The organism is Ochrobactrum sp. Marseille-Q0166, assembly GCF_014397025.1.
In the GTDB taxonomy this organism is placed as follows: Bacteria; Pseudomonadota; Alphaproteobacteria; order Rhizobiales; family Rhizobiaceae; genus Brucella.
The window spans coordinates 230,685-288,355 of the sequence record NZ_JACJUO010000003.1; the positions used below are offsets into that span (position 1 = coordinate 230,685).

Below are 57,671 nucleotides of genomic sequence, written 5' to 3' on the forward strand. Positions count from 1 at the left end.
AAGTGTTTTTTGATGTAAAGCGTGTTGCTGACAGGTTCCATTCATGGTCGATACTGCCGGTCGCAAGCTCACCACGCAAGCCGATTTCACCGGAATATTGCGTACCATCAGACACCTGACGATTGCCTGAAATAGCCATAGTTCCATTATCATCCATAAGAACATTACGGGTGATCAGGGAATCGTAACCACCGCTGCGCCGCCCCCATGAAGCATAGGCAGTAATGGCATCCGTAATATCATATTCGCCCTTCAGCACCACGGTATCCGTGTCATTTTTATTGAATGACCACGGGGCTGCCAACGAGTGCTTGCCATTGAGCGGCCGAGGCAATCTCGTAACACCTGGGGCAATGGACAAACCGAAATAATTCACGCCATCCATATCTTCCCGCTGCTTGTAATAATCAACCGAGAAGCGCGCCCGCTCACCGCGCCAGTCCAGCGCCACAGAGCCGATTTTCATGCTGTGTTTTTCATTTTCAATGGCAGTATTGCCGTCACGCAGCACACCATTAAAACGGATACCCCATTCATTATTCGCGCCAAAGCGTCTGCCAAAATCAGCATGCACGCCCCACTGGCTGTCGGAAGCATAGGTGGTTGTAAGACGCGTAATAGGATCGTCCTGCGCACGTTTCGGCACAATATTCACACTGCCGCCGACACTGCCGCCCGGAGGCATGCCATTCAGAAATGCTGAAGGGCCTTTGAGCACTTCAATACGCTCGGCAAATTCTGTTGAGCCGCGCATATTCGGCGCCATGCCAATCAGCCCGTTATAGCTCACATCATCGGCAGCGCCCGCAAATCCGCGAATATAAAATGTTTCATATATATTGGATGTATTGGAAACATAAATTGACGGATCAGTTGCGCCAATCACTGAGCCAATATCCTTGGCCTGCCGGTTTTCCATATAGTCTCTGGTATAGGAAACTGTGCTGAACGGCGTGGAGAGCACATCCTTATTGCCCAGTAAACCAACGCGGCTGCCAGTGGCAACCTGCCCGCCAGCATAAGCCGGCGGAACATTCCCTTTACTACCGCCTGTATTAATCAGAATTGGGGCAAGTACTAACGAGCCATCAGCAGCAATACCGCCACCCGCATTAACATCACCGATTACAGCCTGACCGTTTTGAGTAACGCGTACCGGAATACCGGTGCCCGCCAGCATTATCTGTAAAGCCTGCGCGGAAGAGAGATTTCCCTTGACAGGCCTTGACCGGAGAGAGCGCGCAACATCCGGCGCAATCGTAACAGACAAACCTGACTGACCGGCAAAAACATCCAGCGCTGAGGACAAAGATTGCGCCGGAATATCAAAACTCTTTGTGCCCTGAGTCGTTTGGGCAAATGCGGTCATCGTATGGGGGCTGAGCACCACCAAACCGGCAAGCGCGCTGGACAACATAAGTTGGGAAAATGTGGCAACGCTCACAGATGAGACTGACCGGATATTCACAGGAAAAACCATAAACTTGACCTCGGCAGTAAATTATTATCATACCCCTAAAATAATTTACATGTTTAGTCAACAATACGGGATCAAGGCAAATCCACATTAAAAATATAATAATTACAGTTACTTAAATGGTAGACCCAAAATCATGAACTAAAAAATCAAGATTTAGGCAATCCAGCGGAAAACGCGCAAGCAATTATTGAAATAGCACCACTGAATTTTCTATAATATAGTTGATTTTTTAATTCATATTTTCTTAAAATTGCCTGCTTTTTGCCATATTGTATTACTTTTTTTAAACAAGCTTTCTTCATATATCAGACTAAAGTTTTATAGGAAGACAAAGAAAACCGGGCATCGAATAAGCCGGAAAATATAAAATATACGCCCATTGGCAGCTATTTTCTGCCGAACAATGACGACTACTCAGCAATTTTTGCCGACTTGATTCGCGGCTGGTGCGCAGCATCACAAGACAATAATCGATGCAGGTGTTTCTCATAATTAACCACCTCTCTACCACGCGAACTAAGTGAAATCTCTTTTCACTAAAATTCAACTGTTGACGATTCTATTTAACTTGATAAATTGACTCATGATTTAAATCTTCGTTTTCAGTAGAGCTTTCACCGCTCTGCTGATGCGATTCTGCTGGGTGAGAACCCGCAATTTCTATTCGCGTTTACATTAGGAAACGATGCCTTGTGCCTCTGGCGCAAGGCCTGCGGATTAAAGCGAAAACACTTCTTTGTCGCCTGAAAATCATGCTTTTCCAAGAGCATGTTATTGACCGGAGTATGTCCAATGGATGCAATTTCTATTCGAGATAACAGCTACTACCTGCAAAGGCAGGCGCTGCGGGAATCGAATGCCCGCAGCTATCCGCACCGTTTCCCGATCGCCGTTCAGTCCGCCAGCGGCTGTACCCTGACCGATAGTGACGGCAAAACCTATATCGATTGTCTGGCCGGTGCAGGCACGCTCGCTATCGGGCATAATCATCCTGAAGTACTGGACACATTACGCAATGTGCTGAATTCTGGACTGCCGCTGCACACACTTGATCTGGCAACATCAGTCAAAGACAATTTCATCACCGATCTTATGGATACGCTGCCTGTCGGTTTAAACGGTGAGGCAAAAATCCAGTTCTGCTCGCCCAGCGGTTCCGATGCCATTGAGGCCGCGATCAAACTGGCAAAAACCGTTACCGGCCGCAGTGATATTATCAGCTTCCGTGGAGCCTATCACGGAATGTCGCAAGGCTCGCTGTCGCTAATGGGCTCACTCACGCCCAAAGCTGCAATCGGCGCCTTGCTCCCCGGTTCGCATTTCTTTCCCTATCCCTATTCCTACCGCTGTCCGTTCGGTCGTGGCGGTGCGGAAACCACTCGGCTTGCGATTGAATATCTGGAACGCGCACTGCGTGATCCCGAAGGCGGCATCAACCGCCCCGCTGCTATTATTCTGGAGGTCATACAAGGCGAAGGCGGTGTAATTGAAGCGCCCGCAGAATGGTTGCAGGCCGTGCGCCGCCTCACTACGGAACTTGGCATCTTGCTGATCATTGACGAGGTACAGACCGGCGCGGGCAGAACCGGAACTTTCTATGCTTTTGAAAAATCAGGAATTATTCCCGATATCATCGCTCTGTCGAAAGCTATTGGCGGAGGCTTACCTCTTGCGGTGATCATCTATCATGAAAAATTTGATCTGTGGCAGCCTGGAGCCCATGCGGGCACCTTCCGCGGCAATCAGTTGGCTATGGCAGCCGGTTCCAAAACTCTGGAAATCATCGAGCGCGACCGCCTCGCCAGCCATGCAGCTATTATCGGCGCTGAACTCAAAGCCGCATTGCAGCATATTGCAACCCAAACGCCCTATATCGGTGATGTGCGCGGGCGTGGCCTTATGCTGGGGCTGGAAATTATTGATCCGCATGGTGCTGCTGACCAGCTCGGCCATCATCCGCACGGCCCCGAATTTGCATCGCTCGTGCAGCGTGAAGCTTTTTATCGCGGATTGATTGTTGAAACCGGCGGACGCCACGGAAGCGTGCTGCGCCTCTTGCCACCGCTTACAATGACACGGGAAGAAGCGACACGCGTAGCCACAATCTTCTCCGATATTTTCGCTTCACTGGAACGACAGGTCGCATGATGTTTGATACAAAACCCACCGATAGCCGTCGCTGCAGCGCCCACCGCTGCGACGGCAATTACCTCGATTACGTGTTTTCCTCCGACATTAAATCGAGCGTCTTTTACAAGAGCATCATGCATTATGCGATTGATCTGCTTCAAACCTGCAATAATGACGACAAAATCTATTCCGGCGCGACTATTGCCGATATTCGCAAGCTTTTGCAGGATATTGAAATGCTGCCGAAAAACGGCACCGGTGTGATCAAGGCACTCAGAGAGCTTGGCAGACCGTCAGTGGAACATGCGCTGAAAGTGAGTTCAGCCGCAGCGGTGGCGCATCTGCATTGCCCCGTGGCAATCCCTGCGCTTGCTGCTGAAACTCTGATCAGCGCCACCAATCAGTCGCTGGATTCATGGGATCAGGCACCTTTTGCAACTTTGCTTGAGGAACGTGTTATCCAATGGCTGCTTGAGCTGACCGGCGCATCACATCAGGCCAGCGGTTGCTTCAACAGCGGTGGCAGTCAATCCAATATGACGGCGCTTTATCTCGCCATCGAACAGATGCCGGAAATTGAACGCAAAAATTTCGTCATCTTTACCTCCGAAAATGCTCATTTCAGCATCCTCAAAGGTGCACGTATTCTCGGCCTTGCCGCCGATGCGGTTATTCCGGTGCCAATAGACGAAAACGGCCGTATGTCTGCCGCGCAACTGCATCCAGCCATTATCAAAAGCAGGCAGGATCATAAAGTGCCGCTTGCAATTGTTGCCACCGCAGGCACCACCGATCTGGGTGCGATTGATCCTCTGTCCGAAATTGCCGATATAGCGGAATTGCATAATCTCTGGCTTCATGTCGATGCAGCCTATGGCGGCGGACTGCTTTTCACCCCACACCGCGACCAGCTTAAAGGCATCGAACGCGCGCATTCTGTGACGATTGATTTCCATAAAATGCTATTTCAGCCAATCAGTTGCGGTGTTTTGTTAGTAAAGAATAAGACATTCTTTTCGCCACTCGCTTCAAAAGCTAATTATCTTAACCCTGAAGAGGAAGTCTTTGCCGATGCGCCCAATCTTGTGGAACGCTCCCTGCAAACCACAAGGCGCGGCGATGCGCTGAAAGTGGCCATAACCATGCGCTCCGTGGGGCGTGACGGGATCAGCGAAATGGTGTGCAAGACGCTGGAAAATGCCAAGGCTGCGGCAATAGCCATCAGAGCACGCGACCAGCTAGAACTGATACAAAATCCGCAGCTTTCCACTGTTATGTTCCGCTATGTGCCGCGTGACAGCAGCCAATGTGGCAACCGCATTGCGCTCAAAATACGCGAACAGCTTTTCAATGAAGGCACAGCCGCCATTGCTACCACGGTGTATCAGGGACGTGTCTGCTTCAAGCTCACAATGCTGAACCCGTATTCCGATGCGGATATAGTCAACCGCATCCTCAACCGCATAGTGGCAATGGCTGAAGAGCTGGAACAAGCCCCAGACCTTGTGCAGTCGCAGCAGGCTTCCGCCTGAATGCTCTGCCTCACAACAATCTCTGCACGGAGAAGATATCCATGGATATTTTTCAACCCGAAACCTCGGAATTTGCCTATTCCCGCTTTGATCCTCTGATCAGCAGAACTGTCAGTTTTCGTTTATTGGATAAGAACAAAGACACAGAACTGCTCTGGCGCTGGATGAATATGCCTCACGTCATCACCCAGTGGAAAATGAATGTACCGGTTGAGGAGATTGCGGCCTATATCGACAAGAACCTCGCCGATCCGCATCAGGACCCGTATATTGGTTTCATCGACGGCATAGCGATGAGCTATTGGGAAGCCTATTGGGCGAAAGATGATATTCTCGGACGTTATTATGATGCGCTGGAGAATGATCGTGGCTGGCATATGCTGGTGGGCGAAAAGGCCTATTTTGGCCGCGACACCGCCCGTGCTGTGATTACCGGTTTCACTCGTTTTCTGTTTCTGGAAAATCCTGCAACGGAAAAAATCGTTGGCGAGCCCAGCGTGCGTGCGCGCAGTCTGCTTCGCTATGCAGCAGATTGCGCCTTTGAAGAACAAGGCGAAATCGACCTGCCCGACAAACGCGCCAAGCTGATGTTCTGCCACCGCAAAAACTTTACCGCGAAATGTGGGCTATAAAAGATGACAGCCTCTAATCTCCTCGGCATCGGCCTCGGGCCGTTTAATCTCGGTCTGGCGGCACTGCTATCCTCCCATGACAGTCTCAGCAGCGTCTTTCTTGAGCGTAAACCGGAATTTCGCTGGCATGACGGCCTGCTCATGGAAGGCACCACATTGCAGGTACCTTTTCTGGCAGACCTCGTCACAATGACTGACCCGACCCATCCGCTCAGTTATCTTAATTATCTGCGCCGGCATCACCGGCTCTATAATTTCTATTTCTATGAGCGTTTTTTAATTCCGCGTCTGGAATATGATGACTATTGCCGCTGGGCATCGCAGCAGCTTGCCTTCTGCCGTTTTGGCGAGACGGTGGAGAATGTGTCTTATGACGACAGACAGAACCTGTTCAGAACCGAAACTGTGCGGACGGATGGCAGCAGCCGTTCCTATCTTGCGCATAATCTTGCGCTCGGCATCGGCACAGTGCCTTATTATCCGGCATGGGCGCAATCAAATTCCGGCCTGATACTGCACAGCTCGCAATTCAACCATTACCGCGAACAATTGCAAAAATGCAAAACCGTCACTGTCATCGGCTCAGGCCAGAGTGCGGCTGAATGTGTTCTGGCGCTTTATAGCGCTTTGACACCGAATATGATCAGCAATGGCGCTTCCATTCAGTGGATATCGCGCTCTGCCGGTTTTTTCCCGATGGAATATTCCAAACTCGGGCTGGAATATTTTTCGCCGGATTATATGCAGTATTTCCACACAGTGCCGCGCGAAAAACGCCGCGACATTACCCGAAAACAGGGTCTGCTTTATAAAGGCATCAGTATCTCCACCATCGCGGAAATCTTTGATCTACTTTATGAACGCTCTGTCGGCGGTGCCACAACCGGCCTGACACTGATCGCCAATTGCAATGTCAACAATGCTGAATACACCCCGCAAAACGGCGTGTTCCGTCTGTCTGTCAATAATCCGGAAAGCGGTGCCACAGGCATTTATGAAACCGATGCTGTCATTCTTGGCACCGGCTATCATCATGTCTGGCCCGAATGGTTCACCCGTTTGAAAGACACAGTGCTGGCAACGGATGAAGACGACAACATTCTTGTGGATGAAAATTTCTGCGCCAAACGCTGCGATGGCGGCACAGGAAAAATCTTCATCCAGAATGCCGAAACATTCCACCACGGTGTAGGTGCGCCGGATCTCGGCCTTGGTGCCTATCGTAATGCCACCATTATCAACCAGCTTTTAGGGCATATTCATTATCCGGTGCCGGTAAATTCATCATTTCAGCAATTCGGCCTTTGATAATGCAGTAATTTCAGAGCTCAAAAACAGCGCCGCATTTTTATGCGGCGCTGTTTTAATAATTATCAGGCGTTCAGCAAGGCTAACACATCCTGCGCATTGCGGCAGCGCATCAATTGTGCAGGCGACAGAGACACAGAGAAACTCTCACTCAACCGTGCCGCAATCAGTTTCAGATGCTGCGGGCGCAATCCCAGCCCGATAAAATCTGCAGTCGCACAAACCGGTTGAGCCACTGCCGGTTTCAGCACATCCAGATAAGTCTCGAGCACCTTGCGCTGTGCTGGCGATATTTCAGGCACAGCCGGTTTTGTCTTCTCTGCGGTTTTCACCGCTTCCAGAATTTTACGAGCAGTGCCACGGTCCGGCTTGCCATTACGCGAAAAAGGCAATTCATCAAGTTGCATAAAATGGGATGGCACATGAGATTGCGGCAGGCGTTCACGGGCAAAATCCCGCAAGTCGACTGACGATAATTGCGCCCCGCTCTCCACCACATAAACTGCGCCCAGCACTGCCTCGCCCTGTTTTTGATCACCTATATCAACCACCATAATCTGCCGAAGCTGCGGATGTGTGATCAGCTCATTCTCCACATCTGGCAGCGACACGCGCACACCGCGTATCTTCACATAGCCATTGACGCGGCTGTCAAAAACAATCACGCCGTCATGGCGGTAGCGCCCGCGATCTCCGGTTTTAAAGGCCCGCAACTCTGTGCCCTTTTCATCGAGAATCGTCACAAAATCCGTCTGGATAATTTCGCCGCTTTCCAGATAGCCCAACGCCACATTCACACCGGCCGTATGGATCCGCCCGGCAACACCGGCAGGGCAATGTTCGCCCTGTTCATCCAATACGAAATAGCTGTTTTCTGGCAGCGGAATACCATAAGGAATAATGCGTACATCCTCCGCTCTAATCTCATGCCAGATGCTCCAGATCGTCGTTTCCGTCGGCCCGCCAAGCGATACCAGCCGCGCTTGCGGCAGCAATTCACGTAACTCGGCAATAATTACCGGCTTGATATAATCCCCGCCCTGTGAAATCAGCCTCAGGCTTGTTAATTCATCCCCGCGCCTGCAAGCCAGCAGCATTTCCAAAATTGCCGGCACGGAACACCATAACGTTACCCGATGTTCGGCAATCAGCTGGTTCCAACGGATGGCATTCTTCTCCTCACCGGCTTCCGGTAACACCAGTGTGGCACCGACCGTCAATGCGCCCAGAACATCAAAGACCGACATATCATGATGCAGCGGCGTAACAGAAATAAACACATCGCGCTCTGTCGCCTGCCAGTTTTCCAGCGTACAGGTGATTACATTATTGGTGGAGCGGTTGGTCAGCACCACGCATTTCGGCTTGCCAGTGGTACCCGATGTATAAAGATAATAGGCAGGACTTTCACTGAGCGAAAGCGTGGCAGGGCTAAGAGGAGAACTTGCCACAGGCTCTGCCGTCATCAAAACCTCAAACGTGACCACGGGGTGCGCCGTGGTCACATCTTCTGTACCAACCACTAGATCAGGGCAACAATTTTGCAGAAGATAATCCAACCGCTCCTGTGGTGATGCGGCATCAATCGGTACCCAGATTATACCCGATAATGCACAGGCAAGGACGATGGCCGTGTGTTCGGGACTGCGCGGCAGGCAAACAGCAACCACACTGCCCTGCGCCAGTCCCCGCGCCTGCAGACTGCCCGTGATGCGGCGCACTATGCCGCCAAGCTCTGCATAGCTGATACGCTGTTGTCCATAAATCAGCGCAACCTTACTGTTATCGGCAGCAAAAATATGATCAGCAATACGCCGCAGAAAAGGTGCATCCTGCGCTGTCATTGGCATATTGTTGAAACAATAATGACTGAGATCAGTTATCGCCCGAATGCTCACTGCAAATTCACCGCTGGCGGCAATCTTATGCGCAGCTTTGCTCAGCGCCTGCAAAATATCCTGCACCATTGCCTGATCCAGCGCTTCACGCGCATAATCAATATCAAATACCAGATCACCGGCAGCATTGACTGAGAAGCGGATATCCATCGCCACCTGCGGCGTTTGCGTCTGTCCGCTATGCAAGTATGCCGAACTATCTTGCCCCAAAACGGGCCAAGATAAACCATTGGTAATCACGACCGGCAAAACCGGCAGACTTCCGGTATTTTCAAACAATAAACGTGCGATATCTACACCCGAAAATGCGGGATGGCTGAGCCCTTCTAGCACATCCTGCTGTAAAACTGCCGCACGGGTGGCAAAATCGCCCTCTTGTTTCTGCCAGTTTACAGCAATAAAACTCGAATTATTGGCAAGTGTGGCGGATATTTGCGGCGCCACAGGAATGCCGACACACAGACTGTTTTCCTCTGTGCGGCAGGACAAAACTTCAAGCACAAGCGCCGTCAGTACCGAGTTTTTAAACAGGCCTTTACGTGCACCGACACGACTCAAGGCGCTGAAAACTGCAGCCGGAATGACGATGCTTTCCCGCCCGTAGCGCGACTGCATGATCTGGTCAAGCGGCTTACTCCAAGGCAGGCGCAGCGGCGCTTCAACAGCTTGCAATTTGTCCTTCCAGTAATCGGCATCAGCCTTGAGCTGCACATCATCATAATGCGCGACCGCCGTTTCTTCATCCTGATCAACTCCGCTTCCGCCTTCAAATAATTCACGCATCAGTTGCGCAATTGACCGGCCATCAGCGATCATGGCATCAAACCGCGCGAAGAGAATGTAATCTTCAGCCTCGCTCTCAAGTTTCGGCAGACGGAACAGCTTAATCTTCCATGGAGCACGCTCCGCCCCCATAATCTCGTGGGCATAAGCTTCCCTTTGCTGCTCAATCAGACAGATCGCTTCCGCACGGCCCAGACCACGATAATCAATCTCCTCCCAGTTGACCTGCACATCAGCCCGTATAGATTGCATGAATACTTCTGGCTCAATCCACGTGCGCAGACAGGCATGGCGCTGTACCATCTCTTGCAGGCGGCATTTCAGAACTGCTGGATCGAAGATGCCGCGATATTCACGAAACTCCTGCATTGCCACGCCGCCAAGCGGTACACTTTCACCCCGCCCCGCCAGATAAGCACGCTGCAATACAGTCAAAGGCTGGTTCTTCTTTGTCGGAGCCACAATCTGCACCTCGTCCAGATAATCAGGCACATCGGCCGCCTTCTTCAGACAGACGATAAAATCATCAAACAAATCGCTTACCCATTGCGCAGGCAAAGCGTCCAGCCGAATATCCCAATTAACCAGAAGACCGCCTTGATAAGCGGCCATCTGCGCATCCAGCGCCACTTGTGAGCCTTGCGAAACTGCCCAATCCATCACTCCGAAGACCTTCCGCACCATATCGGAAAACAGTGCTCCACCGTCCAGATCAAGGGCTGCGGTAAACACCACCGGCGCCAGTTGCGGCCTGCCGTTATGGCGGGAAAGATCGCGCATCACATTGACACCGGAATAGGCGGAATGTTCCATCTGGCTGATCAGTTTGGCATGCAGCTGTCGGCATAAATCCGCAAGTGTGGGCGCGGCATCCAGATCGATCTCTGCAATGAGAATATTGGCAAATTCTCCGGCAATATTGCCGACATCCTCCACCAGCGGTAAGCGCCAGAACGTTGGCACATTCAGACGGAATTGCCGGTCACCGGTTTTGCGCCCCAAGGTCGTGGCGAACAGGCCAAGCATCATTGCTGCAGCGGTTATCCGATATCTGCGCGCCAGTTTTTGCAATGCCTTCCATTGTACAGCATCGATTTGCCGTGCAAGCCTGTGACTCTGCGGCTGCGCCATATCAGTGCGTAAGGGCAAAGTCGGTGCAGGTGGAATGTCCGTAAGCCTGGCACGCCACCATTTTTTATCACGCTCACGCGTCTTTTTCAGCGCACTATCCGAACGATACCGGTCGAGCCAGTCAAAATATGTTGCGGCCGGCTGACAGACAGTTTCCGGTGCCTGATAAAGTGCCGCCAGGTCATGCATCAGTAGACGGAAAGAAGACGGATCAATAGCAATCATATCCGTATCAGCATGAAAGCGAAACTGCCCGTCGTCCAACAAGGTCAGAGAGAATCGCACTGCCCGCCCCGAGCACAAATCAAGCTTCTGATGTGTCCAGACCTGCCGCTTTTGTTCCAAAAAATCTTGCTTTTCGGATAAGGGCTTGCCGCGCAGATCATCAATTTCAAGCACCGGAAGTTGCGGCGTGTCCGCGATTGTTTGCTGCCCGTCATCTGTTACGCGAAGTGCCATCATCGGATGCAGTTTTGCAAGCCGCTCAAGCGCCTGTTGCAGTCTGTCAGCATCAATGCCGCATCCGTTAAACTCGGTATAAAGATGGGAGGCGACACCACCGAGCGGCGTCTGCTTATCACGGCCGACAAAACAAGCGGCCTGCATGGAATTTAACTCTCTGAACATCGTACCGTCTGCTGGATGGGTCATGATAATCACACTCGCCTAAAAAACTTGATTGCTTTATTCAAGTTATGAATATATGATAAAAACATTCAAGTTTTAATTTGGCCTGTGTGCAGAACAAAACTGAATGGTATCGCCGGTACATAGCCTCTTCCAGCTGGAGATTTCCCAATACCGGACATGGGCAGGAGGTGCATATCAGCGAAACGAAAATCGCTTATCCGCAAATTCTCAAACCAAAGAACCCGATTGTTTAGCGAATAAATTGTGAGGGCGTTTCATTCCGATCTGAAATTTCTGCCCGATGCCGCAGCCGATCCCCTCTGCGCTGCAGGTATTTTCCCTTACATCCGTCACAGGAGTGTAATGAGCATGAAAGCAAGTCACCTCAGAACCGATGTGTCTGAAGAACAATCTGATGTTAATGGCGAAAGGTTTTTCTCGTTTACGTCCGGAAATAAAGAACTGCGCACCCGCGGTCTGCACCGCGAAATTAACACTCCTGCAGAAAACGGCAGCGATACCAATAGTGTTTTTCAACGCACTATAAAAGCTGCATTGAGAGAAGCGCAAAAAAACGGACAGGATAATCCGGTCATTGTCGGCGCTATTCCCTTCAACCCTGCAGAACCATCCTGTCTTTTCGTCCCGCAATCTTATGAATGGCACGATCTTGCACCTGCCGTTTCTTTCGCCGCCCCTGCTGTTTTAAAACCCGCCGCACAGAAAAGCCTCCCCGATGAAGCCGGTTTCAAACGTGCGGTGGAACAGGCAATTGCCAATTTCCGCCTCAGCGATGTACGCAAGGCCGTGCTTTCAGTGATGCGTGAGATCACGTTCGAACAGGATGTCGATACGCAGCAAATGCTCGCCAATCTGCGCGCGCAAAACCGCGAGGGCTATCAGTTCAGCTTGTTATTGGATGATGGCGCGGTGCTTGTCGGTGTCAGCCCTGAACTTATAATCCGTAAAAGCGGCAGCAATATCATTTCCAATCCGCTGGCAGGTTCGGCAAAACGCATGAGCGATCCGCTTGCCGATCAGCACAATGCACAGCAACTCAACCACTCTGAAAAAGACCTTTATGAACACCGGTTGGTGATTGAGGACATTGCCGCCCATTTGCAACCTGTTTGCGATAGGCTGGATGTGCCGCACCGGCCTTCGCTGATCAGCACAGCCGCGCTCTGGCATCTTTCAACGCGCATTCACGGCACCATTGCCGATCAGTCGCTGACGGCCTTGCAGCTTGCCTGTCTGCTGCATCCGACACCGGCGGTTTGCGGCTATCCGACCGAACGCGCCAGACGGCTGATCCATTTTATCGAACCTTTCGAGCGGCGCTTTTTCACCGGCATGGTTGGCTGGTCAGATGCGCAGGGCAACGGGGAATGGGTGGTGACCATCCGCTGCGGCAGCGTGCGGCGCAATATTGTGCAGCTTTTTGCCGGTGCAGGCATTGTTGAGGCCTCCGACCCCGCCTCGGAATGGAACGAGGTGCAAACCAAACTCGGCACGATGCTGCGCGCTTGTGGCCTGAATAATTAGAGCACAATGCACCCTATCGAGCGCGCAAACTCTCTCTGACGCTTTAAAAGCATAGCATAATTTCACCTTAGACTGGTAGAATAATGACAATTGAATTCACACGCTGGCCGCAGGAAAGAGCCGATCTCTATCGCCGCAAAGGTTACTGGATTGATCAGCCACTCACTCGAATTCTCCTGAACCAGAGCCTTACACGACCGGATGCCCCGGCCATTCTCTGCGGTGAGCGCTGCATCAGCTATGCCATGCTCGATCAGCTCTCCGGCAACCTGGCGACCCGCCTTCGACTTGCCGGTATCAGTCAAAGCGATACTGCCCTGGTACAACTGCCCAATATTGCGGAATTTTACATCGTATTTTTCGCATTGCTTAAAGCGGGCATTGTGCCGGTTAATGCGATTTACTCCCATCGCAGACTTGAGCTCACCGCCTATGCCCGCCAGATCAAGCCAAAACTGATCATAGCTACCAAACAGCATGAGCTGTTTAAGGATAACCGCTTTCTGGAGGAACTGGATGCGGAAGGTCTGCGCCCACAACTCACACTGCTTGCCGGTGATGACAGCGATGCGCATGAAGCCAACGAACTCGGTAACTGGCTGCAAGAACCGGATGGCAGCATCATTGCCCCGACGCTGGCACCGACACCGGCGGATGAAGTTGCCTTTTTCCAGCTTTCCGGCGGCAGTACCGGCACACCCAAACTCATCCCCCGCACCCATAATGATTATGATTACAGCGTACGTGCCAGTGCGGATATCTGCGAATTAACACCGCAGACGCGGTTTCTCTGCGCGCTGCCCGCAGCCCATAATTATGCCCTCAGCTCTCCCGGCGCACTTGGCGTCTTTCATGCCGGCGGCTGCGTTATTCTTGCGCCAAATCCTGAACCGCTTGGCTGTTTCACCCTGATTGAGCGTCACCGCATTGATATGGCTGCCCTTGTACCGCCAGCCGTAGCGCTTTGGTTGCAGGCTGCCCCCGAACATCAGGAAAAGCTGCATTCGCTCAGGCTGATTCAGGTGGGCGGCGCCAGTTTTGCCGAGGTTCTGGCACGCAAAGTTCCAGAAATTCTGCACTGCCGTTTGCAGCAGGTTTTCGGCATGGCGGAAGGTCTGGTGAATTATACCAGAGCGGGAGATGATGAAGAATTTGTCTTCACCACACAAGGCAGACCGATCAGTCCCGATGATGAAATCCGCATTACTGATGAAAACGGCAATGAGCTGCCTGATGGTGAGGCCGGTATGCTTGCCACACGCGGGCCCTATACATTTTGCGGCTATTATAACAGCCCTGAGCATAATGCCCGTATCTTCGACAAGGAAGGTTTCTATTATTCGGGTGATATTGTTGAACGCAATGCGCAGGGCTATCTGCGTGTTGTCGGCCGAGTGAAAGATCAGATCAATCGCGGCGGTGAGAAAGTCGCCTCGGAAGAAATCGAAAATCTGATCGTTCTGCATGATGATGTGACCCATGCTGCCCTTGTGGCGATGGATGATGAGCTGCTGGGCGAGAAGAGCTGCGCCTTTGTCGTCTCCCGCAACCCGCAACTGAAAGCACCTACCCTGCGCCGTCATCTCGCAGCACTGGGTATCGCCGAATATAAATTGCCGGATCGCATTCAGTTCATCGAACATATGCCACTCACACCTGTCGGCAAAATCGACAAGAAACATCTGCGTTCGCTTCTCGCACAAAATGCCAGCGCGCTCTGAGCGCTAAGCGGGAAAGCAGCTTAGCACTAAACTTAAATCTTCCCATTTCATTATCAGAAAGCCAGCTATGACAATTCCTAAAATTGCTGATTATGCAATTCCGCAGCCTGCGACCTATCCTGCCAATAAAACTGCATGGACCATCAATTCATCCCGCGCTGTTTTGCTGATCCATGATATGCAGCGCTATTTCCTGCGTTTCTATAATGCGGAAGGCACATTGATGCAGACTTTGGTGCACAATCTGGTGCGCCTGCGCCAATGGGCAAAAAGCCATAACATCCCCGTCATTTATACCGCCCAGCCCCATAATCAGTCCGCTGAAGACCGCGCTTTGCTGAACGATATGTGGGGGCCCGGTCTAACCGTGGCAGACCCGGAAGCGCAGCAGATTATTGATGAGTTGGCACCGGACAGCAGTGATCTGGTGCTGACCAAATGGCGTTACAGCGCTTTTCAGCGCTCCCCCCTGAAACAGCAAATGAAAGAATGGAACCGCGACCAGCTGATTATCGGCGGGGTCTATGCCCATATCGGCTGCATGATCACGGCGGTTGAAGCTTTTATGAGCGATATACAGCCATTTTTGGTGGGCGATGCGATAGCAGATTTTTCCGAGGATGAGCACCGGCTCGCGCTAAAATATGTTGCTACACGCTGCGGTTGCGTGTTCGGGACCGATAATCTGGTGCAGGAGCCTGCCACAGGCACCACCCGCAGCTGGCTGCAGCAGCGTGTACTGCAACTAGTTGAGGACGCCAGTGAGTTTGATGCCGATGAAAACCTGATTTTTTACGGGCTGGACTCGCTTAAAGTCATGAAATTTTCTGCAGAGCTGAAAGAGCGCGGGCTGGACATCAGCTTTGAGGAACTGGCACTTGACCCCACCCTGACAGCATGGTGGGCACTAATTGAAAAGCAGCAACAGGCAGCCTGAAAATGAGCCTTCTGGATATCAATAAATACGCCTCTTTTGCTGGTAAGCGTGTCATCATCACCGGTGCTGCACAAGGCATCGGGCGCTGTATTGCCGAGCAATTCATACGTCAGGGTGCCCGTGTCACCGGCATTGACTGCAAAGCTGCGGATCAGAGCAGCGGCTGCAGTTTCCAGTTGCTGCAAGCCGATATTGCCGATGCAGCAGCAGTGAGAAAACTCTGCGATCATTTGAAAGCGGAAGATAATACGCTGGATATATTGGTCAATGTTGCAGGCGTTTTGAAACCCGGCACCACGGAGAGCCTTTCCGCCGATGACTGGCAAACCTGCATTGACGTGAATGCCAGCGGCGCATTTTACATGCTGCATAACTGGGCGCCGGTCTTTCGCAAACAAAGACACGGGGCGATTGTCAATGTTGCCTCCAATGCCGCCCATGTGCCGCGCATCAATATGGCGGCCTATTGCGCCTCTAAAGCGGCAATGACCAGCCTCAGCCATTGCGTAGCACTGGAGCTTGCACCTTATGGTGTTCGCTGCAATGTGGTTTCCCCCGGATCAACCCGCACGCCCATGCTGGCAGACATGTTGCAGAACAACTCCGGTGAACAGCAGCTGATTGACGGCCTGCCGGCGCAGTTCAAACTTGGCATACCGCTCGGCAAAATTGCGGTACCGGATGACATTGCCAACGTTGTGCTGTTTCTGGCCTCTGATCTGGCAGGGCACGTGACCATGCAGGATATTGTTGTAGACGGAGGAGCAACTCTTGGCTGCTGAAGGACATTCCCCTGCTCGACCGGACATGCAACCGTTTAGACTTGCACCATGGCCGGAGCTGGCCGGAGATACCAGCCTGTTTATGTGCCGCTATCCCTGCAGTGATCTGCCCCTGAACCCGGATTTTCGTGATATGGAAGCGGTGACTTTGCCGGATACATTTAAGTCTTTTGCCCCGCGCCGCAAAGCAGAATTTATTGCAGGACAGCGCTGCGCTCGTGAAGCACTGCGTACAATAACCGGTATGGTTGCCGCCCCTCACCGCACGGCCAATCATGTGCCGGTGTGGCCGCTGGGCACGACAGGCTCCATATCCCATTGTAACGGCTATGCCCTCGCCATTGCTGCAGAAAATGTCCGCTATTGCGCTGTAGGCATTGATATTGAAACGCTCCAAACTAAAGACGAGGCAGAAAAAATTGCTGCTCTGGTTTTAACCCGGGATGAAATGCAACGCCTGCCACAGCAGTGCAAAGGCCTTGCCGTCACCACAGCCTTTTCAGCCAAAGAGAGTCTTTATAAAGCGCTCTACCCGCAGATAGGCCGTTTCTACGGATTTTATGCAGCAGAAATGACAGTGGACTTCAGCAAACGCGCAGGCCGGTTAAGGCTCACAAAAGATTGGTCGCAACACTGGCGACGTGGTCAGGAAATCGCTGTACACTTACATTTCATGCAAAATTTTGTGCTGACATGCGTAGCTCTGCCTGCTGGTTCTATATAACTTATTAAAATATTTAAAACATGTATAATCCGGTAGCGTGTTTTTATGACAGTCATTTTTGTGGGCTGTAATTCATTTCGCACAAAACTGGTATATAAGTTTATTCGAATATCAGGATGACGCAGCCCGTGTTACCGTCATTTGCCCGTTCTGAGAAACTAGAGAATATATGATGAGTGCCATAAAATCAGCCCGTGGCCGGCCACGGCGGGAAATCACGCGGACGCAAATTGCAGATGCCGGAATTGCTATGGGACTGCCAAAGATTTCTATCGTCGGTGTTGCAGCAGCACTTAGCCTCAGTCATATGACGCTTTACACGTATGTATCCTCTTTAGATGAGCTCAAGCAGTTAGTTGCGAGCGAAATTTTCCTACGCTGGCAGCTTCCTGCCCCACATGACGAGCCATTGGAAGAATACATGGAAACTTTCGGTGCTAGTATGTGGCACTTTGTGGAAAAACATCCGGGCATCGCACCGTATTTGCTACGTGAAGATTTGATTACACCGGATATGATTACAAAAATTCATAACCACCAAAAATTATTAGTGCAATCCTATAATCTTACAAATGAGCAAGCTCATTGGCTTTTTCAAACTGTCGCGCATGTGTGTGTTGCTGTTGCTGATACCCTTATTCCCAAAGAAGAAACAAGCCAAAACAGTGGCCATAGAGGAAACTGCGAAATTAAAAATAAATATATGCTTGGTGTCAAAGCTTTAATTATTGGTTCTTTATCTATGATATCTGAAAATTAATGCACTCTTATTCGGCATCAGCAGCTTTGAAACAAACGTAGCTTATTTCGGCTTATTATAGCTTGCTCAACAGAAGCGGGAATGGGACAAAAAGCGAGATGCAGACACCGACGACCAAAAGCTTCGATCATAGGGTGTCACTAGCACTGCCAAGCCGAGATTTTACCGCTTAAATGATCATTTCCTAAGCTACGGCGTCAAAAGGCAGGCAAATCCAATCTTCCAAAGCCCAAATGTCTCAGATAATTGGACGACACATCCTGCATTCTATAAATTCGGCATTTTACAGATTGTCATCCAATAAAGGTGTCAGTCGCCATCGGTTTGTCGCTATAAGCACTAAAACTAAAATATATGAATAGACCGCTTCACAGCAAGCGGACTATTTGCAAATACTTCATGCAACGAACCGCTGCTGAAACAACGGTTCATTACAAGATTCTTTTTGAGATCAGCCCAATTCGGCTTTGATCAGCGCAACCCAATAGCCAATACCAAAAAGCAATGCTTGGTCATTAAAATCAAAATGCGGTGTATGCACATGATGAAAATGTCCGTTTTCATCCACACCATTGCCCATCAGCATGAATGCGCCCGGCTTGTTCTGCAACATATAGGCGAAATCCTCCCCCGCTGTGATCGGCGGAAAATCGCTGTCCACATTTGCTTCACCCGTCACACAGACAGCCGCCTTTGCAGCAATGGCAGTCTCTTCAACACTATTAACAAGAGCCGGATAACCTCTCTTATAAAGCACAGAGGCACTGCATCCGTAAGCTGCTGCCAGATTTTGCCCCAGTTCAGACAAGCGGTTTTCCAAGATGTCCCGCACTGCCGGATCATATGACCGTGCCGTGCCATGAACTGTAATTTCAGAAGGAATAACATTACCGGAATCAGGATGACCGCCGGCAATATATCCGACACTGATCACCGCCGTTTCTCGCGCCGGTACACTGCGCCCGACAATGCTCTGCAGGCCGGTCAGAAAATGTCCGAGCGGCACGCTCGGATCAGTTGCACGGTGCGGTACGGCACCATGACCGCCGGTTCCTTTGAAAACCACCGTCCATGTATCAACATTGGCCAGCATCGGGCCAGAACGGATACCGAATTTACCCAAGGCCAGCCCTGGTTCATTGTGCAACCCGTAAACGGCATCACAAGGAAAGCGCTGAAACAGGCCGTCCTCGATCATGCACAGACCGCCGCCGCCCTTTTCCTCTGCCGGCTGGAAGATGAAATGAACCGTACCGGCAAAGTCGCGATGTTCCGATAAATAACGTGCGGCCCCCAGCAACATGGTTGTATGGCCGTCATGACCACAGGCATGCATTTTGCCTTCAATTGCCGAGGCATAGGGCACATTGGTTGCTTCAACAATATCCAGCGCATCCATATCCGCCCGCAAGGCTATTGCCCTTGAACCGGGTCTTGTACCTGTCAGCGTGCCGACCACGCCGGTACCGGCAATGCCTGTGGCCACATCAATACCCCATTTTTTCAGGGTGTCAGTCACCAGTGCAGCAGTACGGTGTTCTTCAAAAGCCGTTTCCGGATGTTTATGAATATCATGTCTGATAGCAATAAGTTCCGGCAGATAACTGCTGATCGTTTCTGACAAGCGATCATCCATTTCATCTGTCTCCATAAGTGTGATCAATCATCGAGGGAAACATGGCGCGTTTCCCGCATAAGAAACATGGCGATCACCGCCAACGCATTGGCAACAACAAGATACCAGGCCGGTGCCATCGGGCTGCCGGTCACACTGATCAGCCATGTCACCACAAACTGCGCGGTGCCGCCGAAAATCGTTACAGCAACCGCATAGGAAAATGACAAGCCGATACTGCGCACCCGTCGGGGGAAGGATTCAGGTATCATACCCAGCATTACACCGGCATTAAGCGAATGCAGTGTCACCAGCAAAGCCACCATCAGCAACAACGTGGTACCGGTTTGCTGATAAGTGATCAACATAAAGGCCGGATAGGCTGCCAGTACCAGCAGCACACGCGGAATAATCATCACAACTTTGCGGCCATACCGGTCTGACAACCAGCCGCCGACAACGCTCATTACCGCCATTGTCAGACCGGTTACCAAAGTAGCCAGCATTGAAACCCCGGCCGGCAGATGCAGCGTGGTCAAGGCATAAGTGGTCATATAGCTCGAAATATACATAGTAACGGCACCGCCAGCGATGGCAAGACCTGCCAGCACCACAGTGCGCCGGTGTTCTGTCAGCACATCGGCCAGCACGGCTTTGGTTGTGCTATGGGCCTGTTCATGCTGAATCGTTTCGGGCAAACGGTTGCGGATATACATACCGACCGGTGCAATCAGAATGCCGAGCAGAAACGGCAGACGCCAACCCCAGGATTCCAGACTTTCCGCCGGTAATGCCTCAATCAGTGCAAAACCGATAATACCGGCAATTAAAAACGCAATGCCCTGACTGGCCGACTGCCAGCTTGTATATAAACCACGGCGATGACTTGGTGCCCGCTCGAGAAGATAAGTGGTAGCCGGTCCCATTTCCCCTCCTGCGGAGAAACCCTGAATCAAACGCGCCACAACAACCAACATCGGTGCAGCAATGCCAATTGAATCATAAGGCGGAATAATCGCCAGCAGACCGGTGCCCGCCGCCATCAGCAGGATTGTCAGGGTCATGGCCGCTTTGCGGCCAGCCCTGTCCGCATAGGCGCCGATCACTATGCCGCCGAGCGGGCGGGTGAGGAAACCGACACCGAACACGGCCACAGACAACAACAAACCGCCGAAAGGTGTTTCCAGCGGAAAAAACTGCCGCGCAATAACCGCAGCAAAAATGCTGTAAATCGTAAAATCATAAAATTCCAGTGCATTGCCGAGCGTTACCGCCGCCACACTGGAGATATTGTTTTTAACTGCAGGTTTGCTCTCTTCGAGCCCTCCGGTTGCACCGGCAGAAATGGTACTCTCCAACGTTCCGTTCATTGGTATCGCCCCTTTATTTTTCCTTGTGTGACAAAATAAACAAAGACGCTTGTTTTGAAAAATGCATTAATCTAATTTAAATATTACATTTTATGTATTAATATGTGCATTTCGTTTGATTTTTGGGGGGATCAAAATGGCCGTGCCTTATTCTGTTAAACATCTGCAATATATCCTTGCCGTCAAACAGACAGGCTCACTGTCCAGAGCCTCGGAACTTATGTCCGTCTCGGTCTCCTCTGTTCGCGAAGCCATACGCCTGACAGAACAGCGCCTTGGCGTGATTTTGTTTTTCGGCACGCCATCCAAAGGTATGCAACTGACCGGCGAAGGCGAGCGTTTTACGGCGCTCGCTGAAGATTTTCTCAATTCCTATATGGGCTTTGAAAAAGCTGCTGCCGATATTCCGCTGGACTGGAATCGCGACATCACAATCGGCGTGCTCAAAAGTGTCGGCCCAATGATTATGCCGTCAATCTTGCGTAAGATCTCAGGCATAATTCCCAAGGCGCATTTTCAGATCATTGAAAGCAGTGCACGGGAATTATCAGAAGCAATCCGCACAGAAAAACTCGCTGCCGCCTTTACCTTTAATGATGACCTGCACCCCGCGCTTGAATTTGCGGAACTCAATCGCACGCCTTTGCATGCAGGTCTTTACCCCGGTCATCCACTGGCGGGAAGACACGAGATTGAACTGGTCGAGTTGCAGGAAGATCCCTATATCCTGCTCGATTTTGACGGAGCCCGCCGTTATTATAGCGGTTTATTTGAACGCCATAATGTCAAGCCCCGCGTGGCATATACGGTGGATACGCGTGAAATGGCCTATAGTCTCATCTCTACCAATCTGGGCTATTCGATTTTCAATCTCTGCCCTTTGTTAGATGACCAAACGCGCTATGATAATCTGATGGCGCGCGTACCGCTTGTTTCCGATTACTGGAACCCAAGTTTCGGCATGATCCATATGAGCGGCCGCTCCGGCCATCTGATCCGGATTCTCAAAGACATCTGCGCATCTTTTCAAACGGTTCCGATCACACCGCCTACGCCGTAGATCCCCCATACAAAAGTAAATAAAAACGGTTTCCAGAAGGAAGCCGTTTGTGTTTCTAGTCTGAACGAGCCTTATTCAACCGATGGTGTCAAATTGAGTTTGAACCATTTCATCGAAAGATAGCGACCAGTGCCATCCTTGACCGCGTCCGAAATCGCTTTGTTGAAAAGCTCTTTAATTTCCGGCTCATTCTTGCGCAGCACTACACCAACATCGGTACGGAACACACCGCCGCGCAGAGCCGTCCCCACCATTTTCATGGTGGCAAAATCCGGTTTTTCCATCGTTGTCACAAAATTCGTCTGGGCGGCAAAAATCGCATCCACACGACCGTTCAGCAGATCTATATCATGCACATTGGTGGTTCTATATTCAGAAATCTCAACCATATCGGCTAGATATTTTCCCAGAAAATTCGCACCTATTGTTGAGCCCTGCACGCCGATGGTTTTGCCTTTGAGCAATGGTTTCCATTTCTCCAGCAAGATTTTCTAGACTTTTCACGGTTTGCTTCCGCCTCCTTGAATAGACTATTTGTCCTTAGGGAGAAGATTTATGGCAGCGTTACATAGTGATGATTTCCGACGTTTAGCCGTTCGGATTGCGCTTACGAGTGGTCTTACTCGTCGGCAGGTAGCCACCGATTTGGGCGTTGGCCTTTCCACGCTATCGAAATGGATACAGCGTTGTCGCCCCTCGGATATGCCTCCAGCTAGCGATATTGACCTTGCGAAAGAAAATGAACGCTTGCGCAAAGAGAACCGCCTACTTTTGGAGGAGAGGGAGGTATTAAAGAAGGCCACCGTGTTCTTTGCGGACCCAAGCAAGTGAGGTTTGCTTTCCTGGAAGAACACCGCCATCAAATTTCAGTCCATGCTTTGTCAGATTATGGATGTTACATCACGCGGTTATCGTGCTTGGCGCAGACGACCATTAAGCAGGCGGCAAAGACACGACATGGTGATCCTCGCGCATATTCGAGAGCAATATCATCTTAGCCTTAAATCTTATGGTCGTCCCCGCATGACGCAAGAACTACAGGATATTGGTCTATCTTTTGGGCATCGAGCGTTGGGCGTTTGATGCGCCAAAACAACATTTATGCAATCAGAACCCGCAAGCATAAGGTGACAACTGGCAGCAACCATACTTTCAATATAGCCCCGAACTTGCTGGATCAGGATTTCTCAGCTGACAAGCCTAATCAGCAATGGGCAGGTGACATCAGCTACTTATGGACACGCGAAGGATGGTTATATCTGGCCGTCATAATTGATCTTCATTCACGGCGGGTTGTGGGTTGGGCTATCAGCAATCGTTTGAAACAAGATCTGGCATTACAGGCATTGAACAGAGCCTTTGCTTTGCGCAATCCAAAGCCCGGCTGCATTCATCATACAGACCGTGGCAGTCAATACTGTGCTCATGACTATCAAAAGTGGCTGAGGCAGCTCAAATTCCAAGCATCAATGAGCGGAAAGGAAACTGCTGGGATAATGCTATGTCTGAAACATTCTTCAAAACATTGAAGGCGGAGTTAGTTTGGCGACATTCATGGCAAACACGCCAGCAGTTGACCCATGCGCTTTTCAAATACATTAATGGATTTTACAACATACGCAGAAGGCACTCAACACTCGGAGGAATATCGCCCGCTCAATTCGAACAAATAACCGCCAAAACGAGATGATGAGGCGGAAATAAAGCGGAACAAGTCCATGGAGAGGCATGGACGTTCATGTAAAACGCCCATGCGATTGCGCTTATGCTTCTTCGTATTTGAGTACGTTTGCCAATTCGCGTTTGATGTTTTCCAGCTGCACGGTCGATGTTTGAGGCATCGGCATGCGCGGAAGACCGGCTTCAGTGCCTTGCAGTGAAATAACGGTCTTGATATTTGCCGGCAGATTGTCCGCGTAAATCGTGTTCCAAAAGCGAAGCAGTGCTTCATGAATTTCCTTCGCCCGCTTATGCTCGCCGCGCTGCACTGCATTCCACAATGCAATGCAAACGCCCGGCACTGCTGCTGGATTAGCTGCAATTGTTCCGTGGCAGCCAAGAGCGAATGAAGGATAAAGCAATGCATCAACAGCTGTGTAAATCTTACAGCCTTCGGGAATGCCTAACATCAGATCGGCCATCAACTTCAGATCACCCGCACTCTGCTTGACACCCTGAACACCGGGAAGTTCTTTCATCAAGCGAATGAGAAGTGCCGGGCTCAGATAGTTCCATGGAACGACGTTGTAGATAATGACCGGAACGTCTGTCGCCTCACTAAGGGCTTTAAAGTGGGCGAAGGTTGCTTCTTCATCGGGTTTGAAAACATAATGAACCGGGGTTACCTGAAGCCCCTGTACGGAGAGGTGTGAAATTGCCTTTGCACGGCGGATCGCATCACGCGTCGAATTGGCAATAATACCCGCAAGCACCGGAATACGTCCGTTAACTTCTTCAACGGTAATTTCCATGAGACGCGCGAATTCTTCAACGGTGAGGGTATGTCCTTCGCCAGAACTGCCGCCCACGCAAACACCATGCACTTTTTTATCGAGATTGAATTTCACGATATTGCGGAATGCCGCTTCGTCAATTTCTCCGTCACTTGTGAACGGTGTGACGATTGGCGGAATGATGCCGTTGATGTTTTCCAGATTCATGATTTTTTTCCCAAGGTTTGACCTATTCAGGTCCGTTTCATCAAGGCGCACGAAAGGGTTCGCCCGTTCTCGTGACGACGTGAATTCTTAATGATTGAGTTTGGTGTCGATGATCGCGCTTACAAACTGTTTGCCAGCGCACGCATCCAAATAGCTACGGCCACTGCACCTCCATCTGGAACTCCAATTGCACGTTCTCCCAGATAGCTTGCACGTCCAAGTCGCGGCATCATTGCCGCCGTGGCTTTTGCCCCGACTTCAGCAGCATCCGCTGCTTGATGCCACACATCTTTACCGCTCAATGAAGGATCGGCTGCATCAAGCGCATCTCTGGCAGGTAACAGTGCATCAAGCATCGTACGGTCGCCTGCTTTGGCTCCGCCTATTTCACTGATTGCGGCCGTCGCAATACGAAATGCCGCCTTATAATCGGGAACCCCAGATGTGGAATCCAAACCAAGTGAACGACCCGCGCGTGTGAGGGCAATTGCGTAAAATGGTCCGGAACTTCCCGCAATTGCACGGCGTACAGCATTGCCCAATGCGATGAAGGCATTTGCGGGATCTGCCCATAACTCCTCGGGCACATCACGGATGGCTTGGGCACCGCGCACCATGCTTGCGCCAAGATCACCATCACCCGCTTTGCTATCGAGATCGGTCAGTTCAGCTTCTGCCTGTTCGAGTGCATCAGCAACAGCGAGTGCGATGGCATGAACTGCCTTTGCATCATAGCATACGGATGTCTTTACGTTGGCCTCACCTTCAGATATCCGCGACACATGCGTGATACTCAGGTTTTCCGGCACAGCGCCGCCACGAGGCCATGCGCTTGCATCCGTTGGATAGTCCAGCCCGGACATCGCTGCATCGTCAATTTCAAACAGCGTAATCGAGCAGCCTGGCATTTCAATAGCGGTTAGAAAATTACCGCTCCACGCTCTTATAACTTCGATATTCAGACTGCGAAGTCTGGCCAGAGCACGGCGCGCAACAATAGCCAGTTCCATCGGCGGCGTGGAGCCAAGGCCATTAATGAGTACAGCAACACGTGCTCCCGCCTGTATTTTCCGGTCATCAACGATTGTATCGATCAAACGATCTGTAAGCTGGTCCGCGGCCATGATGTTGACACGCTCCACGCCTTTTTCACCGTGAATCCCAAGCCCGAGTTCTATCTCGTGATCGCCAAGTTCAAAGCTCGGCTTTCCTGCGGCCGGAACAGTGCATGAGCCGAGTGCAACACCCATTGTTCCGATGCGTTCTGCAGCATTTCGGGCGATAGCTGCTACTTCCGCAAGTGACTTGCCCGATGCTGCTGCAGCACCGGCAATTTTATGGACAAACACAGTTCCGGCGATACCACGTCGGCGTTCATCAGGTACAATACCGGCAAGCGCCACATCATCAGCCACAACAACCAGTTCGGTGGGAATACCTTCAAGTGCTGCAAGCTCACCGGCTAATCCAAAGTTCAGCCGATCACCTGTATAGTTTTTGACGATAAGAAGAGCACCCGCAGGGCCAGCGCTGGCGCGAATGGCCGCCAGAACGGCATCCGCACTTGGGGATGTAAATATTTCGCCTGTAACAGCCGCTGTTAGCATACCTTTGCCGACATAACCTGCATGGGCTGGCTCGTGGCCTGCACCACCACCGGAAATCAAGGCAACCTCACGCTCCTCCGGCGCAGGCAATCCGGACTGTATCACCACATTTTCGCTGTCCAGCAGTGACAAGTCCGCATTAATCCCGACCAGACCTTCCAACATTTCACGGACAATATCCGCCGGACGGTTGATAATTTTTTTCATTTTTTCTCCCAGAGAGTCCATGCGACAGGGTTTTCAAGCGCCGAGTGGCAAACTGTTCAGTCAAAACGATGCGCTCTTCTCCCGCAACGTCAAACCCTATATTTTCTTCAGAAAAGCCTCGAGACGTCCCGCACCTTCAGCAACGAGTGCCGGGTCCACAGCAAAGCAAACCCGTAGAAAGGCTTCTCCCCCCGGCCCGAACGCTGAACCTGGAGCGACGCCAACACTCGCCTCGCGTAAAATGCGTTTTGCCATGTCGTAGCCATTGTTCATGCCGTGAACCGCAAAGAAGAAGTAAAATGTGCCTTCCGGCCAGAACACGCGCACGTTAGGAAGCTTATCAAGAGTCGAACAGATGATTTCCCGTCCTTTCGCTGAACGAGCGACGAGATCCTTTATGAACCCATCCCCCTGATCAAGCGCTGCGACGGCTGCATGCTGGCTGAAGGTTGAAACACTCGTCGTGTTATACTGGCTGAGATTGTCGAAGATTATCGACATGCCTTCTGGATAGATCACCCAGCCAACCCGCCACCCCGTCATGCACCAGTTCTTTGAAAAGGTGTTGGTTATCAGTAGCCTGTCCGTTGGCTCGGTAATTTCCAGAAATGATGGTGCGAGGCTGCCATCATAAGTAAAATGCGAATAAACCTCATCGGAAACGATCCATAGACCACGTTCTCGCGCAAAATCCCGAACAGCGATCATTTGTTCACGCGGCATGATCCAGCCGGTCGGGTTGGAAGGTGAATTGATTGCAATAACCTTTGTGCGCGGGGTGACTGCCGCAAACAGATCTTCCAGAGCAAGCGAAAATCCGCCCTGCTCTTTGGTGCGATATGGAACAGGAACTACCTTGCCGCCAAGTATACCCACAATCTCTATAAGGTTAGGCCAAGCGGGAACGGGCACAATGACCTCATCTCCTGGGCTTAAGACGGCCTGAAAGGCCTGCATGATAGCCTGAACCCCACCGGCCGTCGCACTAAAACGGTTGGGGCTGACATCAACATTCCAATGACGCTTATGATAACGTGCAAGCGCATCACGAAGCGCGGGTACACCCAATGCGTAGGTGTAGCGGGTATGGCCATTTTCAAGCGCTTTAACAGCGGCCTCCCGGATAAAGGCAGGCGTAGGGAGGTCTCCTTCGCCGATCCAGAGCTTGATAACATCTGGATCTTCACGCGCCAGATCAGCAATGTCGCAGATCTGATTAAGCTCTATCGTATTAATCCGTGCCGGAGTGCCAGCTATTGGCCAGTTCGCTGCGTGAAAGTCCATTCTTTACTGCTCCTGATGACGGCCATCCTTGTTGGTCCTTGCCAATCGCCGAAGGCGTCTCCCTCAATTTTTTTGACCTAGAAAACCGTAGCTGCTCCTCAAGCCCGGTTGTGCAGCGCCTTGGCTGCACCTTATTCCGTATTTCGGAATTGAAATTCCAGATATACAATTAAATAAATAAATATGAGATAGTCAACACCGCAGTTGCATAAATATCAAATATATGCGTTTATTAGTTTGCAACAAACATATATTCCGAATAACGGAATAAGGGAGAACAAAATGAAAAAAATAATAAGTTATGTTATGGGTGCTCTTATAGCGACAAGCCTTGGCGTGAGCGCAGCGCAGGCAGCGGATGATCCGCGCGGGACGCTTGGCGATATTCTTAAAGCTAAGAAGATTGTTATCATGAACGATCTGTCCGCAGCTCCGTGGCAGTTCCGTGATGCCAACGGCAATGCAGCAGGTTTCTCCATTGATCTTGATCGTCTCATTGCAGCCAAGCTAGACGTTGACCTTGAAATGCGCAATGTCGAATGGGCCGGCCTCATTCCTGGGTTGCTAAGCCGCAAGTCGGATATATTGGCCACAAGCATGTCAACAACGTTCAAACGCGCGCAGCAGGTCATGTTCACGCGTAACAATTGGTATGAAACCGGGGTTGTTGCCATTGTGAAGGCTGAAGATAAGGGACAATCATGGGAAGACCTTAACCAGCCAGGAAAGAAGATTGCTGTTAAAGCTGGAACAAATGCAGTTGATGCCGCTAAGCAGTTTTTCCCAAAAGCTGAATTGCAGACCTATCCTAATGACGTCGATACTTATCAGGCTCTGAAAACAGGTCGTGTGAATGCAGTCCTCAATGATCTTGCTGTGCTTGGCATTGTAAATGAAGAATATGGCTTTGAAGCTCTCTCTGAGCCTCGACAGCTTGTAACCTCCGACACCTGGGGTTTTGCAGTTCGCCCCGGCGACTTCTACACGCAACAATATCTCGATTTCTTTCTAACCAAGATCAAGGAGAGTGGCGAGCTTGATGCCCTGAAAAAATACTGGGTGGAAGGGGATGCGTGGAAGAAAGACTTCCTTGAAAAAAATAACGGTGTTTCTGATGAGCGTAAAAAGCTGGTCGAGTTGCTTGGGATCAGCGCTTATGTTCCTGAAAGTGGCGACGGCAGCCGTATGACCCTCCAATAGTTGACTCTTATCGGCGACGTGCAGGAGCCACGTCGCCAAACGAAGAATTACATCCTATCGGCTTTTGGGAGGCTATTTTGGCGTATTTTGAAGCTCGTGACGTTGGCTTGCACTTCAATCAATTTCATGCATTGCGAAACATCTCTCTTTCCCTCGATAAGTCCGACGTTCTGGTGATATGCGGGCCATCCGGATCGGGAAAGAGCACATTTATACGCGCGATCAACAGGCTTGCTCCAAAGCTCTCTGAAGGAAAAATGCTTCTTGACGGCGAAGATCTGGCCACTATGCGCAGTAAAAATCTGCATCGCAGAGTGGGTATGGTCTTTCAGAGGTTTAACTTGTTTCAGCATCTCACAGTTGCTGAAAACATTTCTCTCCCTCAACGTCGTGTACTGGGCCGTGGTCGCCGTGCAGCAGATACACGTGCGCTTACACTTCTCGAACGTGTCGGGCTTGCTGATAAAGCGAAATCTTATCCGGTTCAACTGTCTGGCGGGCAACAGCAACGCGTGGCGATTTGCCGGGCGCTGGCGATGGACCCCGAAATGCTGCTTTTCGATGAACCAACCTCAGCACTCGATCCCGAAATGGTGGGTGAAGTGCTGCAGGTCATGCGCGAATTGGCACAGTCTGGAATGACCATGATTATCGTAACGCATGAAATGGGTTTTGCACGTGAGATCGCCAATGAAATTGCTTTCCTAGAGCAAGGACAACTGGTGGAAATCGCTTCGCCGGAGACGTTCTTTTCAAATCCGAAGGAACAGCGCACCCGTAATTTTCTTGATCAGATTCTCAGGCACTAGGAGAATAAAATGCTTTCTGATGCCTATGATTTGTTTTTACAATATCAGGACACTTATCTCACGGGTGTAAAAAATGCACTCTCGGCGGCAGCGCTGGGTTTGGTATTTGCTTTGATTATCGGTGTCTTCGCAGGGATATCGCGATTCCAGAATGCGAATTTTCTCAGCCGAATTATCGCGGTTTATGTATCGATCGTTCGTAACACACCGCTTCTGGTGCAGGTTTATTTTATATATTTCGGGCTACCCGCTTGTGGCATTACGCTCAATGCATTCTGGACCGGGGTCATTGCGCTCACGTTTAACTCAGGTGCCTACATCGCTGAAATGGTGCGCGGCGGTTTGAGTGCTATTCCAAAAGGACAAAGCGAAGCCGCTTCGGCACTGGGTCTCAATCAGCATTTACAGCTGCGAAAAGTCCTGCTCCCACAGGCAGCTCCGGTCATTCTGCCGGCCATTACAGGGCAATTTGTTCAGCTCATCAAGGATACGTCGCTGCTTTACACAATTGCCGTTCTTGAAATCACCAAGGCTGCCGATGATGTGGCTAACGAAAGCTATCAGTTTTTGCCTGCATATCTCGTCAGTTGCATTCTCTACATAATCATTTGCGTGACATTGAATGTCCTGGTGGACGTTTATGAAAACCGCGCAGGTTTTTCCAGACATAAGCGAGCTTGAGCATGGCACATCTTATCTCCATATCCGGCGATGGTCTGGCTCTTATCCTCACGGGGCTCCCGATCGTTATCTATCTGATGATCGCTTCCTTTTTTCCGGCACTTGGCATTGGAATCATCGGCGGGGTTTTGGCCACATCACCATGGCGGTTGCTACGCCTTATCGCGACAATCTATGTATATATTTTCCGAAGCACACCGTTCCTGATGTTCATATTTCTTGTCTATTACGGGCTTCCAGAATTCGGAATAGACATAGGACCCATCACCACGGCTGTAATCGCACTGTCTCTATCACACGGCGCTTACATGACCGAAATTATAAAGGGTGGGTTGCGTAGCCTTGATAAAGGCCAGAACGAAGCCGCCATTGCGCTTGGCTTCAACCTATTCCAGCGTTTGAAAGATATCACACTCCCTCAAACTTTGATGGCGATTATTCCGTCATTGTTAGGGCAAAGCATTCTGATTATCAAAGATACGTCACTTGTTTCTGTGGTCGGGATCAGCGAAATCACCAAACTGGCGCGCGAAGTCGTCATCAGAACAAACGAGCCTTTTATTATCTTCGGGGTTCTCGCCTTGATTTATTTTGCCGTCTGTTTTGTGCTGGAAAGAGTCGCAGGAAGATTAGAAAAGCGTGCGCGTTTGATTTTAGCAGGAAGATAGATTTGGAAAAAAACATGGCAACAAATTACGCAGATACTCATAACACTGATGGTAGTGAAGGCCGTGAAACAGGTGCAAAATCATTGCGCAAAATGGCTCTGGTGCTTGATAGTTTTTCAAGAAAGCAGCCTTCACTGACGGTTGGTGAGATCGCTGTTATAACGGGGCTGCCAAAGACGACAGTGCACCGGATTGTTGCATCTCTTCGCGATGTAGGGCTGCTCGATCAGGACGGACGCAGGCAAGGCTACCGACTGGGAATGAAGATGTTTCATTATGGCAGCAGTGTTCTCGACAGTCTCGATACAGCGACCCGCGCACATCCCCATATCGCTCGATTGCAGCAACTCACAGGAGAAATCATCCATTTTCATATGTTTGACGGTCACCAGATGGTGTGCGTGGAGCGTGAGGAAATGATCGCTTCCAGCCTGACAACGCTCAGCGCCGCGCCAACTTATTGCACAAGTGTTGGTAAAGCTTTTCTTGCTTTTCAGGACGACAGCCTTGTCAGAAAGATCGCAGCCGAAGGTTTCCATAGATATACGGACAATACCATAACAACGCTGGATGCACTCTTTGAGGATCTGGAGCTGATACGTGGGCGAGGCTATTCGATCGATAATGAAGAGATCGAGGTCGGAATACGCTGTCTTGGAGCCCCTGTACGCGATTCGACACGGCGGGTTTTTGCTGCAGTCAGTGTTTCTGGCCCTGCGGAGCGCATGCCTGATGCCCGCCTTGCAGGACTTGCTCCAACGGTAATTCAAATCGCAAATGACATTTCCGCAGCCCTTACGGAATAAATTTAAAGCTGATCGGAGAAACGCTATGTCCACGCAAGACAAAATGCAGGTCAACATGCCCAAAATGGCTGCCGATACCGTCATCGAGACCAAGAACATGCACAAGTGGTATGGTGAGTTCCATGTTCTGCGCGACATCAATTTGAAAGTCATGCGCGGCGAACGCATCGTCGTTGCCGGACCATCGGGTTCCGGCAAATCCACCATGATCCGCTGTATCAACCGTCTGGAAGAACACCAGAAGGGCCAGATCATCGTTGATGGCATCGAACTCACCAATGATCTCAAGAAGATCGATGAAGTGCGTCGCGAAGTCGGCATGGTGTTTCAGCACTTCAACCTGTTTCCGCATCTGACCATTCTGGAAAACTGTACGCTGGCGCCAATCTGGGTGCGCAAGATGCCCAAGAAGCAGGCGGAAGAAATCGCCATGCATTATTTGAAGCGCGTGAAGATTCCAGAGCAGGCCAACAAATATCCGGGCCAGCTTTCGGGTGGGCAGCAGCAGCGTGTGGCAATTGCCCGTGCGCTTTGCATGAGCCCGAAAGTGATGCTGTTTGATGAGCCGACATCGGCGCTCGACCCGGAAATGGTCAAGGAAGTGCTCGATACGATGGTCAGCCTTGCGGATGAAGGCATGACGATGATCTGCGTAACGCATGAAATGGGCTTTGCGCGTCAGGTTGCAAACCGCGTGATCTTCATGGATCAGGGGCAGATCGTTGAGCAGAACTCACCAGCCGAGTTCTTCGACAATCCACAGCATGAGCGAACCAAGCTGTTCCTGGAACAAATTTTGCACTAGTTGACGAGGCAACAATCATGAAATTTCTTCGCTATGGCGAAACCGGACAGGAAAAGCCGGGCCTTCTCGATGCCGACGGCAATATCCGTGATCTCTCTGCCCATGTCAGCGATATGTCGGGTGCCGTTCTCAGCCCTGAAGCACTCGCCAAGCTCGGTTCGCTGGATGTCAATGCGCTGCCAAAAGTCGAAGGCAATCCACGCCTTGGCCCATGCGTTGCAGGCACTGGTAAATTCATCTGCATCGGCCTCAACTATGCTGATCACGCAGCAGAATCCGGCATGGCTGTGCCACCGGAGCCGGTCATCTTCATGAAGGCAACCTCGGCCATCGTCGGCCCGAATGATGATCTGCTGATCCCGCGCGGCTCTGAAAAGACCGACTGGGAAGTCGAACTCGGCATCGTTATCGGCAAGACCGCAAAATACGTCTCGGAAGAGGACGCGCTAGATTATGTTGCTGGCTACTGCACGCTGCATGACGTCTCAGAACGCGCTTTCCAGATCGAACGTGCTGGTCAGTGGACCAAGGGCAAGTCTTGCGACACATTCGGCCCGACCGGCCCGTGGCTGGTGACGAAGGACGAAGTTGCTGATCCGCAGGATCTCAAAATGTGGCTCACCGTCAATGGCGAAACCATGCAGGATGGCTCGACCAAGACCATGGTCTATGGCGTTCGTCATCTGGTGTCTTACCTCTCGCAGTTCATGTCATTGCAGCCGGGCGATATCATCTCCACCGGCACGCCTCCGGGCGTTGGCATGGGCATGAAACCACCGCGTTATCTCAAGGCTGGCGACGTTGTCGAACTCGGCATCGAAGGCCTCGGCTCGCAGAAGCAGAACGTGCGCGCCGACGTTTAGTGCTTAAAACTTTAACCCTTCGAGCCATTCACCTCGTCTCACTTGCTTTACGCCTCAACAGCTCAAATGCGGCATATCGACAACTAAAATGAGCAACTTTCTTAATGAACCGTCTGGTGATAGGCTTTGCTATTAGCCTGAACTTAGACTTGCAGCTCAATTACAGGATACTAGGTTTATAAATACGTTAGGCAGACAAGAACACCCGATCCCCTGATTGTTAGACAATATTGGCGGCATATCCTTTCTCGTGCCCGCCACTTCCAGCGTGCGACTTGTTTCGTTTCCAGCTTTCGCGCAGGTGTCAACCCCTGTGATTGCGATCTCGGATTGTCGTGTCAGACGCATCTGTCTCACTCCCTTAGCTCTTGTCATTCACCGGCAAGCGGCGCAGCGGACGGTCCCTGTTTTGATTGCCGCTAAGAACTGACCCAGTAGGGGGGGAGAAAACTTGGGCTATCTCGGTCTTATAACATCGATAGCGTAACTTCGCGGGGCGTTTCCCGAAGCTCAAAAATCTACAGTTGGCGGAGTTCGTCCTCGTCGATATCCCGAGACATTCAAGAAGGACGGTGTCGTTGGACTTTATAATCGACAAGAAAGCGTGCAGGTTTCGGTGGAAAGCTCAGCGTATGCACACCGACACTGTATAACTAGAAACCAGATAGGGAGAAATCAGTCCGGCGCCTGAAAACCTCGTTAATCGCAACCGCCAGGCTACAGCCCTAAACGAGAAATGGCTGGCTGATATCACTGAGTTTCATATCCCGGCTGGCAAGGTATATCTCTCACCCGTCATCGACTGCTTCGATGGTTTGGTTATTAGCTGGTCTACCGAAGCGACATCAGATGCGGAATTGGTCAATAAGCTGCAGAGAATGCAGCGTACAATGTCTTCTTTCACTGGCTGAAAATGGAGCTCTTTCATCCTCGTGATTGGAGGTCGACCGCGCTCGAGCAATTTATGAAAGAAGTCGATGACTACATTTGATGGTACGATCAGAAGCGTATCAAGATATCGCGGGGCAATAAACATTCAATGGTCATCGACCATGTTTTCCTCCCGCTAAGCCTTCAAATGACCACTCGAAGTCCACGCTTGGGAAGGCCTCTGCAAATTCAGAAGCAATTGTAGACATCTGATCATCGGCGATCCAGTCATCCGATAAATGTATGTATCGCAAGGCTGCCAAGCCCGCAATCCAAGAAAAAAGCTGATCGCGCGGGATAGACCGGTAAAGCCGCGCCCCGATATGCAAGGTCTGGATGTGGCCCAAGTTCACGGTGTCAGGCAGTTTTGCCAATGCCTCAGCCGTGTTTATCATCAATATCGTGCTGCCGCTCAATGCCATGCACCAGCTCCTTTATGTGCTTGATAGCCTTCGCCGGAAAGTTCTGCGCTACCAAAGACTCCGATATCACTTATGGCATCCTGGGGATCTAGTTGCCATCAGCGGCTGCTTCTGCATAGAGTACGACCCAAACCTGCCAATCCGCAATCCACTAATACCAGACACTACAGCACTGGCCCGCAACTGCTACTCCTCGCTTCATTTAGGCCATTTAAATCTTACAAGCGTGGATTCTTGACTGACAAACTGGGCCGCGAAGGTCTCCGCAAGACCATGCGATGGTGTCGGGTAGGAATCAGCCTTGCGGTCCTCACCCGGGATTAGTCTACTAACGTTGACGTTGATGACGCTGCTTGCTGTGGTCTCGGCGAACAAATTTACGGGCTTGTTGCGAAATGCATCCATCTTCCCAGCCCTGGCGAAATGTTCTTGGAGAGGCTCATCTCGCACAGCCCGAAAATTATTCCCCACTCCCGAAACTTTCCCCTCCCCGTCATCTCACGATGCCGGAGTTGCCAAAATATTTGCCACAGCGCCTGTGGTGTCACCGCGATTGTCTTGACCACCATCCCCACCGACACCCGCGGTTTCGGCTCACCAAATCGACCAGCTCTGAAGTTATCTCTATCTGGAAGAATAAAACCGCTCGCGGTATTCTAAGGGATTTAAGCCGTGGTGCCGTTGGAACAAACGGCGCAGGTTCTGCTCGTCGCCGAGTCCGACGGTTCGGGCGATATCCTTCAATGGCCGGTCGGTCTCAACGATCGCGGTACGAGCCGCTTCGAGCCGAAGCCGTTCCACTGTCTTGGATGGGGTCGTGGCAGTCGCTGCGGAATAGGCCCGTGAAAATGTGCGGAGAGACATGCCGACCGTCTCGGCTAGACGTTCAACGCGCAAATCTCCTGACAGGTTTTCGCGCATCCAAGCGTGAAGATCGGAGAATGCGCCCCGCCCCGCTTCTTGCGCGGCGAGAGGTGCTGAGTATTGAGACTGGCCGCCCGATCGCCTGAGATAGACGACCAATTCACGCGCAACACTGATGGCAGTATGGTGATCATGATCTGCTTCTATGAGTGCAAGCGCCAAGTCGATTCCAGCGGTCACGCCGGCCGAGGTCCAAATGTTGCGATCCTCAATAAAGATCGCATCTTCCAAGATACTGATGGCCGGATGACGTTGGTGGAGCAGGTTGGCCCATCGCCAATGTGTCGTGGCCCGGCGATCATCGAGCAGACCAGTATCCGCCAGGATGAACGCACCGGTGCAAACTGAACACAGGCGACCGATACCACTGGCATGGGTTCTGACCCAGTCAGAAACTGCTGGTGCATCTGGTGGCTGGCCGTTTGCGCTCCCACCCGGAAGTACCAAAGTGTCAAACGACGTGGCAGTTAGATCGGCCAGCCTCTCGGTTAAAACGGCGAGTTGCGCTCCAGAGCGCACCAGCCCCCCATCAATCGATGCAACAGTGAGACGGTAAGGGATGCCGCACGTTGAATTAAGGATTCGGTTCGCTTCTTCGAAAGCCTGCAAAGGTCCCGATATGTCTATCAGGTTCACGCCGTCATAAGCGATCATCAGCACTTCATGGCGTCTTCTGTGTTCCAATCCGCTCTATGCTCCAAAAATCTATGCTATCGCCAGGTTCGACTTGCGCTCGCAAATGTTCCACCACACCGTCATCGCAGCCGCTAGAATGATCAAGGGAATAATGCTGATGTTGAGTGTTGCCCATCCGAACACTTGCAAAAAGGGGCCCGCGATCAATGTAGCAACAGCCGTTGCAGCGAACCGAATGAACTCGGCAATACCCTGCGTGTTAGCCTGCTCTGAGGGGCGGTATGAACGGGCCAAGAGCGTTGTACCACCCACAAACATGAAGTTCCAGCCAACCCCGAGAAGGAAAAGTGCGATATGGAAGGCGACAAGGTCGATGGAAAGTATGGCTATTGCAACACAAGCCAGGTTGAGCGCCATACCCGCATATAGAATAGGTGGCAGCCCGAAGCGGGCAATCAACAGCCCTGTCACGAAAGATGGAGCATACATACCTACAAGATGCCATTGGATGATGCTCGCCCCATCACCAATCGAATAGCCGCAAGAAACGGCGGCTAGTGGCGCGGCTGTCATCACGAACATCATGGTGATTGCTCCTACGATATTGTTCGCAGCCGCAGCCACGAAGATCGGTGTTCGCAGGATAACGCCAGTCGGGCGAGGCGACAGAACTTCTGATTCAGGATTTCCCACATACGCGGTTGGGGTGTCACGGTAGAAGATCAGCAACAGGACGGCCGAAACTCCCCCCATCGCCGCCACCATCAGATAGGCCCCCGCGAATAGCGCCGCATGGAAAAAGTCCTTGCTCCATGCTGCAAGCATCGGCCCGGTGATCGCCGCGATGACACCACCCGCAAGAACCATCGAGATTGCGCGACTTTTGTTGGCCGGTTCAACCGAGTCTGCTGCGGCAAGCCGATAATATTGGGCGAACGCCTGATAGACTCCGACGGCTGCTGTTCCGATGCAGAATAGCCAGAAGTCCTCACGGAAAACTGCCCAAACGGAAAGCAAACCGCCGAGCGCACCTATGATTGAGCCAAGAGCAAAACCTTTTTGCCGTCCAATTCGTTGCAGAAGGTGTGAAACAAACAGAGTTGAAACTGCTCCCGCCACAGTAATCAACGCGAAAGGCAAGGTGGCGAGCAGCGGGGTCGGGGCAAGTTGCCATCCCGTCAGGGCGGTTAAGGTTAGATCTATGGATATCGCGCAGGTGAAGATTCCATGGCAGATCGCTAGGATCAGGGCATTGCGCCCACCCAGCTTATTGAAGTCACCGAGACCCTGTTTTCTCCGAATTAGCATTAGGACACCCACCGCGCGTTGCTCGTTTACATTGATATGCAGCTGTAAATTTATGGCCTCAATGACAATGAGCCTTCAAATCCGGCCACGCGCGCAGAACAGGAATTTTGCGATTGCCACAATGTTCGGTGTGGTGCGATGCTGCCAATCATGAAAGCATTGGTTCAATGCCGGGAAAATTGCTTCCGCTTAATGATGCTGAGTAACACATGGATAGTGGCGGTAAGTTTGAAACATGCTTCGCGGAATAATCGCTAAGCCTCCTGCCGAAGACCTGGGTGCCAACATATCCATTTTGCCGCACGACCGCTTCGACGTCCGTGTTTGTTCCCCGGGCACTTATCGAGAAAGCGCGAGCCGGTGAATGCGAGGTACTTTCGAAGTCATTGGCGATCTGCGAAAGAACCTCGCTTTTAAAGGCCTAAGTTTTTAAAGGCCTTTAATATTTCAACTTGGAGCTCCCATGATTGTGCATAGTATACTAAAGAATATGCGGCATCTTTCTGTCGCGAGTTAAGTCACGGATGATTCATTTGTGAAGCCGGCGGAAATCCATGCTTGGACGCGAGCCATGAAACGACCAGTGCCGGAATCGTTAGCGCGAATACTGCCCAAGGGAATGAGGCAACGCCGAAGCCGTCCAATAGTATTCCACCAATGAGGCCACCGCCAGCGAGTCCTGTATTCCAGACTGTAACGAACATGGCCTGAGCGACATCCGTCGCATCGCCCGCGGCCTTTGCTTCTGCCGTCTGAAAGAGCGTTGGTGCTCCCCCCATGACCAGTCCCCAGACCACAACACCGATTAGGACGACTACCGGCGATGTGCCTGCAACACCAAGAGCAAATGCAACGGTGGCGAAAGCAATCAAACTCCCCAGCACCAGACGACGTAGGTTTCTGTCAATCAGTGCACCAACGATCCAAAGACCGAAGACGCCAGCAACCCCAAAGGTCAGAAGCACCAGATCAACACGGTCTGCGAGACTGGATGGCGCCAGGAATGGTGCAATATACGTGTAGAGAATATTGTGCGCGACAACGAATGCAAGCAATACGAACAAAATCGGCCTCAACCCTGGTAAAGTCACAACCTGACGGATTGAATACTGTTTTCCCCGCGGTTGCCCGGCAAAATCCGGTAGCCTGATCAAGCTCCACGCAATAAGTGCCAGAGCAAATACGCTCATTAGTCCAAAAGATACACGCCAGCCCAGTTGGACACCCAGCCACGTTCCTGCCGGCACACCGATCGTAAATGCAAGCGGACCGCCGATCCCCGTTATTGCGATAGCGCGACCAGCAAGATGGGACGGGACCATGCGTGCAGCATATCCAACAATCAGTGCCCAGACCATCCCACCGAAAATCCCGGCAAAGAAGCGAGCCGTCAGTGTGACCCAATAATGATCGGACAACGCCGTCACTGTATTGACGACTGCAAAGCCCCCCAGAGCCACAAGCAAAAGACCACGCCGTCGCATGGCTTGCGTCAGCATCATCAGAGGAATCGCCGTAATGAGCGATCCAGCTGCGTAAGCTGTTACGAGTTGTCCCGCCATGCTCTCGGCGATACCGAGGCTCATACTGATCTGCGGTAGAAGCCCGGCAGGCATCACTTCTGTCATGAGCGTGACAAATCCCGCTAATGCCAGCGCCAAAAGCCCGCCGAGTGGCAAACTATCATCGGCGGCGTTTGTAGAGGTTGCGGATTTGGCTAAAGTCATCGGGCGCTGTCTCCTTCGATCTTTCGGCTATGCCGCAGTTGAGACACCTCCACTGACAAAAACGGAAGTTACAACAAGGCAGCCATTTAGCCGGAAGGGCTAGCAATTTTCATTATCGCGAAAAATATGCTAAAGCTCAAAACACTTTGGACATTTATGTCGTACAAAAAGAAGATCTCATGGACAGTCTCGGAGCATTACACGCCTTTGTTCAGGTAGCAGACGCTAATGGGTTTACCGACGCTGGCCGCAAGCTCGGAGTTTCCGCTTCTGCTGTCAGTAAGGCGGTACAGCGACTGGAGGATCGCCTTGGCACACGGTTGTTTCACCGCTCTACGCGGAGCATCACACTGACTTCGGAAGGGGCGATGTTTCTTGAGCGCTGCCGGCGCATCCTGAGCGAATTTGAAGCTGCCGAAGCTGAACTCTCGCAGACGCAGACCGAGCCTCATGGCAAACTGCGTGTCAGTATGCCATCAATGGGGCTACTGTTCATGAAGAACATGGCCACGTTCAAGCGTCTCCATCCAAAAATCGAACTGGAGTTGGATATCAGCGACCGATTGGTGGACGTGATTGATGAAGGCTTCGATGCGGTCATTCGCACAGGCGAGCATACTGATTCCCGGTTGATGACACGCACGCTGGGCTACTATCGCCGCGCGATCGTGGGTTCACCGGACTTGTTCGCAAATGCAGGCATCCCAGATACGCCAGAAGATCTCATAGGACTTCCCTGCCTAGTCTATCGCTTCCCTGCGACGGGTAAGCTCGACCGATGGCCCTTATCCCGCGACGGCAGGCCAATTCATATTGAACTGACCAACAGCGTGCTGATGAACGCGCTTGAACCTCAAATCTGTTTAGCAGAAAATGGCGTTGGAGTCGCTTGCGTGCCAGATATCGCAGTATCGGGACAGTTAGAAACCGGCTCTCTGATTAGCGTATTAGAGCCCTATCTTGAGGACCGAGCCAAGATCAGCATCATGTGGCCAACAAGTCGGCATCTCTCGCCTAAACTGCGCGCTTTTTTAGACTTCGCGAGTAAGGAACTATCCATGATATTATCGATGTCTTGAAAGTTGATTGAGCGCTCCGCGATGCAGAACCCCCTACGGGTTAATCGCGCGCGGCATGCCACCGCGAGACTTCCGATAACCGCTCCTTGTCCATGTCCATGGTAAGAGAAGCCTTTGCGCGGTCGAACGCCAGCCGAGCCTGTTTCAGTGCCGCAGCCTTGAAGTCATCGTCCCCCATAAGAGCGAGGGCGGCCAAAGTCTTCTGCATACGCAATTGCACTTCGATCAGGCCAGCGCCGTCCCGCGCCATCAGCATGAAGGCATCCTCAAAAAGATCATCCGAATTGAGCGGTGGCACATGAACACGCGGATAGTCCGGCTCATAATCACTATCTTCGCGTTTGCTCGCGCTCCAAAGACTTAGCAGGCGCGTGTTGCGACCAATGACGTCGATCGCGGTACCTGGATCGTTCGTGGCCGGAGAAAGTGCGCGTGAGCCGATCTCACTCATCACTGCCAATCCGAAACGTGGATCCTGATCAAAGGATCGCTCATCTCCGACAGTAAACGCAGCTCGTACTCGCTTCACAGCGGCATCTGCGTCCTCGATTTCCCCATCCGCGATCCAGGCAAGAGGCGTATGCGGATAGACGAAGGTGCCTGGAACGGCGTTGACATACAGATCTTTGTCATACTCTTCAGAGAGCCGGGCAAGTGCGGGTATGTCCACATGCTGGATATACCCGATAGTGTCAGTCGTCACCCCAAAGGAGGCCGGCGGATCCTGCGCATCAGCACTCCGCAAAGGTACCCCGCCAAGATAAGGCTGTCGTAGCCGACTCTCAAGAGCTTCACGTGTCGCGTCCTCTACCCTGTCGGTCGTTTCTCCAACTCGGCCAAGCCGAGTCAAATGATCAATCCATCGCAATAGAGAGATAACAACAAGCGCGATGACGGCGACCGTCACGATGAAGAGAACAACCCGCCCACGTTCGCCGTACACTCCCGTTCTAAGGACGATCAGGCCGACGATGCCAAACAGGAAAGAACCGATGAAAGTCGACAGAACCGTCTGTGTCAGGCGATCCTCAATCAACAACTTCGTCGCACGCGGCGTGACATTGTTCGTCGCGGAACCGTAGGCGGACACCATAATGCTCAACGAAAACGTCGTCACGGCGAGCATGCTGGAGGCAATTATCGCAAGAATGCTGTCGACGGCATCAGCTCCGATACTACCCGGCATATCCCACGGGATATACCTCTCTGCGACAGCAGCGAGAATGGCAGCGAGGACGCCTAAAGCGCCGATCAATGTGGCCCGAACCCACAGCCGGCGCGTCATTTGCGCCATCAACCATCGCCATTTTGGCATTTGTTCCCCTTCGCATACTGCAACTTAGAGATATATTTAACGGGAAAAAGCGGCTTTCAAACTATTAATTCACGACGATGTTATAATCCGGAGCGAGATACGCCTTCATTCTTGCAGATCGAGCTAAAAGACTATTTCGATTTTATGAAGAATGACGCTTCATCCCGGTGAAGTAGACTTCCTCTATGGGGTTCTGTGGGGCGGCGGTATTGGAGGTGATCGAAGTGTAGTCTTTTCTGCGAACGAGGAAGGTTCTGATGGGATGGACGCCCTCCGACGGCCTTGATGTGGCAGAATGGGTTCGTTGAGCACCATTGAGGAGGATGCGTCCATGGAAGAGATTACTACAATTGGTTTGGATCTGGCGAAGAATATATTTCAGTCCCACGGAAGTGGCAGTGATGGGCGAGTTCTTTTGCGCAAGAAATTACGCCGCGAGCAATTGCTGCCATTCTTCGCCAAACAGCCTGCTTGCATGGTGGCGATGGAGGCGTGTTCCAGCAGTCATCATTGGGGTCGGGAGATTGGCACTCTGTGGCATTTAATTCGATTGATCCCGTCCGCTTATGTGAAGCCATTTGTGAAGCGTCAGAAGAATGATGCGAGTGATGCAGAAGCGATCTGCGAAGCAGATTTACGCCTACGATGCGGTTTGTTGCTGTAAAAAGTGAACAGAGCCAAGCTGCAGCTATTGTGTTTAGAACACGCGATCTTCTGGTCAGACAGAGAACGCAGATTATCAATGCCTTGCGTGGACATTTAGCTGAGTTTGGCATTGTGGTTGCCCAAGGCCCTGCACATGTTAGCAAACTGGTGATGGTCGTTCAGGATCCAGAGATGTCTTTGCCAGATATGGCCCGGCCGGTTATCGGCGTACTTGTTGATATGCTTGCTACACTGGATGAGCGTATCAAAGTTTTAGACAAAGAGATTGCCCGTCGAGCCAAAGAGGATGAAGTCGCTCATCGGTTGATGACTATTCCAGGTATTTGCCTGGTGATTGCTACAGCCCTGACAGCATTGGCTCCTGCGGCATCGACCTTCAAACGCGGGCGGGATTTTGCAGCCTGGCTTGGCCTCACCCCTTTACAGCATTCAACCGGTGGCAAACAGCGGCTGGGTCGTACATCCAAAATGGGTGAACGGACTTTACGGCGCTTGCTGATCATAGGGGCCAGCACCGTCGTGCGTTGGGCTGGGAAAAAGGGATCAGATACGGGTACGTGGCTGGCCAGTATGCTCAAACGTAAGCCACCCATGCTGATACGCTTTGCATTGGCCAACAAAATGGCACGGATTGTCTGGGCATTGATGGCGAAGGGCGGAATTTATCGGGCTCCGGTCATTGCAGTATGAAAACGCAACGAACCGGTGGTTGTTGGAGGTGTAAGAAGGTCAAAAGGAAAGTTATGGCGTAACAGTCGATGAGACGAGATCAGGAAAACCAGATTGCGACGAAGTGCTAAAACCACGCGGTTCTGAATTGGACCTGATCTGCGAATTCCCATACGGGCCAGCAGCATGTTGATGGCTGCATCACAGGCCGGATACATGTCAGCACCCGACTTACACGCTCAAAATTTCCCAAAAATTCTTCTTCCAACCAATGGGGCGTCCATACATGTCGCAAATTTTCCAGCGGGGTAAAGGCGTCCTTATCTGCGGACGCAATTATGCTGCGAGTTCTGCAAATTAACGCCAGGGGTTTAACAGCTTAACGCCAAATTTTTCGAGCAGGGTGAAATCTCTCTCGTTTCGGGTAACTACGCATAACCCGTGCACTTTGGCTGTGGCTGCTATCAAGCTATCTGCTAAAGGTCTCGGATTCGGGACGTGATAACTTGCATTTTCTAACGCAATTGCCTCGTCGATCGATAAAATACGGCCCTTGAAGGCTGGCTGTACCTTCTCATAAAACCAGCGACGTAAAATATCTCCAGCTTCCGCATCTTGTCGCGCCTTTAGCAGAATACCCTTTTCCAGCTCCATTAACGTGATGACACTGATAAATAGTGAGCTGGGGGGTACGGACTGAGCCCATTCGACAATACCTGAATTAGCACGCCCGGATGGCGCTTTACGAAGCTCGGCGACAATGTTTGAATCGACCAGATACATCAGGACAAATCCACTGAGCGCGGCAAATCGGATATAGGTTTAACATCAAAATCGATGTCTGCGGCCTCTGGCATAGCAAGCATCTGAAGAATGCTTTGTTTCTGTCCGGACAACTCTCTGAATTTTTCTATGCTCATGAGCACATGAGCAGGTTTTCCTCTGTCGAGTATATATACAATATCGTCGCCGTTCGCAGCCTTCTTGGCTGCTGCAACGTGCTGATTAAATTCTCGACTGCTGAAATTGGAAACTTGCATCAAGTACCTCCACTTATTGAATGTATGTTGCTACAATAACGAAAAATGTAGCAATGTACAATCAAAATTTGATGGAGTTCTATAAATTTAATTCAACACTCATGAGCATTTAGATGATTGATTTAGCTAGGCGTCGGACGTGTCCCGTTTTATTTCCGACGTCATACAAATATCGAGGAAGGCGCGAGAGTGGTCGCAGCTGGCCATGATCTGCGGCATGGTATATGCTTCTGTCCATGGGATACGAGCTCAAGCGGCTGAAGCAAATGTTCAGGGTGACGACCAGGTGGAGGAGGCCCTTGCTCTCGTTCGGGAGTGGACCCACGGAGGCGGGCTCTCCTCCGCACAGTCACAATGACATACTTTCAACAGACAGGGGGGCGACTTCTCCAGGCATGGCAAGCCGACTGATTACAGCTACATTGAGAGCTTCAATAGAAGGTTTAGAGCTAGAACCTGAACGCCCATTGGTTTATGAGTCTTAACGACGCACGTATTCAGATGGATGATAGGCCTAGGCTCAGGACTCATTGGTTTCCGAGCCAGAAGATGACGACTGCTGCGAGATCTATTGCTGCTCGGAACACAATCGGGCAGCGATCATAACGGGTGGCAATTCTGCGCCAGTCTTTCAGTCTTCCAAACATGATTTCGATACGATTGCGCCGCTTGTATCGGCGTTTATCATACTTGATAGCCTTCTTGCGGTTTTTGCGCCCCGGGATGCATGGCTTTATCTCTTTGTCTTTTAACTGTTTTCTGAACCAGTCTGCATCATAGCCTCTGTCAGCAAGAAGCCAGTCGACCTTCGGTAACGTCTCGATTAAGACTGCAGCTCCGGTATAGTCGCTGATTTGTCCGGCCGTGACGTGTAACCTGATGGGACGCCCCTGCGTGTCGGTGACGGCGTGCAATTTGGTATTCATGCCACCTTTCGTCCGACCGATCAGGCGTCCATCGCCCCCTTTTTTAACTGTAGGCTTGAAGCCGTGCGGTGTGCTTTCAAATAGGTCGCATCCATCATGACGGTCTTTCCGACCGGCGACTTGGAAGACAGGCCTTCCAATATTTGAGCAAATATCCCCTTGAGACACCAACGGTTCCAACGATTATAGAGCGTTTTACAAGGCCCGTATTCCCGAGGGGCATCACACCACCGTAACCCATTGCGAAGAATGAATATAATTCCACTCAAGACACGCCTGTCATCAACGCGCGGACGTCCATGACTTTTAGGGAAAAAGGGGCGAAGGCGTGACATTTGTCCTTCGCTCAGCCAGTAAAGATTACTCATCGATCAGTCTCCTCAAGCGAAACTGAATCAGCTCATCATTCTGAAATCAATGGGTCCTGAGCCTAGTGCACAAACCGCCCTTTATCCAACTGAGGGAGTGTTTGCGGCCGTTTCAATTTTCAGCGGATAGCTTGATACGACGAGGCGGAATAATATTCTAAAATCAGAAAGAAAGTATTTGTTTTATTGCTTGTTGATGATTTTCTCTAATGAGATTAACAAGGCTCAAAACCCATATTCACCTTGTTAATCGATAAAGTGCAAAAATGCCCCACCAGAAGAGCCCACTTAATTCGCTGCAGCCTTCGCGGCGCCAGTTTCTCAGCATGTCAGCCGGAGCAGCCATTGCAGCTGGCTTAGGAATGTCTGCATCCGGATTGCTGCTGCCCGCACAGGCCCGCGCACAAGATGCGAAGCCAAAAAAGGGTGGGCATCTGGTTATTGCCATGCATTCTGCTTCAAGTTCGGATCATCTTGATCCAGCATCTTACACGATGGCATATATGTATACCGTCGGCTTCCAGCTCTTCAACACGCTGTTGGAACTAGGCCCGGATGGAAAACTTACAGGCGCATTGGTGGAAAGCTGGGAGCCCGCAAATGCAGATGCCAGCAAATGGATATTCCGTCTTCGCAAGGGTGTGACGTTCCACAACGGCAAAGAGTTGACTGCCAAAGACGTTGTCTATTCGCTCAATCATCATCGAGGCGACGACACCAAATCGGGCGGCAAGGGTGTACTTCTCGCTGTCAAAGATGTCGTTGCATCCGACACATATGAAGTCACAGTCACATTGAATGCTGGTAATGTCGATTTTCCAGCAGCTTTTGTAGACTATCACCTCGGCATTGGGCCTGACGGTGAAGACTTCGACAAGGGTATAGGGACCGGTGCATTTGTTCTGGAAGATTTTCAACCGGGCGTACGTGCTTTAACTCGTCGCAATCCAAACTACTGGCATCCAGACCGCGCCAATGTGGACTCCGTTGAAACAATCGCCATGGATGACACAACTGCGCGCATGGCAGCGTTGATGAGCGGTCAGGCGCATATCGTCAATGCGGTTGAGCCGCGTCTGGTCAGCCATCTGAGTGCGCGCCCCGATATCCAGATTCTACGTACACCGGAAAACTCGATGTATTGCTTTCCGATGCGCACGGATTCAGAGCTGCTGAAGAACAATGATCTGCGTCTTGCGCTCAAATATGCGATTGACCGCGAAGAGTTGCAGAAAAGTTTGCTGGTTGGCACAGGCGCTGTCGGCAATGACCATCCGATCCCTTCATGGAATCCGCTTTATTCCAAAGATATTCCGCAGCGTGCCTTCGACCCGGAAAAAGCTGCATTTCATCTGAAGAAATCGGGCTTCTCCGGTTCAATTCCGCTCAGCGTATCGGATAACGGTTTTACGGGATCGGCTGATGCAGCTCAACTCTATCAGGCATCTGCGGCAAAGGCGGGCATTACGATAGATGTCGAGCGTGTACCATCGGACGGTTACTGGGATGAAGTCTGGCTGAAGAAGCCATTTGTCGCTTCTAACTGGTCAGTTCGCCCGACCGCTGACGCTATGCTTTCAATGCTGCTTCAGACCGGCGCTCCATGGAACGAAACCGGCTGGAGCAACGAGACGTTTGACAAACTGCTTGCTGCGTCCCGCGTTGAACTGGATGAATCCAAGCGCAAACAGATCTATCACGACATGCAGGTTTTGATCGTAGAAGATGGCGGAGAATTAATCCCAGTCTTCACCGATAATCTTGCTGCCGCAAATGGTAAGGTTAAGGGCTATATTTCTGTGCCAGGTGGCGGCGATATGAGCGGTTATCGTCTGGCTGAAAAAGTCTGGCTAGAAGAATAGCAGAAACGTTTACTGATTATTATTTCTGCTTGCTGCTGCATCCCCAAAGCTGGCTTCCAGTTTTGGGGAAATGCTTCTAACAAGGGACTTGGCATTGATGTGCTGACCGGGTAACAACCGGCGGTGCCTCCCAGCTACGACGCCCACTTCCGGACAGCCAATGACAGACGTTCTACCAGACCAGTCTCCACACGATAGCAAGGCAGCTGCGATTTCTGACCGTGGACATTCTTTCGGTCTTTTACGTGGCAATTCACTTTCGGGGCTGATCTTAAGGCGTCTCCTGCTTGGTATCGTTTTGCTCTGGGCCATTTCAGCTGTCATCTTCGCTGGAACTCAAATCCTACCTGGCGACGTCGCGACTGCAATGCTGGGTCAACAGGCAACACCACAGGCTGTCGAGAACATTCGCAAGGAACTCGGACTCGAACGACCGGCTTTACAACGCTATGTGGAATGGCTTGGCAATGCTGCACAGGGAGATCTGGGTCGCAGCTATTCTAACCGGCAGGACATTGCGAAAAGCATTGCGCCCCGTTTGTCCAATACACTCTATCTCGCTGCAATGGCTGCACTGTTTGCAATTCCGATCGCGATCCTGCTCGGCCTCATTTCTGTTTTGTATGCCGGTACTATCATTGATCGCGGCATAGCGGTTGCAACACTCAGCACCATATCGCTGCCAGAGTTTTTCGTAGCGTATATTCTGATTGCTTATTTTGCGATTTCGCTTGGTCTGTTGCCATCGAGCGCCATTGTAAACCCTGGAATGAGTGGCTGGCAGCGCCTTACCGCGATTGCCTTGCCCTGCTTGACGCTAGTTATTGCCGTTACCGGACATATGGTACGCATGACACGCGCTTCGCTTCTTGCGGTTATGTCATCACCCTATATCGAGACCGCGCAGCTTAAAGGTCTTCCCCGCTGGCGCATTCTCCTCAAACATGCGCTTCCCAATGCACTCTCACCGGTGATTAACGTCGTCGCACTGAACCTCGCCTATCTGGTTGTAGGTGTAGTCGTTGTTGAAGTAATTTTCGTTTATCCGGGTATGGGTCAATACATGGTTGATCATGTCTCCAAACGCGATGTGCCGGTGGTGCAGGCGTGCGGGCTTATTTTTGCATCCGTTTACATTGGCCTTAACATCATTGCCGATGTCATCGTCATTCTGACCAACCCGCGGCTGAGACATTCAGCATGAGAAAACGCAACAAAGGCTCACAATTTCTCGCATCAATTGGCTTTAGCGGTATAGCCTTCTTTCTGCTTGTTGCAATTTTTGCAGAATGGCTCGCACCGCATCCCATATCGGAAATCGTTGGCAGCGTATGGCAAGGTCCCTCACGCGAGGCGTTGCTTGGAACCGATAACATTGGCCGAGATCTTCTGTCTCGTGTTATCTGGGGTACGCGGTTAACGCTTTCGATCGCCGCCGCAGCTACAATCCTCGCATTTTTGATTGGCGTACCGCTAGGCTTTCTTGCTGCCTTGACGCGTGGATGGCCCGATCAGGTTCTCTCGCGCGGCAACGATCTTCTGATGGCAATTCCGACACTGATTTTTGCTCTTGTTGTGCTGGCCGTTCTGCCTAAAAATGTCCTCATCCTGATAGTGGTAATCGCAGTGCTGGAAGCAACACGTGTTTTCAGAGTAAGCCGTGCGATTGCCTGCGATATTGTCGTGCTCGACTATATCGAAATCGCGCGCCTGCGCGGCGAAAGCAAAAGCTGGATCATCTTCCACGAAGTGCTGCCCAATGCATTGTCACCGCTGCTTGCAGAGTTCGGACTGCGTTTCGTCTTTTCTATCCTGTTTCTTTCGACTCTTTCCTTTCTCGGACTCGGTGTTCAGCCGCCTATTGCCGACTGGGGAAGTCTGGTCAAAGAAAACAAGGATGGGTTGATGTTTGGCGTGTTTGCCGCCCTTATTCCCGGCGGAACCATTGCTTTGCTTGCTATCAGTGTGAACTTTGTCGTCGACTGGATTTTACAGCGCACCACCAGCCTTAAAAGAGGCGCGCAAAACAATGGATAATCCGAATAAACCACCACTTCTGAACATCCGTGGTCTCCGGATAAGCTCCGATGAAGGTTTGATCGTTGACGGCATTGATCTGACTTTGCAAAAAGGCCACGTACTCGGCCTGATCGGGGAGTCCGGCGCAGGTAAATCGACCATTGGTCTCGCTGCTCTTGGTTTCGCACGCAGCGGCCTTCAGATCACTGGTGGATCGGTTGCGCTGGATGGGCAAGACATACTTTCCTTATCCGGCAAGAATAGGCAGAGAATCCGCGGCAGCCGGATCGCCTATGTGGCGCAATCTGCAGCTGCGGCATTCAATCCTGCCCATAAGCTGATCGATCAGGTTACGGAGGCCAGCGTCTGGCACGGCCTCATGAAACGTGGCGAAGCGAGAAGCCGCGCTGTTGAGTTATTCACCCTGCTGGGTCTACCGGATCCACAAAATTTTGGCGAGCGTTATCCCCATCAGGTTTCAGGAGGCCAGCTTCAGCGCGCCATGACCGCAATGGCGCTTTGTACCAGTCCTGATCTTGTGGTGTTTGACGAACCGACAACCGCTCTCGATGTAACGACACAGATTGAGGTGCTGATTGCCATCAAAAAAGCAATCGCAACCACTGGAACAGCCGCACTTTATATATCGCATGATCTGGCAGTTGTCGCTCAGATTGCCGATGAGATCATGGTGCTTCGCCATGGAAAAATGGTGGAACGAGGTTCTGTTCGCAAAATTTTTGATGCGCCACAGGAAGACTATACCCGGCAGCTTGTGGCAGTTCGTCAAAAGGAAATTGAAGGTCGCATAGAAACGTCTGCTTCCTTACTTTCCATTGCAAACATTTCCGCTTCCTATAGTCCGGCGACACCTGTGCTTGCCGACATCACGCTTGATCTCGCAAAAGGTCAGACACTGGCTATCGTGGGCGAGTCTGGTTCCGGTAAATCGACACTGGCCCGTGTGGTGTGCGGCCTCCTCGCACCTACAGCCGGAAACATACACTTTGACGGCGCAGTTTTGCCTGCAAGTCTGGAACGTCGTTCAAAAGAGACGCTGCGCAATATCCAGATGATCAGCCAGTTGCCCGATTTGGCTCTTAATCCGCGCCGGACCATAGCAGAAATAATCGGCAGACCATTGCAGTTTTATTTTGGGATGCCGCGTGATTTGCGAAGCAATGCTGTTGACGAGTTGATGGAGCTCACCGGACTGCCTAAAAGCCTTCTCAAAAGGTATCCGGCTGAGTTGTCAGGCGGCCAGAAACAGCGTGTCTGTATTGCTCGCGCGCTTGCTGCACGCCCCAAACTGCTTGTATGCGATGAGCCAACTTCCGCTCTCGATCCATTGGTGGCAGAGGGCATTCTGGAGCTGTTGCGTCGGGTTCAAAACGAGACAGAGACCTCTTATCTCTTTATCACGCACGATCTCGCAATCGTTCGAGCCATAGCCGACAAAATTGCTGTCATGCACCGGGGAACAGTCGTGCGTTATGGATTGAAGTCAGACGTACTCAGTCCGCCTTATGACGATTATACCGCAAAGCTTCTGGCATCTGTTCCACAAATGAAGCCAGGTTGGCTGGATGACATTATGGCGCAGCGTGCAGACCTCACTATCGCAGATACCGATAAGGACATGAAAATATGAGCAAAAAGACAATCATTCTCGATGGTGGCATGGGACGTGAACTGGAACGCGTCGGTGCACCATTCCGTCAACCGGAATGGTCCGCACTCGCGCTTATCGAAGGTCCTCAATACGTTCGCGAAGTGCATGACGGCTATATCGCAGCCGGCGCCGATGTCATTACCACAAACAGCTATGCAGTCGTCCCTTTCCACATCGGAGAAGACCGTTTTGCGGCTGAAGGCCACAAACTCGCAAGCCTTTCTGGCAGGATTGCTCGCGAAGCAGCAGATTCAGCATCCCGTGAAGTTAAAGTAGCCGGATCCTTACCGCCTGTCTTTGGATCCTATCAGCCTGACCTTTTTGATCCTGCCAGAGCAGGCGAATTGCTGAATGTGCTTGTGGATGGGCTGGCACCATCCGTTGACCTCTGGCTTGCCGAGACGCAAAGCAGCCTGATTGAAGTCAAAGCCGCACATGAGGCCATTCGTTCAACGGGAAAGCCTCTCTGGATTTCCTACACGCTCCGCGATGATGTAGCCAGCGGAGCAATCACCGAGGCACAGCTTCGTTCAGGAGAAACGGTGGCTGAAGGTGCACGGCTTGCCGCAGAGCTCGGAGCGGAAGCGCTCCTGTTTAATTGTGCAATGCCTGAAGTTATGGATGCAGCCATTCTTGCAGCAAAGCAGGTCTTCGATGAGCTGGGCAAGGATATTCCAATTGGCGTTTATGCCAATGCATTTCCTTCACAACAGGGCGCTGATGAGGCGAACGCTACTATTACTGAAATTCGCGCTGACCTCGATCCTGACGCCTACGGGGTATGGGCTCAGCGTTGGGTCAAGAGCGGTGCAGGTATCATTGGCGGCTGCTGCGGAATTGGCACCAACCACATTCATGCATTGTCGAACCAATATCTCTGCGAATAACAAAAAAGGGCGGCTTTTTAGCCGCCCTTTTCGTTTCATGACAGAATGCGTGCTGCTGCCAGTGACAGTGCGATGACACCATTTGTAATAGAGCGTTCGTCAGGCTGATAATCCGAATTATGCAACTTGACGCTGCTCAACATTGAACAGCGTCATAATTCTAATCACTCATCAGAATGAGCGCTGGAAACGCAGTTTCAAGCCCAGCGCATCCTGTCCATCAAGTGCAATACGCTTGTTGTTCCACTGAACATAGGTAACTTCAGGAGTGATGTTGAAGCCCGGTACTAATGCATAGCTGACATTGCCAGTCGCCATCAGAGTTTCGCTGGCATCATAGCCAACTTGCAGGTTGAGTTTGGCTTTTTTAGTTGCCTGATAGGCGAGGCCACCCCACAAAGCCCAATCACCACCCCATGTACCGTAGAAACTATCTACAATACGATAGACATCGCCATTGGCATTCGCCTTGTAATGGTCTTCATTAGACTTATAGGCGAACTGCGACCAGAGCGAGAACTTGTCGCTCACCTTGAGATCAACCTTGACCTTACCCGCCCATTCTTCGTTACGTGCGTCATAGGCAGCTACGCCTGCGATGCTTCCCCATGACTGAGCGTATTTCAGACCACCCACCACATGCGGCATATAATCATCGATTGTAACATCAACATCGGAATCGGAATTGCCGCCTTGTTCAAGCGACAAGATAGCCGAGAAGCCTTCTTTATTCTTGTAGGTATAGCTGATCAGATTAGTACGATAGCCACCGGCCAGAATGACGTCATCATTGAGCACGTTGCCCAGATAATCAGAGAAAGTCACGAATGCCGACTGGTCGAGACCGACACGGAGACCACCAAGCTCGATAAAGCCCAGACGCAGGGAGCCGGACGATGAAGAATCTGCACCGTTGTACCACTGATAGCGCGTTTCGGTCACTGTCTTGAGAGTACCGAGTTCAGTTTCGGTTCCGGTAAATGTGCGGAAAGTGAAACGGGTCAACTGCCCGTAAGTGTCCATTTTTTTGGTGCTTGGAACGCGTGCATAAGCATAATCACCACCGCTAACATCATAACGCACATAACCCGCCAAACGCAGGCATGTTTCCGTTCCAGGAATATAAAAATAGCCTTTGCCGTAGGCATCGCAAACGCGGACATATTCCACAGCTTCCGGCTCGGGTGCCACTATGGTATCGGCAGCCGACGCAGCTTGCGACATTGCCAGAACAGCGACCGATGCAGCTAGAGTTTTCTTCATTTGAGTAAGTGTCCCCTTTGGTTTTAGACAATAGGAGTTTTTCGGCGGAAAGAGACTTTCCGTCGTGATGAGAACAAGCTGCCGGAACTCGCTAAAACCGGCCGCCCGTTATGGTTGTGAATGCTGGATTACGTGCCTGAACAAGCCATGGCGCTCTAAAGCTTGCAATGACGCGCCATCATTTCGGCAACATCTTCCCGCCCCTCTTCGCGCAGTTTTTTGATCGCAGCATTCATATCTGCCGACCGTTCGTCCTGCCCGAGCTTGAACTTGATTTCCATCTTCTCAATCGGCATTTCGTAGCCAACGATATTGGGCAGACGCCGTTCCAGACCACCGGGGCCGAGTTCCTTCATCTGCCAGGGCTTATCACGCCCCTTTTCCATATGCTTGACGAGTTCGTGGAGATGTTTGGCGGTCGCTGCTTCCGACAGGATTTTGGGTGTGCCGTGGATATGAGCAACCATAAAACTCCAGGTCGGTGCGCTGTCCCTTTCCGGATAGCCCGGATACCAGGACGACGACACATAATGACCAGCATCCATCAGGATCGCAATTGATGGCAGGCCACGTTTCAGAGACTCAACATGATCGTTGGATGCGGCGACGTGCGAGACCAACGTGCCATTCTCGCCGCGTGTCCGATCCATCATGAAGACAGGGTGCGATATAGCAACGCCACCCTCATGGCTGGTGATCAAAGTACCAAGCACCGTTCTGTCAACGAGATCGAAAACCTCTGTCGTATCGGACGGTTGATAATAGGGCTTTGTATAGAGCATCGCTTGTCTCTTGATTTCAGGCGTGAATGGCGGGCAGTCGATCAGACCATGGGCACATGGCTTCCAACTGACCTGCAAGCTCGAATAGCAGATTTTCGGCCCCATAAGGAGCAATGAACTGGCTGCCGACGGGCAAGCCATCAGACGTTTCATTTAGCGGAACACTCATTGCAGGCAGGCCAGCGGCATTGATCGGATGGGTAAAGGCCGTCAGTTCCAGAAACTGTCGGGCAAAACCTTTCCAATCGGGTGAGCGCACGTCGAGCTTTCCAAGCGGAAATGAGCCGATCGGCATGACCGGGCTTAGCACCACGTCGCATTCTTCAAATAAACGACCAAAACTGCGCGCGGTACTGTTGGCGGTTAAACGCGCCTGAATGACCTCTGTGGCGGCCAAGCCATCGCCATAAGCAGCTAATCCCAGGTTTGAAGGCTCAAAATAGAGAGCATTCGCGGGCTTTGCCATTGTTGCGGCAACATCCGCCACTTCAATTGCGGTATAAACAGCGATCAGTTTTTGTATGGCATCTGCAAGCCGTACACCGTCAAAATCAGGCTTTACCCGAACGACGCTATGTCCCAGCTGTTCGCACAGCGCAATCGTCGCCTCCAGTGCTGCAACTGTTTGCTCGTCGAGAGCTTGATGGAGATCAGACTGTTGCCAAACTCCAATACGAAGCTTTTGCGGTGCCGTTCTGACACTGTTGACGAACAGGTCCGTCTTGGCCGGGGCCGCATAAAGCGAACCCGGTTCAAGAGCATCTGTCAGATCAAGCATCATTGCGGAATCGCGAACTGAACGCGTCAACACATGATGGCTGACCATTCCGCCCCAGTTTTCTGTCGAGACCGGGCCGCATGGGACACGTCCGCGTGACGGACGCAGTCCGAAAAGCCCGCCACACGATGCGGGAATGCGGATCGAACCTGCACCGTCATTGCCATAGGCCACGGGCACCATGCGTGCAGCAACCGCCGCTGCTGCACCGCCAGAAGAACCGCCAATGCTGCGTTTTATATCCCAGGGGTTAAGCGCCGGACCATGCAGCGAGGATTCGGTTGCGATATTGCAGGAAAACTCAGGCAAATTGGTTTTACCCACCACCACGAGGCCAGCGGACTTATACCGTTTGACGATTTCATGATCGCGCTGCGAGATATTTCCCTCTGCGGCCCGACACCCAAAGGACATCGCAGCACCGGCATAGGACGGGCAATCATCCTTCAGTAACACTGGAACACCGCTAAGCGGACCTTCCGGCAATGTTTTAAGCTGCTCTTCCGCCTGATCGCGCATCTCATGGATCACTGCATTCAGATTGGGATTGCACCGATCAATGGCTGCAAATGCTTCCTGAACAGCCTCATGCGGCGACAGAACTTTTGCGCGAATGGCCTCTCCCAGACCGACCGCATCGGCCCGGGTGTAGTCAAACGATTTAGACGTCATGGGGTTATCCCAATGCTAAGCTCACCAAGCGGAGCGTTTTATTGTTCCTTGCTGATCATCCAGAAGCGATCTGTATCGCCTGCCCAGCCTTTGTAATCATTCACTTTCGGGCCCGTCGCCGTAATAGACGGCAAATTGACCAGACCAAGGATTGGAACCTGTTCGGCCATCAGCGTATTGAGCTCGTTGAAGAGCTTCTTGCGTTCTTCGACATCGCTTGTCACTGAAACCTTCTTGAGAAGTTCTTCCGCCTTGGCATCATCCCACTGGCGCGCAGCATCAGCCTTTTTGTCACCAATCATCGACTGGAATGACAACAGCGGATCAAGGCGGGCTGAATAAGCGAAAACCGCAAGTTCATAGGCGCCACGGCGATACTGGTCGAGCTGGGTCGCCCAGTCACGCACTTCGAGCTGCGCATTGATGCCGGAAGCTGCAAGGAATGCCTGAATGATCGTGGCAACCTGTACACGGTTCTGGCGGTTGGCAACCAGAAGGCTGATCGGTTCACCCTTGTATCCGGCCTTGGTCAGTAGCTCCTGCGCTTTGGCAGGGTCATATGCAGGCCATGCGGCTGCCTGATTATCCGAATAGATCGTGTTTGGTGCAATAACCGAAGGATTCGGTGTATACATCCCCTCGCCTATTGCAGCGGCAAGCTGATTAAGATCAATCGCATGCGCAATCGCCTGACGTATCTGCGGATCTTTAAGCTTATCGGAAGCAGATTGTATCTGAAGTACCATCCATGCTGGCGTCTGCTGCACATTGACCTTCATGCCTTTTGCTTCCAGATCCTTGACGCCTGTTGGCTCCACTTCATCGATGAAGTCGATCTCACCGGAAAGCAGACCATTGGTGCGGGTGCTTGAATCAGGAACAGTCATGAACTGAATGGTCTTTACATGGCCTGTTTTGTTCCCCACCAGACCGTCGACATCGCCGGGCAGAGCCGCGTAATCATCGAAACGGGTCAGGTCCAGATAACGACCACGCTCCCATTTGGAAAAAGCATAGGGACCGGTGCCAATCGGCTTTACAAACTTGCCATCTGCATCAACGGATTCCGGGCTCAATATCCATGGCGTGCACTGGATGGTAGCCATGGTAATGACGAAGTTTGGCGCAGGTGCCGCAAAGCTGAAGCGCACCGTGCTGTCATCGACAGCCTCGACCGACTTCAATTCGGAGTCCACTTTGCCATTGTAACGATTGACGCATTGAAACGCTGTATCGGGCTTGAGATAGCGTTCAAAATTCCAGACGACATCCTTGGCGGTCAGGTCTTTGCCATTCTGGAACTTGACACCTTTTCGCAGCTTGAAATCATAGACCGTATGATCGGCATTCGCGGTCCAGCTCTCAGCCAGCATTGGCTTGATGGCGAGATCGTCGCCGTAAGCGACCAGACCTTCGGCAATGTGAGCAACAACCATATCGGCATTGGCATCGCGATTGACGCCCGGATTGATGCTCGCAACATCCGAGTGAATGGCAACGCGCAAAGTCTCATCATTTGCAGCATGTGCTTGAAAGGCTGTGGCGCTGAGACCAAGAAGCGCAATGCTAAACGCAGAGCGTAGTGAAATTGGATTGAACATTTTGGTTTCCCCTTTTGTTTTTGATTTTATGGTTGGGTCAGCTTTGTGACCTCAACACATCCGCGAAAAATGCTTCGACCGGCTCCAGCACTTTGAAAGGCTCGTGAGCCACACCCGGAACCCTGTCCTTACGAACCGCAATACCGTGACCTTCAAACGACCTGGCCAGTGCTTCAATACGATCGATCCGGCAATCGCCCTGAAGATCGGCGCCGTGCATCCAGAAGGCGCTGTCACGCGGGATGGCGATTTCCCAGGTCGCGGTATCTTCCGCACCGATCACGGTATGAACGGTCACGCTTCTCATCGCTTCAAGATCGATGCGGCAGCCAAAACGCACTTCGACATCGCGAACACCTACCCACCAGTCATAATCAGAATTGAGCAGGGTCACGACGCCGGGCGCTCCGATAGAGACGGCCTTGAGCCTCTGGGGATGCAGCATGAAAAAGCGCTGGCAGAACTGCCCGCCGCCAGAAAAACCGTACATGATGGCG

46 protein-coding genes and 4 pseudogenes (2 of these 50 cut by a window edge) are annotated in these 57,671 nt (G+C 51.5%); 28 read left to right on the forward strand and 22 right to left on the reverse strand.

Translation table 11 applies throughout. From position 1 onward, the window contains the following. Positions 1-1,480, reverse strand: the 5' portion of a protein-coding gene (locus H5024_RS19585; RefSeq protein ID WP_187548881.1) for a TonB-dependent receptor. It extends 974 nt beyond the left edge of the window; 1,480 of the gene's 2,454 nt are visible here — the first part of the coding sequence; it begins with the start codon at positions 1,478-1,480; the stop codon falls past the left edge of the window. 792 nt (positions 1,481-2,272) lie between these two features. Between H5024_RS19585 and H5024_RS19590 the strand changes: the two genes are divergently transcribed. From H5024_RS19590 to H5024_RS19605, 4 genes are read left to right on the forward strand one after another with little or no spacing between them, the layout of a single operon-like run. Continuing rightward, on the forward strand, positions 2,273-3,628 hold the full coding sequence (locus tag H5024_RS19590; RefSeq protein WP_187548882.1) for a diaminobutyrate--2-oxoglutarate transaminase: 1,356 nt from the start codon (positions 2,273-2,275) through the stop codon (positions 3,626-3,628). Further along, positions 3,625-5,142 (forward strand): aspartate aminotransferase family protein, encoded by a 1,518-nt coding sequence (locus tag H5024_RS19595; protein ID WP_247875400.1) that lies wholly within the window; start codon positions 3,625-3,627, stop codon positions 5,140-5,142. The genes H5024_RS19590 and H5024_RS19595 overlap by 4 nt, the downstream gene beginning before the upstream one ends. Positions 5,143-5,183: 41 nt before the next feature. Then, positions 5,184-5,774, forward strand: a complete 591-nt coding sequence (locus H5024_RS19600; protein WP_187548883.1) for a GNAT family N-acetyltransferase — start codon at positions 5,184-5,186, stop codon at positions 5,772-5,774. A gap of 3 nt (positions 5,775-5,777) precedes the next feature. Then, positions 5,778-7,082 carry a SidA/IucD/PvdA family monooxygenase gene (locus H5024_RS19605; RefSeq protein WP_187548884.1) on the forward strand — a complete coding sequence of 435 codons (1,305 nt, stop codon included), beginning with the start codon at positions 5,778-5,780 and terminating at the stop codon, positions 7,080-7,082. A gap of 65 nt (positions 7,083-7,147) precedes the next feature. Here H5024_RS19605 and H5024_RS19610 read toward each other — a convergent pair whose 3' ends face one another. After that, entirely contained in the window at positions 7,148-11,545 is a 4,398-nt protein-coding gene (locus H5024_RS19610; RefSeq protein ID WP_247875401.1) for an amino acid adenylation domain-containing protein, read from the reverse strand. 348 nt (positions 11,546-11,893) lie between these two features. Between H5024_RS19610 and H5024_RS19615 the strand changes: the two genes are divergently transcribed. From H5024_RS19615 to H5024_RS19640, 6 genes are all read left to right on the forward strand, one after another. Continuing rightward, entirely contained in the window at positions 11,894-13,069 is a 1,176-nt protein-coding gene (locus H5024_RS19615; protein ID WP_187548885.1) for an isochorismate synthase, read from the forward strand. Between the two features lie 83 nt (positions 13,070-13,152). Beyond that, positions 13,153-14,790 (forward strand): (2,3-dihydroxybenzoyl)adenylate synthase, encoded by a 1,638-nt coding sequence (locus H5024_RS19620; RefSeq protein ID WP_187548886.1) that lies wholly within the window; start codon positions 13,153-13,155, stop codon positions 14,788-14,790. A 67-nt stretch (positions 14,791-14,857) separates the two neighbouring features. Then, positions 14,858-15,727, forward strand: coding sequence for an isochorismatase (locus H5024_RS19625; protein WP_187548887.1), 870 nt, complete (start codon positions 14,858-14,860; stop codon positions 15,725-15,727). A gap of 2 nt (positions 15,728-15,729) precedes the next feature. Further along, positions 15,730-16,509, forward strand: coding sequence for a 2,3-dihydro-2,3-dihydroxybenzoate dehydrogenase (gene dhbA / locus H5024_RS19630; protein WP_187548888.1), 780 nt, complete (start codon positions 15,730-15,732; stop codon positions 16,507-16,509). Continuing rightward, a complete protein-coding gene (locus H5024_RS19635) occupies positions 16,499-17,233 on the forward strand; it encodes a 4'-phosphopantetheinyl transferase superfamily protein (protein ID WP_187548889.1) in 735 nt (244 codons plus the stop codon). Before dhbA ends, H5024_RS19635 begins: the two co-directional genes overlap by 11 nt. 169 nt (positions 17,234-17,402) lie before the next feature. Then, positions 17,403-17,993 (forward strand): TetR/AcrR family transcriptional regulator, encoded by a 591-nt coding sequence (locus H5024_RS19640; RefSeq protein WP_187548890.1) that lies wholly within the window; start codon positions 17,403-17,405, stop codon positions 17,991-17,993. A gap of 451 nt (positions 17,994-18,444) precedes the next feature. Here H5024_RS19640 and H5024_RS19645 read toward each other — a convergent pair whose 3' ends face one another. Together H5024_RS19645 and H5024_RS19650 are read right to left on the reverse strand one after the other, a co-directional pair. Continuing rightward, positions 18,445-19,629, reverse strand: coding sequence for a M20 aminoacylase family protein (locus H5024_RS19645; RefSeq protein WP_187548891.1), 1,185 nt, complete (start codon positions 19,627-19,629; stop codon positions 18,445-18,447). 23 nt (positions 19,630-19,652) lie between these two features. Continuing rightward, positions 19,653-20,978 (reverse strand): MFS transporter, encoded by a 1,326-nt coding sequence (locus H5024_RS19650; RefSeq protein ID WP_187548892.1) that lies wholly within the window; start codon positions 20,976-20,978, stop codon positions 19,653-19,655. A gap of 136 nt (positions 20,979-21,114) precedes the next feature. Between H5024_RS19650 and H5024_RS19655 the strand changes: the two genes are divergently transcribed. Beyond that, positions 21,115-22,038 (forward strand): LysR family transcriptional regulator, encoded by a 924-nt coding sequence (locus H5024_RS19655; RefSeq protein ID WP_187548893.1) that lies wholly within the window; start codon positions 21,115-21,117, stop codon positions 22,036-22,038. A 71-nt stretch (positions 22,039-22,109) separates the two neighbouring features. Here H5024_RS19655 and H5024_RS19660 read toward each other — a convergent pair whose 3' ends face one another. Next, positions 22,110-22,502, reverse strand: a complete 393-nt coding sequence (locus H5024_RS19660; protein WP_187548894.1) for a transporter substrate-binding domain-containing protein — start codon at positions 22,500-22,502, stop codon at positions 22,110-22,112. A 91-nt stretch (positions 22,503-22,593) separates the two neighbouring features. On the opposite strand from H5024_RS19660, the pseudogene H5024_RS19665 reads away from it, so the two are divergent. Beyond that, positions 22,594-23,728 (forward strand): annotated as a pseudogene (locus H5024_RS19665) (IS3 family transposase). 73 nt (positions 23,729-23,801) lie between these two features. Here H5024_RS19665 and H5024_RS19670 read toward each other — a convergent pair. The 3 genes from H5024_RS19670 to H5024_RS19680 all read right to left on the reverse strand — a co-directional run bounded on the left by H5024_RS19670 (position 23,802) and on the right by H5024_RS19680 (position 27,796). Further along, a complete protein-coding gene (locus tag H5024_RS19670) occupies positions 23,802-24,698 on the reverse strand; it encodes a dihydrodipicolinate synthase family protein (RefSeq protein ID WP_187548895.1) in 897 nt (298 codons plus the stop codon). Positions 24,699-24,817: 119 nt separating this feature from the next. Further along, positions 24,818-26,512: a dihydroxyacetone kinase family protein gene (locus tag H5024_RS19675; protein ID WP_187548896.1), complete on the reverse strand. Its 1,695-nt coding sequence runs from the start codon at positions 26,510-26,512 to the stop codon at positions 24,818-24,820. A 96-nt stretch (positions 26,513-26,608) separates the two neighbouring features. Next, positions 26,609-27,796: a pyridoxal phosphate-dependent aminotransferase gene (locus H5024_RS19680; RefSeq protein WP_187548897.1), complete on the reverse strand. Its 1,188-nt coding sequence runs from the start codon at positions 27,794-27,796 to the stop codon at positions 26,609-26,611. A gap of 282 nt (positions 27,797-28,078) precedes the next feature. Between H5024_RS19680 and H5024_RS19685 the strand changes: the two genes are divergently transcribed. The 8 genes and pseudogenes from H5024_RS19685 to H5024_RS21400 form a co-directional block, all read left to right on the forward strand. Continuing rightward, positions 28,079-28,996: a transporter substrate-binding domain-containing protein gene (locus tag H5024_RS19685; RefSeq protein ID WP_187548898.1), complete on the forward strand. Its 918-nt coding sequence runs from the start codon at positions 28,079-28,081 to the stop codon at positions 28,994-28,996. A 77-nt stretch (positions 28,997-29,073) separates the two neighbouring features. Continuing rightward, positions 29,074-29,805, forward strand: a complete 732-nt coding sequence (locus tag H5024_RS19690; protein ID WP_210309772.1) for an amino acid ABC transporter ATP-binding protein — start codon at positions 29,074-29,076, stop codon at positions 29,803-29,805. Positions 29,806-29,814: 9 nt separating this feature from the next. Further along, positions 29,815-30,486, forward strand: coding sequence for an amino acid ABC transporter permease (locus tag H5024_RS19695; RefSeq protein ID WP_187548899.1), 672 nt, complete (start codon positions 29,815-29,817; stop codon positions 30,484-30,486). A gap of 2 nt (positions 30,487-30,488) precedes the next feature. Continuing rightward, positions 30,489-31,154: an amino acid ABC transporter permease gene (locus H5024_RS19700; RefSeq protein WP_187548900.1), complete on the forward strand. Its 666-nt coding sequence runs from the start codon at positions 30,489-30,491 to the stop codon at positions 31,152-31,154. Positions 31,155-31,168: 14 nt separating this feature from the next. Further along, positions 31,169-31,960, forward strand: a complete 792-nt coding sequence (locus H5024_RS19705; RefSeq protein WP_187548901.1) for an IclR family transcriptional regulator — start codon at positions 31,169-31,171, stop codon at positions 31,958-31,960. A gap of 43 nt (positions 31,961-32,003) precedes the next feature. After that, positions 32,004-32,765 (forward strand): amino acid ABC transporter ATP-binding protein, encoded by a 762-nt coding sequence (locus H5024_RS19710; protein ID WP_247875428.1) that lies wholly within the window; start codon positions 32,004-32,006, stop codon positions 32,763-32,765. Positions 32,766-32,782: 17 nt separating this feature from the next. Next, entirely contained in the window at positions 32,783-33,628 is an 846-nt protein-coding gene (locus tag H5024_RS19715) for a fumarylacetoacetate hydrolase family protein (protein WP_187548902.1), read from the forward strand. 668 nt (positions 33,629-34,296) lie between these two features. Continuing rightward, a pseudogene (locus tag H5024_RS21400) lies at positions 34,297-34,616 on the forward strand (DDE-type integrase/transposase/recombinase); the annotation flags it as partial. A gap of 55 nt (positions 34,617-34,671) precedes the next feature. Here the strand turns inward: H5024_RS21400 and H5024_RS19720 are convergent. The 5 genes from H5024_RS19720 to H5024_RS19740 all read right to left on the reverse strand — a co-directional run bounded on the left by H5024_RS19720 (position 34,672) and on the right by H5024_RS19740 (position 39,575). Next, positions 34,672-34,980, reverse strand: coding sequence for a hypothetical protein (locus tag H5024_RS19720; protein WP_187548903.1), 309 nt, complete (start codon positions 34,978-34,980; stop codon positions 34,672-34,674). Between the two features lie 377 nt (positions 34,981-35,357). Continuing rightward, entirely contained in the window at positions 35,358-35,549 is a 192-nt protein-coding gene (locus tag H5024_RS21650) for a helix-turn-helix domain-containing protein (RefSeq protein ID WP_187548904.1), read from the reverse strand. A 55-nt stretch (positions 35,550-35,604) separates the two neighbouring features. Next, entirely contained in the window at positions 35,605-36,588 is a 984-nt protein-coding gene (locus tag H5024_RS19730; protein WP_247875402.1) for a DJ-1/PfpI family protein, read from the reverse strand. A gap of 21 nt (positions 36,589-36,609) precedes the next feature. Continuing rightward, positions 36,610-37,848, reverse strand: a complete 1,239-nt coding sequence (locus tag H5024_RS19735) for an MFS transporter (protein WP_187548905.1) — start codon at positions 37,846-37,848, stop codon at positions 36,610-36,612. Positions 37,849-38,366: 518 nt separating this feature from the next. Next, positions 38,367-39,575, reverse strand: a complete 1,209-nt coding sequence (locus H5024_RS19740; RefSeq protein WP_187548906.1) for an MFS transporter — start codon at positions 39,573-39,575, stop codon at positions 38,367-38,369. A 179-nt stretch (positions 39,576-39,754) separates the two neighbouring features. On the opposite strand from H5024_RS19740, the gene H5024_RS19745 reads away from it, so the two are divergent. Next, positions 39,755-40,654 carry a LysR family transcriptional regulator gene (locus H5024_RS19745; protein WP_187548907.1) on the forward strand — a complete coding sequence of 300 codons (900 nt, stop codon included), beginning with the start codon at positions 39,755-39,757 and terminating at the stop codon, positions 40,652-40,654. Between the two features lie 40 nt (positions 40,655-40,694). Here H5024_RS19745 and H5024_RS19750 read toward each other — a convergent pair whose 3' ends face one another. Next, entirely contained in the window at positions 40,695-41,969 is a 1,275-nt protein-coding gene (locus H5024_RS19750) for a DUF2254 domain-containing protein (protein WP_187548908.1), read from the reverse strand. A 331-nt stretch (positions 41,970-42,300) separates the two neighbouring features. Between H5024_RS19750 and H5024_RS19755 the strand changes: the two are divergent. Next, positions 42,301-43,325: pseudogene (locus tag H5024_RS19755) on the forward strand (IS110 family transposase). 336 nt (positions 43,326-43,661) lie between these two features. Here the strand turns inward: H5024_RS19755 and H5024_RS19760 are convergent. Next, positions 43,662-44,087, reverse strand: a complete 426-nt coding sequence (locus H5024_RS19760; protein ID WP_187548909.1) for a type II toxin-antitoxin system VapC family toxin — start codon at positions 44,085-44,087, stop codon at positions 43,662-43,664. Beyond that, positions 44,087-44,344, reverse strand: coding sequence for a type II toxin-antitoxin system Phd/YefM family antitoxin (locus H5024_RS19765; protein WP_187548910.1), 258 nt, complete (start codon positions 44,342-44,344; stop codon positions 44,087-44,089). The genes H5024_RS19760 and H5024_RS19765 overlap by 1 nt, the downstream gene beginning before the upstream one ends. A 382-nt stretch (positions 44,345-44,726) precedes the next feature. On the opposite strand from H5024_RS19765, the pseudogene H5024_RS21410 reads away from it, so the two are divergent. Then, positions 44,727-44,950 (forward strand): annotated as a pseudogene (locus tag H5024_RS21410) (integrase core domain-containing protein); the annotation flags it as partial. Here H5024_RS21410 and H5024_RS19770 read toward each other — a convergent pair. Then, positions 44,872-45,638 (reverse strand): IS5 family transposase gene (locus tag H5024_RS19770; RefSeq protein ID WP_187548911.1). Its coding sequence is split into 2 segments (ribosomal slippage): positions 44,872-45,317 and positions 45,317-45,638, totalling 768 coding nucleotides; the frame shifts between segments, so codons are not numbered across the junction. The pseudogene H5024_RS21410 and the gene H5024_RS19770 sit on opposite strands and share 79 nt — an antisense overlap. Positions 45,639-45,964: 326 nt before the next feature. On the opposite strand from H5024_RS19770, the gene H5024_RS19775 reads away from it, so the two are divergent. The 5 genes from H5024_RS19775 to H5024_RS19795 all read left to right on the forward strand — a co-directional run bounded on the left by H5024_RS19775 (position 45,965) and on the right by H5024_RS19795 (position 52,078). Continuing rightward, positions 45,965-47,500, forward strand: a complete 1,536-nt coding sequence (locus H5024_RS19775) for an ABC transporter substrate-binding protein (RefSeq protein WP_247875403.1) — start codon at positions 45,965-45,967, stop codon at positions 47,498-47,500. 160 nt (positions 47,501-47,660) lie between these two features. Then, complete coding sequence (locus tag H5024_RS19780) at positions 47,661-48,704, forward strand: ABC transporter permease (RefSeq protein ID WP_187548912.1); 1,044 nt, start codon at positions 47,661-47,663, stop codon at positions 48,702-48,704. Next, positions 48,701-49,537 (forward strand): ABC transporter permease, encoded by an 837-nt coding sequence (locus H5024_RS19785; RefSeq protein WP_187548913.1) that lies wholly within the window; start codon positions 48,701-48,703, stop codon positions 49,535-49,537. The genes H5024_RS19780 and H5024_RS19785 overlap by 4 nt, the downstream gene beginning before the upstream one ends. Then, positions 49,530-51,170: an ABC transporter ATP-binding protein gene (locus H5024_RS19790; protein ID WP_187548914.1), complete on the forward strand. Its 1,641-nt coding sequence runs from the start codon at positions 49,530-49,532 to the stop codon at positions 51,168-51,170. Before H5024_RS19785 ends, H5024_RS19790 begins: the two co-directional genes overlap by 8 nt. Next, on the forward strand, positions 51,167-52,078 hold the full coding sequence (locus tag H5024_RS19795) for a homocysteine S-methyltransferase family protein (protein WP_111576511.1): 912 nt from the start codon (positions 51,167-51,169) through the stop codon (positions 52,076-52,078). The genes H5024_RS19790 and H5024_RS19795 overlap by 4 nt, the downstream gene beginning before the upstream one ends. Positions 52,079-52,249: 171 nt before the next feature. Here H5024_RS19795 and H5024_RS19800 read toward each other — a convergent pair whose 3' ends face one another. The 5 genes from H5024_RS19800 to H5024_RS19820 all read right to left on the reverse strand — a co-directional run. Further along, the gene (locus H5024_RS19800) at positions 52,250-53,341 is read right to left on the reverse strand and encodes a porin (protein WP_187548915.1); all 1,092 of its coding nucleotides are present in this window, start codon (positions 53,339-53,341) and stop codon (positions 52,250-52,252) included. A 155-nt stretch (positions 53,342-53,496) separates the two neighbouring features. After that, the gene (locus tag H5024_RS19805) at positions 53,497-54,123 is read right to left on the reverse strand and encodes an FMN-binding negative transcriptional regulator (protein WP_187548916.1); all 627 of its coding nucleotides are present in this window, start codon (positions 54,121-54,123) and stop codon (positions 53,497-53,499) included. A gap of 16 nt (positions 54,124-54,139) precedes the next feature. Continuing rightward, a complete protein-coding gene (locus tag H5024_RS19810) occupies positions 54,140-55,573 on the reverse strand; it encodes an amidase (protein WP_187548917.1) in 1,434 nt (477 codons plus the stop codon). A gap of 38 nt (positions 55,574-55,611) precedes the next feature. Then, positions 55,612-57,174 (reverse strand): ABC transporter substrate-binding protein, encoded by a 1,563-nt coding sequence (locus H5024_RS19815; protein ID WP_187548918.1) that lies wholly within the window; start codon positions 57,172-57,174, stop codon positions 55,612-55,614. A gap of 37 nt (positions 57,175-57,211) precedes the next feature. After that, positions 57,212-57,671 carry the 3' portion of an alpha/beta hydrolase gene (locus H5024_RS19820; protein ID WP_187548919.1) on the reverse strand. The gene runs 407 nt beyond the window's last position, so only the last 460 of its 867 coding nucleotides appear in the window; its start codon lies off the right edge, out of view; its stop codon occupies positions 57,212-57,214.

Excerpts from the sequence above, each read along its gene's own strand:
- H5024_RS19715 (WP_187548902.1), top strand. The coding sequence starts at position 32,783 with ATGAAATTTCTTCGCTATGGCGAAACCGGACAGGAAAAGCCGGGCCTT.
- H5024_RS19670 (WP_187548895.1), bottom strand. The coding sequence starts at position 24,698 with ATGAATCTGGAAAACATCAACGGCATCATTCCGCCAATCGTCACACCG.
- H5024_RS19615 (WP_187548885.1), top strand. The coding sequence starts at position 11,894 with ATGAAAGCAAGTCACCTCAGAACCGATGTGTCTGAAGAACAATCTGAT.
- H5024_RS19810 (WP_187548917.1), bottom strand. The coding sequence starts at position 55,573 with ATGACGTCTAAATCGTTTGACTACACCCGGGCCGATGCGGTCGGTCTG.
- H5024_RS19595 (WP_247875400.1), top strand. The coding sequence starts at position 3,625 with ATGATGTTTGATACAAAACCCACCGATAGCCGTCGCTGCAGCGCCCAC.
- H5024_RS19815 (WP_187548918.1), bottom strand. The coding sequence starts at position 57,174 with ATGTTCAATCCAATTTCACTACGCTCTGCGTTTAGCATTGCGCTTCTT.
- H5024_RS19790 (WP_187548914.1), top strand. The coding sequence starts at position 49,530 with ATGGATAATCCGAATAAACCACCACTTCTGAACATCCGTGGTCTCCGG.
- H5024_RS19600 (WP_187548883.1), top strand. The coding sequence starts at position 5,184 with ATGGATATTTTTCAACCCGAAACCTCGGAATTTGCCTATTCCCGCTTT.
- H5024_RS19620 (WP_187548886.1), top strand. The coding sequence starts at position 13,153 with ATGACAATTGAATTCACACGCTGGCCGCAGGAAAGAGCCGATCTCTAT.
- H5024_RS19645 (WP_187548891.1), bottom strand. The coding sequence starts at position 19,629 with ATGGATGATCGCTTGTCAGAAACGATCAGCAGTTATCTGCCGGAACTT.
- H5024_RS19605 (WP_187548884.1), top strand. The coding sequence starts at position 5,778 with ATGACAGCCTCTAATCTCCTCGGCATCGGCCTCGGGCCGTTTAATCTC.
- H5024_RS21650 (WP_187548904.1), bottom strand. The coding sequence starts at position 35,549 with ATGGTGGTCAAGACAATCGCGGTGACACCACAGGCGCTGTGGCAAATA.
- H5024_RS19700 (WP_187548900.1), top strand. The coding sequence starts at position 30,489 with ATGGCACATCTTATCTCCATATCCGGCGATGGTCTGGCTCTTATCCTC.
- H5024_RS19735 (WP_187548905.1), bottom strand. The coding sequence starts at position 37,848 with ATGCTAATTCGGAGAAAACAGGGTCTCGGTGACTTCAATAAGCTGGGT.
- H5024_RS19655 (WP_187548893.1), top strand. The coding sequence starts at position 21,115 with ATGGCCGTGCCTTATTCTGTTAAACATCTGCAATATATCCTTGCCGTC.
- H5024_RS19740 (WP_187548906.1), bottom strand. The coding sequence starts at position 39,575 with ATGACTTTAGCCAAATCCGCAACCTCTACAAACGCCGCCGATGATAGT.
- H5024_RS19785 (WP_187548913.1), top strand. The coding sequence starts at position 48,701 with ATGAGAAAACGCAACAAAGGCTCACAATTTCTCGCATCAATTGGCTTT.
- H5024_RS19745 (WP_187548907.1), top strand. The coding sequence starts at position 39,755 with ATGGACAGTCTCGGAGCATTACACGCCTTTGTTCAGGTAGCAGACGCT.
- H5024_RS19775 (WP_247875403.1), top strand. The coding sequence starts at position 45,965 with ATGTCAGCCGGAGCAGCCATTGCAGCTGGCTTAGGAATGTCTGCATCC.
- H5024_RS19640 (WP_187548890.1), top strand. The coding sequence starts at position 17,403 with ATGATGAGTGCCATAAAATCAGCCCGTGGCCGGCCACGGCGGGAAATC.
- H5024_RS19650 (WP_187548892.1), bottom strand. The coding sequence starts at position 20,978 with ATGAACGGAACGTTGGAGAGTACCATTTCTGCCGGTGCAACCGGAGGG.
- H5024_RS19765 (WP_187548910.1), bottom strand. The coding sequence starts at position 44,344 with ATGCAAGTTTCCAATTTCAGCAGTCGAGAATTTAATCAGCACGTTGCA.
- H5024_RS19780 (WP_187548912.1), top strand. The coding sequence starts at position 47,661 with ATGACAGACGTTCTACCAGACCAGTCTCCACACGATAGCAAGGCAGCT.
- H5024_RS19680 (WP_187548897.1), bottom strand. The coding sequence starts at position 27,796 with ATGGACTTTCACGCAGCGAACTGGCCAATAGCTGGCACTCCGGCACGG.
- H5024_RS19610 (WP_247875401.1), bottom strand. The coding sequence starts at position 11,545 with ATGACCCATCCAGCAGACGGTACGATGTTCAGAGAGTTAAATTCCATG.
- H5024_RS19675 (WP_187548896.1), bottom strand. The coding sequence starts at position 26,512 with ATGAAAAAAATTATCAACCGTCCGGCGGATATTGTCCGTGAAATGTTG.
- dhbA (WP_187548888.1), top strand. The coding sequence starts at position 15,730 with ATGAGCCTTCTGGATATCAATAAATACGCCTCTTTTGCTGGTAAGCGT.
- H5024_RS19685 (WP_187548898.1), top strand. The coding sequence starts at position 28,079 with ATGAAAAAAATAATAAGTTATGTTATGGGTGCTCTTATAGCGACAAGC.
- H5024_RS19750 (WP_187548908.1), bottom strand. The coding sequence starts at position 41,969 with ATGCCAAAATGGCGATGGTTGATGGCGCAAATGACGCGCCGGCTGTGG.
- H5024_RS19710 (WP_247875428.1), top strand. The coding sequence starts at position 32,004 with ATGCAGGTCAACATGCCCAAAATGGCTGCCGATACCGTCATCGAGACC.
- H5024_RS19805 (WP_187548916.1), bottom strand. The coding sequence starts at position 54,123 with ATGCTCTATACAAAGCCCTATTATCAACCGTCCGATACGACAGAGGTT.
- H5024_RS19590 (WP_187548882.1), top strand. The coding sequence starts at position 2,273 with ATGGATGCAATTTCTATTCGAGATAACAGCTACTACCTGCAAAGGCAG.
- H5024_RS19795 (WP_111576511.1), top strand. The coding sequence starts at position 51,167 with ATGAGCAAAAAGACAATCATTCTCGATGGTGGCATGGGACGTGAACTG.
- H5024_RS19800 (WP_187548915.1), bottom strand. The coding sequence starts at position 53,341 with ATGAAGAAAACTCTAGCTGCATCGGTCGCTGTTCTGGCAATGTCGCAA.
- H5024_RS19695 (WP_187548899.1), top strand. The coding sequence starts at position 29,815 with ATGCTTTCTGATGCCTATGATTTGTTTTTACAATATCAGGACACTTAT.
- H5024_RS19625 (WP_187548887.1), top strand. The coding sequence starts at position 14,858 with ATGACAATTCCTAAAATTGCTGATTATGCAATTCCGCAGCCTGCGACC.
- H5024_RS19705 (WP_187548901.1), top strand. The coding sequence starts at position 31,169 with ATGGCAACAAATTACGCAGATACTCATAACACTGATGGTAGTGAAGGC.
- H5024_RS19720 (WP_187548903.1), bottom strand. The coding sequence starts at position 34,980 with ATGGCATTGAGCGGCAGCACGATATTGATGATAAACACGGCTGAGGCA.
- H5024_RS19760 (WP_187548909.1), bottom strand. The coding sequence starts at position 44,087 with ATGTATCTGGTCGATTCAAACATTGTCGCCGAGCTTCGTAAAGCGCCA.